Source organism: Planococcus salinarum (assembly GCF_007004625.1).
GTDB classification, from domain to species: domain Bacteria; phylum Bacillota; class Bacilli; order Bacillales_A; family Planococcaceae; genus Planococcus; species Planococcus salinarum.
This window is the reverse complement of sequence record NZ_VIFV01000001.1, coordinates 230,687-287,693: the sequence shown is the minus strand read 5'-3', so window position 1 is coordinate 287,693 and position 57,007 is coordinate 230,687. Positions and strand designations below refer to the sequence as shown.

The window sequence follows — 57,007 nt, the reverse complement described above, 5'->3', positions numbered from 1 at the left end:
TTTACATATTGGCCGACGAAAACTTTCACATCGTTCCAGTCCTTCAGCACTTCCTGAGTGGTGGGGCGCTGGGACAGATCAATCTGCTTGTCCAGATGCTCCCGCCAAAGTTCAGGCTTTTTCATGAACAGAAAATTTTCAATGACAAATGCCTGTGCATCATTTTCTGCCATTGTTTTCATCAGGCGGGGTTGCCATTCCTGCTGCAATTCACGGAAATCCGCAAGCTGTTCCTGATTCGGATTTTCGGAGAAGAACAATTGGCGCACTTTGAACAATTCATCGTTCACCAGGTCATTTATCGAAACTGACTGTTCTCTTCCGTGACATTTTTTGTATTTCTTACCGCTGCCGCATGGGCATGGATCATTTCTTCCTACCATTCCAATCACCTACATTTTTTCTTGAGTGTACCATACATTGCGCCTTCACTCAAAAGTCCGACGATTCTGACGCCGGTTAACCTTCAAAATATCATCATTTTCGGCTGAATAATTTGATATCCAGCGCATCCAGCACATGCTGAGGCACAAAGGAGCGGGCGGTAACCAATGGATCGACCACCTGGCTGATCTGCGCTTCGCCGGCGGCACTCATGAGCATCGTCATTTCGCTGACGCTCAAATCCGTATACGGCAATAAGAGATCAATCATTTCTTCCGTGGCAATTTTGACGGCTTCATCAAGTGTCATGGCCGAAACAAGAAGCGAAATTCCATCGCTGTTGGCCAATAGCGGATATTTCGAATGGAAACCTTTAATGACTTCGAGAGTTACGGTTGCGCGGCCAGGCACTTCTATGCCGGAGACACTGACTTCGCCGTCGCCCATAGCTGCATGAAAATCACCAAGTGCGAACAGGGCGCCTTCCGCGAAGACCGGAAAGTATAAAGTGGCGCCTTGCGTGATGTGCTTCGTATCCATGTTCCCGCCGTGGGCACCTGGTGTGCCGCACGAAACCGGTTCGCCTTCCGGGGCAACCCCGATGACACCGATCATCGGATTCAGCGGCAAATGCACTTTTTCGTTGAAGATGGCTTTGCCGTTTTCGATTGGAATGATTTTGGATTCCATCTTCTCCAGGCGGTGGCCCATTACACCAAGCTCGGGGCCGGTCACCATGACGCCTTGAGTTCCGATTTCCAGCTCATCGATCGTCACTTTGAGCAAATCTCCGGCCACCGCGCCTTCGACGTATACGGGGCCGGTCGCAGGATTGATCCGGTTCCAGTCGATTGCCGAAACTTCCTGGTCCGCAGACTGGATCTGATCAGTAAAACAGTCGAAGGTCTCGATGGCGACAGTATCGCCGGATTGTACATGCAGGACCGGGGGATTCACTCTTGAGAATGAATAGATAACATCACTGGTGGATAGTCTATGCATGGAAATTCACTCCTTTTTTTCATTATTTACATAATTGTAGCAAGTGGCAGTTTGAATAGCAAAACCCGGGATGCGCAGTGTCCGGGGGTATAGTATGATGAAAGAAAATAGAGAGCGGATCTGAGAGGTGCGTTTATTTGCTGGAAGAGCCTGCACACACATTGATTTCCTGGATGAAAGTGATCCTTATAGTGGCGCTTGTTTTATTGGTGGCCCGGCAATTCATCTATGAGCCGGTGGAGGTCCATGGCAAATCAATGATGCCGACTTTTGAAGAGAATGATCGGATCATCCTGATGAAAATCAGTGAAATCGAACCATTTGATATGATCGTCTTCAAAGTGGCTGATGAAAAAAATTACCTGAAACGTGTCATCGGGATTGCGGGTGACACGGTCGAAATTGCCGAGGGGACTCTGCAGATCAACGGAGTTGCGGCAGAAGAGCCTTATCTGAAGAACAACAGGCTTCTGGCCAGCCAAGGGGACTATGGCCAAATGGCAGAAGATTTTCCGGCTATCACGGTGCCTGCCGGATATTATTTCGTATTGGGAGACAATCGGCTGAACAGTGTCGATTCCCGCATGATCGGTTTTATAAAGAAAGAGGATGTCATCGGCGAAGTGATGTTCAGGCTGTCCCCGGCCAAACAGTTTGGCCCGGTGGAATAGTGGCAGAAGAAAGAGGGGGATTTTGTGAAAGTCGTGGTAATCTCGCAAAATGATCTGGAAGCCCAGGGGTTGAAATGGGTGGCGGAAGCGCATATGAACGGGGTGGAAGTGTCTTTCAGCAAAGAAGCAGCAGCGGACTGCCTGGTGGTCGATATGGAACTGTGGAACGAAGAGCTTGAACGGGAATTCACGCAGCGCAATATTCCCTGGATCGGCCTGTCTTCCGACCGGACATTTCTGACGGCCTACCGGGCTTTGAAAGGCAAAGCGGCGGATTTGCTGTTCCGCCCTTTCGATCCCCTGCTGCTTGTAAAACAGCTTCAGCAGATCCGCTTCCAGCTGCGCAATGAAAAAGCGGGAGAAGAAAATGTCAGCCGGACCCTCCTGAGGTATGAAGACTTCTTCAACGCGGAAGTTGTGACGCCGCCCCTCACGCTGGCAGCTTTTGTATTGCCCGATAAAGAGGGCTATCCGTTACTGAGCGAAGGGCTGAAAAAGTATCCATTCCATAAAGGGGTGGAAGTATTCGCGTTTTCCGACTTTGTGCTGGCGGCTTTCCTAACGGAAGATGAGCAGTCCTGCATTGAAGAAAGCCGGATGTTCCATGAGACATGGAAGCGGGAGGCCAAAGAAGATCTGTCGATTTTCGTCAATGCCCACCGCCGGGACAGGCTGAAAGAATATTATCAGGATACCCGGGACATGACTTCGCTGATTTTTTACGAAGGCTACGATATTTCAGTGATTGAAAGGGAGCCCATCGCCTGGCAACCCCTCGATCCATTCCTGACGCCGGTGGAACAGCGGCAATGGATTGAAATGCTCGAAAAGAAAGATACCGATGCCATTCAAGCCTGGATGCAAAATGAATTTCTTTCCTATTCACGGCCGTATCCCGATCCTGAAATGATTCGCGTACGGCTGACAAGTGTCTTGGCCCAGGCGCGCCGCTACATGAAATCAGCCCATCTCCAGGATGAGCAATGGGAACAGAGCTATCATGAAGTATTTGAAATTATCGTCAAAGATCCGGTCGTCTACCGAATCGTCCAGTCAACGCTCAACTTTATCGTGAACGTCGTATCAGCGGCCGCTAAAAATCCCGCAAACGGCGAATCTGCCGCTTCAGAGGAAATCCGGGAGCTGATGGAAGCGAATTATTGGAATCCGGACTGGAACCTTGCCGCATGTGCCGAACAGCTGCGGATGAATAAAAGCACTTTGAGCCGCCGGTTCCAAAAGCAGAACGGCCGGAAATTCAGCGAGCTGCTGATACACATCCGCATTCGTGAAGCGAACCGGCTGATGAAAGAAACGGAGATTCCGCTGGATGAGGTGGCGCGGCTCAGCGGTTTTGGCACCGCTTCTTATTTCAGCGCCGTGTACAAAAAATACGAAAAATTGACGCCTTCCCAATACCGGCAAGGCAGAATGCATTTATAGAAAGAAAACGGCCCGAACATCCAGGCCGTTTTTCTTTTTACCAAAATTCGATTCAAAGTTAAAAAACAATGAAATGAATCTATATAAATTAAAAGAAACTGAAAATATTCGAAATATATCGATAGTATTGCAACGATTTATAAGTAATTATCAGAATTATTCATATAAAATAAACATATACACAAAGGAGGAACACGATATGAAAACGGTTTCAGAACAAAAAGTGATCCAATATACAGGTACAAAGCTCAATACGAAAGGCTGGCAGCAGGAAGCGGCCCTGCGCATGCTGATGAATAACCTGAATCCCGATGTGGCAGAGCGGCCGGATGATCTGGTTGTCTACGGCGGCATTGGCAAAGCGGCAAGAAATTGGGGAAGTTTTGACGCCATCGTCCGCTCGCTGAAGGAGCTTGAAAACGATGAAACGCTGATGGTGCAATCGGGAAAGCCGGTCGCCATTTTCAAGACGCACGAAAATGCGCCGCGCGTATTGATTGCCAATTCAAATATTGTCCCGGCTTACGCCAATTGGGAGACGTTCCATGAACTCGATAAGAAAGGCTTGATGATGTACGGCCAGATGACTGCCGGCAGCTGGATTTACATCGGCTCACAAGGAATTGTCCAGGGAACGTATGAAACTTTCACGGAACTGGCCAAGCAGCATTTCGGCGAATCGCTGAAAGGGACGATTACGCTGACGGCAGGACTCGGCGGGATGGGCGGTGCCCAGCCGCTTGCCGTAACAATGGCGGGGGGCGTCTGCATCGCCATCGAAGTGGATGAGTCGAGAATCGACCGCCGCATCGCCACGCGTTACACGGATGTAAAAACCGATTCCATGGATGGAGCGATCCGCTTGGCCGAAGAGGCGAAAAGAGCAGGACGTGCCTTGTCCATCGGATTGCTGGGCAACGCATCGGATGTGCTGCCCGAAATGATTCGAAAAGGCTTTACGCCGGATGTCCTGACTGACCAGACTTCAGCGCACGATCCGTTGAACGGCTATATCCCGTCGGAAATGTCGCTGGTAGATGCAGCTGCACTCCGGGAGTCCGATCCCGCTGGGTATGTGAAGCTTTCAAAAGCATCAATGGCGCAGCATGTGCGGGCAATGTTGGACATGAAAGATAAAGGCGCCATCACCTTCGATTACGGCAATAACATCCGCCAGGTCGCCAAAGATGAAGGCGTTGAAAATGCCTTCGACTTCCCAGGATTCGTGCCGGCGTATATCCGCCCGCAGTTCTGCGAAGGCAAGGGGCCGTTCCGCTGGGTGGCATTGTCCGGCGATCCGGAAGATATCCGCAAGACGGATGAAGTGATCCTCCGCGAGTTCAGTTACAATACGCATCTTTGCAACTGGATCAGGATGGCGCAGGAAAGGATCCAGTTCCAGGGGTTGCCCGCCCGCATTTGCTGGCTCGGCTACGGAGAGCGTGCGCGTTTCGGAAAGATCATCAACGATATGGTGGCAAGCGGCGAGTTGAGCGCTCCGATCGTTATCGGACGCGATCACCTGGATTCGGGTTCCGTGGCATCGCCGAACCGCGAAACGGAATCGATGAAAGACGGTTCGGACGTTGTCGCTGACTGGCCGATCCTAAACGCAATGGTCAACGCAGTTGGTGGTGCAACTTGGGTATCGCTTCACCACGGCGGCGGGGTCGGTATGGGGTACTCCATACACTCCGGTATGGTCATAGTTGCGGATGGCACAAAAGATGCTGAAGCCCGTTTGGAGCGGGTATTGACGACAGATCCGGGAATGGGCGTGGCGCGACACGTTGATGCGGGCTATGAAATTGCCGAGAAAACAGCGCATGAAAAAGGCGTCAACATCCCGATGATGAAAGGTGGAAACGAGAAAAATGGCTAAAACAGTTTGGATTAAACACGCATTGCTTGCGACCATCAAAGGGCAGCAGGGGCCAAGATCAAAAAAGGCGATGAGTGAACTCGGATTAATCGAAGACGGCAGTGTCTGGCTGGAAGACGGAAAAATTGCGGCGGTCGGCACTACAGATGAACTGGAACAGAAATACGCGGACCGATCGGCAGAAGCGGATATCATCGAGGCTCAAGGCCAACTGGTGACGCCCGGCCTTGTCGACCCGCATACGCATGTCGCGTATGGAGGCAGCCGTGAAGGCGAATTCGAAAAACGGCTGCAGGGCACTTCTTATATGGACATCATGAATGCGGGGGGCGGCATCCACGCGACAATGCGCATGACCCGCGAAGCGACAGAAGAGGAATTGGTGGAAGGGACAACGAAACGGCTGAACTCGTTCCTCGAACACGGCGTCACGACGGTGGAAGGAAAGAGCGGCTACGGCATGAACCTGGAGACCGAGCTGAAACAATTGAAAGTCATGAAACGATTGAACGCGGAGCATCCAATCGACCTGGTACCGACGTTCATGGGTGCGCATGCAGTGCCGGCCGAATACAAAGGGAAAGAAGAGGATTTCGTTGATTACCTGATCGACACGATGCTGCCGGAAGTGGCGGACCTGGCCGAGTTCAATGACGTGTTCTGCGAAAAGAACGTCTACACACCGGAACAGTCCGAACGCATCCTGGAAGCGGGCAAGAAATACGGCCTGACACCGAAAATCCACGCGGATGAAATTGTTTCCTACGGCGGAGCGGAACTGGCTGCGAAAGTCGGTGCCATTTCTGCAGAACATCTATTGAAAGCTTCCGATGAAGGCATCAAAGCGATGGCAGAGGCGGGCGTCATCGCCTGCCTGTTGCCTGCAACAGCCCTTTATCTCCGGGAAGAAGCGGCACAGGGCCGGAAAATGATCGATTCAGGTGTGGCAGTCGCGATTTCGACGGACTGCAATCCGGGCTCATCGCCGACCGTATCAATGCCGCTGGTCATGAACCTGGCCTGCATCTCGATGCGCCTGACGCCGGCGGAAGCTTTGGTGGCAGCCACCTACAACGCAGCTTGTGCAATCAAACGCGAAGACCGTGCCGGATCGATTGAAGTCGGCAAACAGGCGGATATTGTTTTATGGAAAGTGAAATCGTATCAGGAGCTGCAGTATTTATTCGGCGTTAATCATGTGCAATCGGTTTGGAAAAATGGCGAGAAGGTGGTTGGATGAGTTATTTAGTGAAACCGGAATGGAGCTGGCAGCCGGCGGACCGGGTTACGCATGTGCATCACTGGGTCAAACAGGAGGGAGAGGCCGACGTCATTCTTTTTGGCGCACCACTTTCCCGTTCCTCGATTTCCGCATCGGCGGCTTCGGATTATCCCGAGGCATTCCGCAAGATGTGGAAAGGCTTTGCTGCTTACAACCTGGACGAACGGATCGACCTGACGAAAATTTCAGTGCGTGACGCGGGAGATGTCGCCATGCACACGACGAACATCAAAGAATCGCACCGGCGCATCGAAGAATCGGTGGAAGGTTTGGCGGACAGCAAATTGACCTGCATGATCGGCGGCGACCATTCGACGACGGCTTGCGCTGTCAGAGGCGTGAAGAAAGCCTTTTCCGGTGAACGGATCGGCATTCTGCAGCTCGATACCCATCTGGATGTGCGTGATCCCAAAGAATTGGGTCCGGCAAACGGTACGCCGATCCGCCAATTGATAGACGGGGAGACGGTACGAGGGAAAGACGTCGTCAACATCGGGCTGCACGGCTATTTCAATACGAAAGAGCTGGTTGAATACGCAGATGAAAAAGGCATCCAAATGGTGACGATGCGGGAAGCGCGAAAAGCCGGGCTGACTGAAACAATCCGCAAAGCGGTAAAAGCCCTGGAACACGTGGACCGCATCTACGCTACGATCGACATGGATGTGCTCGACATCAGTGTGGCTCCGGGTGTTCCGGCTTCGACGCCGGGCGGCATGAAGTCAGAAGAACTGTTCGAGGCTTTAATCGAAATCGGCAAAACGGAGAAAGTGAGGCATATCGATTTTGTCTGCCTGGATCCTCAAAAAGATAATCATGTGGCAGCCACAGTCAAAACAGGGGTGTATGCGTGGCTGCAGTTTATGACCGGGGTTGCGATGAGAAGATAGTCAAATTACGATCTCATCCAATCCTTTAACACGGTGATGCGTTACCACTGTATCTTGTTAAAATATGGTAAATAATCCTTGAGGTTTCTATTGCTGAAACCTATACTGAGGGTAACTCAAGATGCGATGGCGGCTGCTGTCGCATCTTTTTTCGAAGGGACGGGATTTAAAATGATTACATTAACGGGGAACGATTTGACGATCGAACAATTGCGTAGAATATTGTTTGAAAACGAGACCATCGAATTGGATGCCGTCGCAATGGACCGTGTCCGCAACAGCAGGGCAGCGGTCGAGCGCATTGTAGCGGAAAAGAAGACGGTTTACGGCATCAATACGGGATTCGGCAAATTCAGTGACGTCAGCATAGCAGAAGAGGATGTGAACCCGCTGCAGCTTCACTTGATCCGCTCACATGCCTGTGGTATCGGAAAACCATTCTCGGAATCGGTTTCCCGGGCAATGGTCGTGCTGCGCTTGAACGCGCTATTGAAAGGCTTTTCCGGAATTCGCCCGATTGTCGCGGAACGGCTGGCGATGATGGTCAATGAAAGGATCCACCCCGTCATTCCACAGCAGGGGTCGCTTGGAGCTTCCGGAGATCTGGCGCCGCTTTCCCACCTGGCACTGGTGCTGATCGGAGAAGGCGAATACTGGAAGGACGGAGAACCGGCAGATGCTTCCTCTGTTTGGCAGCAAAAAGGCCTGTCTCCTGTAGAATTGCAGGCGAAAGAAGGATTGGCGCTGATCAACGGCACACAGACGATGACGGCACAAGGCGCGGTCACGTATATTGAAGCGGAAACACTGGCGCTGCAAAGCGAATGGATTGCGGCAATGACGTTTGAATCCCTGTTCGGCGTCATGGATGCCTTCCATCCGGCAGTCCACGAAGCGCGTGGCTATAAAGAGCAGATAGCAGTAGCAGACCGCATGCGCTGGTGGCTGGAAGACAGCCGGCTCTCGACGGTGCAGGGCGAAAAACGCGTTCAGGACGCCTATTCGCTGCGCTGCATTCCGCAAGTCCATGGAGCCAGCTGGCAGACGCTGGCATATGTAAAAGAAAAACTGGAAATCGAAATGAATGCGGCGACCGATAATCCGCTGATTTTTGAAAATGGCGATGTGGTTATTTCCGGCGGCAATTTCCACGGCCAGCCGGTCGCGTTTGCAATGGATTTCCTGAAAGTCGCAGTGGCCGAACTCGCGAACATCTCAGAGCGCCGCATTGAACGGCTCGTCAATCCGGCGTTGAACGAAGGGTTGCCCGCCTTCCTCAGCCCTGAACCCGGTCTGCAGTCAGGTGCGATGATTCTGCAATATGCGGCAGCGAGCCTGGTGTCAGAAAACAAAACCCTGGCGCATCCGGCATCAGTCGATTCGATTCCGTCTTCCGCTAATCAGGAAGACCACGTCAGCATGGGCACCATCGGCTCGCGCCACGCACGCGACATAACGGATAACGCCCGCCGCGTATTGGCAATCGAAGCGTTCTGTGCCGCTCAGGCAGTCGAATACCGTGGAGCGGACAGGATGTCGCCCAGAACGGCGGAGCGCCTCGGGGCCATCCGCAAAGTTGCAGGGCCGATTGACGAAGACCGCGTGTTCAGTCCGGACATCGAACGGATAGCATCGTTTCTATTGGAAGAAGCTTATCACGGTGTCAAAAAAGGTGTCGTTTCCTGAAATGGAAATCTGCCCTTTCAAATGCATTGGAATGCTGAATTACAAATGAATTATAAAAAAGCGCTGTATGTTGCAGCGCTTTTTTGTATGCAGAAAACAATTCCATTCATTGTAAACTGAGGAAAAGCTAAAAGATTTTTGGGAGTTGTAGGTAATCAGTAATCAATACTATTTTAGGGGGGATTTTTTTGAAGTCCTTGAGACTAGGAGATTTCAGCATCTAAAAAGTATTAATTCTTCGGAGTAGGAATAAGTGCTATTAAACTAAATACATCAAAATATGTTTAGTAATAAAGCTCCAGGGAATGTAATGAATGTAACATAAGTCAATAAAACGTCATGTAAGTTTAAAAATATCTGGAATTAAATTTATTTTTACTGGTTATTTTAAACTATTTTAAAAAATATGGCGAAAATGTGATCTAGATTTACCTTTGATGCGTTTAGTAGTAGAACGATGATTAAAAGCGTCAAAGAAATAAAAACTAGGAGGAATTTTAACATGAATTGGAAAAATGCAAAAAGAACAATAATTACAGTCCCATTGAGCGCGGCACTATTAGCAACAGGAGCTGGAGCAGTAAGTGCATCAGGCGATAAAAGTGCTGATGTCCCAGAAAAGATGGCAGCACCAACCGTTGAAACACCAGCTGCACAGTTAAGAGCGGATCTAAGCCAGCTTTTATCAACTCACTTCATTTATCAGACAGAAGTTGCGTTGGAAGCTTATCATAAAGCTGAAGAAGGCGGACCAACCGGTGATGGACTTGAGCAAGCACAAGAGCAACTAGAGGTGAATGGTGAACAACTTACTGCAGCTATCAAATCCGTATACGGCCAAGAAGCTGCCGATGCATTCGATAAAATTTTCGATACGCAATATGAAGACAGCGCCGGATACGGTACTGCAATTGCAAATGGTAACCAGGAAGAAATCGATCAAGTCAAAAAAGACTTGCTGACGGTATTCCCGACGGATCTTGGTACTCTATTGAGCCAGGCAACGGGCGGAAACTTACCTAAAGATACAGCGATTTCCGTTCTACAGGAACACGAAAAAGATGTTATGCAATTCCTTGACCATTCAGTTGCCGGAAACTTCGATGAAGCATATGCTGAGTTTAGCGAAGGCTATGAGCGGATGTTCACAGTTGGCACAGCATTATCAAGTGCAATTGTGACACAAATGCCTGAGAAGTTTAATAATACGAAAGCTGTTACTCCAGCTTCTGATCTAAGAGCCACTTTCAGCCAATTGCTTGGAGAACACTTCTATTATCAGACAGCTACTTCGATAGAAGCATATGATGCAGCCAAAGGCGAAGGCGGAGAAGCGTTTGAAGCGGTGGGCGAGAAGCAGGAAGAGAACGCTGAAAAAATGACAGCGGCTGTTAAATCACTTTACGGACAGGAAGCTGCCGATGCATTTGGCGAAATCTTCAATACACAATATGAAGACAGTGAAGCACTTGGTGAAGCTATTGCCAACGGTGACACAGAAAAAGTGAATGAAATTACGGATGAATTGTTGAATACTTTCGCAGTTGATCTTGGAACGTTGCTTAGTGAAGCAACAGGCGGGGCACTTCCAAAAGAAACAGCAATCAGTGTTCTTCAGCAGCACGAACAAAGCACAATTGATATCACGAACAGCTATGCAGCAGGCGACTATGCAGCAGTTTACAACAAATTTACAGAAGGACATGCGTTGATGTTTACGATTGGCACAGCACTTTCCGGTGCAATCGTGCAACAAAATCCTGAACAGTTCGCTGCAGCACCAGGAATGCCGGAAACAGGCATGGGCGGTACGGCTGATTCAGGATCAATGAATTGGATGCTGTATACATTCCCATTATTGGCACTGGCAGGAGCTTTAGTATTCACTAGAAGAAAAGAGTTGCAAGAATAAAGACAAAATAAAAGGGGGGATTTTTCTCCTCTTTATTTTTTTATAAAGGAGCGATTGCAACAATGAACTCATTTATTAAAAAAACTTCCCTCATATATATCCTATTTCTTTTTACAACCTTCAGCGGAAGCCCGATTCAGGCGACCGATTCTTCGCAACTGGTAAGCAGCCAAGAATTTCAGCAGATAACACAACGGTTCTCCCAAGAAGTTGTTCAGCAGGATGATACACTTGAAGAAGAGATTATGAAAAAAGTTTCTTCCATCAGTTCGTCTCCCCCTACAGAGGAAAGAATTACAGAAGAAAAACCGTTTGGCGTGACGCCTGCTTTGATTGAAATACCGGCAATCGATGCACGGGCAAAAGTGATTCCGGTTGGACAAACGGCAGATGGTAACATGGAAGCGCCTGAAAGCATTTATGAAGTGGGCTGGTATGAGCCGGGAACAAAACCTGGCGAAAGTGGTAATGCCGTTTTGGCGGGGCATGTAGACGGTCTTTCCCAGCCGGGAATTTTTTATGACCTGAACAAATTAGAACCTGGTGATGAAATTCATATTACTGGAACAGACGGAACGGAGCTTCTATTTGTAGTACGTGCCAAGAAATCCTATCCGCCTGAAGACGCCCCAATCCAAGAGATTTTCGGCCATAGTTCAGCATCGCAGTTAAATTTAATAACGTGTACAGGTGTTTTTGATGAAAGTACAGGCGATTACGAAGAACGGCTCGTCATTTATACAGATTTGATCGAAAAATAAAAGTATACAGCGTTCGGTATAGCGAAATGACGAGCTTCGTTAAAAGTTTCTTCTTGAATGGTTAATGCCTAAAAAAGCTAAGGCACAATTGATACTTCAATAGGTTAGTATCGGTGATCATACAATTAAAAAACCAGCAACCTTGCAGTAGCAGGATTGCTGGTTTTTTAATTTATAAGCATTGCATTATAACGCAAAGAACAATATTTGAATGGCACATCTTATTTTGAATTAAAACAGATCCAGTTTTTCAATTCTGCGGATGGCTTCAATAATGCGCTCCTCGTCAACCAGCAGCCCGACACGGACAAAGCCTTCTCCACTTTCGCCAAAGCCGCTGCCCGCAGCCACAGAAATGTCTGTGTGCTTCAGCAGATGATTGACGAATTCCATACTTGTGAATCCTTCCGGCACAGGCAGCCAGGCAAAAAAGGAACCTTTTGGCGCTTTGATGTTCCAACCGATTCTGGCGCATTCATCGATCAGCACCTGGCGCCGTTTTTCGTAGGTTTCAACGAGATCCGCAACGCATGACTGATCACCTGAGAGGGCTTCAGCGGCCGCAAGCTGCAAAGCAGGGGAAAGACCGGCGAATAAATGATCCTGGATGAGGTTCAGCGCTTCAATCATTTTGGAATTGCCAACTGCAAAGCCGATTCTCCAGCCGGCCATGTTATAGGTCTTGGATAGGGTGTACATTTCGATTCCGATATCTTTGGCCCCTTCCGATTGAAGGAAGCTTGGCGGTTTTACGCCATCATAGCCGATGGCGCCATATGCGAAATCGTGGACCACCGCTAAGTTGTTCGCTCTTGCAAACTCGACAGTTTCATCAAAGAACTCTTTGGTGGCGACCGCACCGGTGGGGTTGTTGGGGTAATTCAAATACATCATCCCAGCCCGATCCCGGACACTTTGCTCCAATTTGCTGTAATCCGGAAGATAGTTGTTGTCCGCCTTTAATTCCATCAAATCCATATCGATTCCGGCCAGCGGAGCCCCGGACATGTAATCCGGATAGCCCGGATCCGGCAGCAGCAACGATTGACCAGGATTCAAAAAGGCCAGCGGCAATTCAACAAGACCGACTTTTGTACCTGCAAGCAAGGCGACTTCAAGGTCGGGATCAATCTCAACGCCATATTCACGTTGGTAGAAGTCGACTGCGGCCTGCCGCATTTCCGGGATTCCGCGAAACGGCGAATACTTATGGTTTTTCGGGTCAGCTACGGCTTCCTGCATGGCTTTGACGATATGGGGGGCGGTCGGCTGGTCCGGGTTCCCCTGTCCGAGGTTGATGACATCACGCCCTTCAGCCAGGGCTCTTGCGGTTTGTGCTGCCAACGAAGAAAAGAACTGCTCCGGCAATTGCTGTAAACGATTTGAAAATTCCATAATAGACTCCCTCATTTTCTAAATTATTGCGCATCTAATCCAAATCTTATACAGGTTGAGCGCATATGTCTACAATGGGAAGCACTGGAATCGTTGCACATTCAGGCAATAAATGCCAAAATTAATGAATGATTTTATTTACTGGAGGAGATATTATGGCAATACACAGTTTTCATTTAAAAGCCGACTGGCCAGGCCTGCGAAATGATGTCGGCACCATCGAAACCGGCAATCTCAAGACAGAGATATCCATCCCGCCGGAAATGGATGGTCCTGGTACTGGGACAAATCCGGATGAAATGCTGCTGGGCGCAGCGGCAACGTGCTATATCATCACCCTCGCAGCGATGCTGGAACGCGCCGATATCGGGAAAGAAGCGCTAACGATGGAATCGGAAGGGCTCGTGGATATCACGAACGGTGTCATCACTTATAAAAAAATCATTCACCGGCCGAAGCTGGTGTTGAAGAAAGGGGCTTCCGAAAAGGATTTTTCGCGGGCACAAAAGCTTGCGGAGAAAGCGGAAAGCTCCTGCATGATCACACGCGCCATCAAGGGCAACGTGGAAGTTGAACTGGAAACGGACATTTCTGCGGCACAATAAAGAATGGGAGCCATCAGCTGATAACGAAGCTGGTGGCTCCTTTTATCTGGGGAAAAATCTGCATGTGACGATCGGTTATGGACTTTGCTGGTGGAAGGGAAGGAAAATGGACTTAGATTATGATAGGTAATATTTATTACATTAATTTTAATTGATGGAACAATTTACCTCATTTTAAAAATAAGAAAGGAATTCCCAAAAGACTTAGTGAATCTATTTAGGGTAGCGAAACGCTTTAGGGGGAAGGGGGAACTCAAAAGCAAGAAAAAGGTAATGTTGCTGGGAATATGGAAAAATATCAAACACAAAAAGGAGCCGATCATTTTATGAAAAAGATGGGATTAAAGAAAAGCATGTTGAGTCTTTCTGTTGCAGGCGCTTTGGTTTTCAGTGCTTCACCACTGGCTTTGCCGACAGCTCTTGCGGTGGGTGAAGGTCCTGGTTACGGCGGCAACGAAACGATTAATACTTCGATTTTGACCACTTATGACGAAATGGCAGATTTCCTTGCAAAACAGGAAGCGAAACAAGCGAATATGGAATTGGAAGTCATTGGCCAAAGTGTGAAAGGCCGGGACCTCTTTTTAGTTAAATACATGACGAATCCGGAAAATCCGACAATCCTGTTTTTGACGCAGCAGCACGGCAATGAGCAGCTGACGACAGAGGGTGCCCTCGAATTCATCAAGCATATGGGAACAGGCAAGATGAAAGGTGTTGCTGACGGCGTGAACGTTCTGATTGTGCCGATGTTGAACGCGGATGGCGCAATGGGGGATGTAAACTTTTCGCTCGAGGATTATGTGGCGAGCGGCGACCGCAATCTGACGCGTTATAATGCCAATGAGGTGGATCTTAACCGCGATCATATCACCAAAATCCAGCCTGAAACTCAGGCGCTTCACTTCAATGTCATGCAGAAATACGATATCGATTATATGATCGACTTGCATCACCAGGGAACACAAAGTGAGCGGGATGGTGAACTGGTATCCGGTTCAATCCTTTATCCGACGACCCCAAATGTCGATGAGGATGTTCTGCTGAAATCCAAACAGCTTGGGGCAGTTGTCTTTGACGCAGTGGATTCCACAGGTTGGGGCCACCTCGGAAAGTATAATGGAGGAAATGCGGAAACAATCAGCCGCAACGGAATTGCTGTAGAATACGGCATTTCAACATTACTGTTTGAGATGCGTGGAATGTCTGACCATGAATACGAGCCATACGTCCTCGGACAAAAGAGCAACGGGTATCTGATCAAGCAGACGGTAACGACGCTTGATGCTGCTGTGCGGGCAATAGCAGATGGTTCCATCGAAGAAGCGGACATCTCGTTCTGGGATACGCTGGCATTCCAAACGACACGGCGGACCGAATAGATTTATGCTTAGAATTTGAATACAGAGAAAAGCGGCGCCAATCGGCACCGCTTTTTTTAATGGAAAGATATGTTACAGAGTTGCGGACAAGCCCATTTCTGCAATCTCGTCGGAAAGATAGACTGCGACCCCTACGCTTTCGCTTTGAGCAGCCACACACATTGCCCGCGCAACTTGTTCGGCCTGGATCGGCTTGTACTTTTGCATGCTTCCGCGCAGCAGCGGGCTGAAAATCGTTGCCAGAAGGCTCGCTGCTTTTTCACCGGCACGGAATTCCTGGCGGTCGCCGAGCAGCAGGGAAGGCCGGAAAATGTGAAGGGCCGGAATATCCAGTTTTTTCAGGCGGTCTTCCATCTGCCCCTTCACACGGTTATAGAAAATATTTGAACGGGAGTCGGCGCCCATCGCTGAAATGACGAGGAACTTTTGTACGCCGGCAGATTTTGCAAGAACACCAAGCGCTGCTGGAAATTCGTAATCCACCCGCCGGAAAGCTTTTTGGGATCCGGCTTTTTTGATGGTCGTTCCCAGGCAGCAGAAAACCTCATCGACTTCAAAAAACTCCTTATAATCATCCAATCTGTTAAAATCGACTCTTACCTGTTCAAGTTTCGGATGTTCGATGTCCAGAGGACGGCGGACAAGAATGCGGATTTTATCATATGCAGGGTGGTCCAACAGGACTTTCACCAGTTCTTTGCCGGTCAAGCCGGTGGCGCCTGCGATCAATGCGGATTTTTCGGACATGGGAAAGCCTCCTCTTTTCACATTATTATACAGCTCCTGAGCAGGATATCCACAACGAGCCGATGCCCGATTGCTTTCGTTTATTGACCGGCAGGGTACAATGGAGGAAAAGACAACGCACGAAAGGGAGAAAGAGATGAAACCAGTGATAGTGGCTGAAAAGCCGAGCCAGGCCAAAGCTTATGCAGAAGCGTTCAAGACTGCGAAAAGGGAAGGTTTTTTGGAAATCATGCCGGATGCCATTTTTCCGCAAGGCGCCTACATCACCTGGGGAATCGGCCATCTGGTGGAATTGAAGGAACCGAAAGCGTATGATCCGAAATGGGGCAAATGGTCGCTCGCGGCGCTTCCCATCTTGCCGGTTAACTACCAATTTCAAGTGGCGCGGGGTAAATACAAGCAATTCAATATCATCAAAAAATTAATCAGCCAGACGGATACTGTCATCAATGCCTGTGACGTGGATAGGGAAGGCTCGAATATTTTTTACAGCATCTATAACCATACCGGCATAAAAGGCAAGACGATCAAACGGCTCTGGATCAATTCGCTGGAAGCGGATGAAGTGCGAAAAGGCTTCCAGGAGCTGCGCGACAATAAACATGATTTGCTGCTGTATCAGGAAGCGAGAGCCAGGCAGATCAGCGACTGGCTGGTCGGCATGAACGGCTCGCGCCTGTATTCCCTGCTGCTGCAGGAAAAAGGGATACGCGAGGTGTTTGCAATCGGCAGGGTGCAGACGCCGACAGTCTATTTGATTTACCAGCGGGAAAAGGAAATCGAAGCATTTGTGCCGGAAGCCTTTTATGAAATCGAAGGCGATTTTCAGGCGGAACGAGGGAAATACAAAGGGAAAGCGAAGATAAAGGCAAAACAGCGGCAAGAAGCCGAAGCGTTGCTCGAAAAGCATGCGGTCGGCTCAAAGGAGCAGGGAACGGTGTTACAGGTCAAAACGGCTGAAAAACGCCAGCCCGCTCCGCAGCTGCATTCGCTGTCCACGCTGCAGGCGGCTGCGAACCGGAAATGGAAATACAGTCCTGCAAAAGTGCTTTCCGTTATGCAGACATTATATGAAAAGAAACTGGTGAGTTATCCGAGGACCGATGCCCAGCACATTACAAATGCCGAGTTCAGCTATTTGGCGGGCCAGGTGGAGTCCTACCAGAAACTGATTGGTGAAGAATTTCCGATCGCTTCACGAACACCCAAAAAACGCTTTGTCGACAATGCGAAAGTGCAGGAACATTATGCCATCATTCCGACGAAAAGCATTCCGACCGAACGAAAGCTCAACGGCCTCGCCCCGGATGCGCGAAACTTATACGAAGAAGTGCTGCGCACAACCCTTGCGATGTTCCACAAGGATTATCGCTATGCCGAAACAAAGGTCACCACTGACGTGAAAGGGTTGCATTTCTTCACAACCGGGAAAACAGAAATTGAAAAAGGCTGGAAGGAATTATTCGCACCCGCAAAAGAAAGCAAATCGGAACCATCGTTGCCCGAACTTCGGGAACAGGAAACGGTTGCGGCTAAAGTAGCTGTGAAAGAAGGCATGACGCAGCCGCCCAAACCCTACACGGAAGGGCAATTGATCGCAATGATGAAAACCTGCGGGAAATTTGCGGAAGATGCAGAAGAAAGCGAAATTCTGAAACAAGTCGAAGGTCTTGGCACGGAGGCGACACGAAGTGGTATCATTGAAACCATTAAAAGGCATGAATACATCCATATTAAGAGGAATATCGTGTCAGTCACAGAAAAAGGAAGAATCCTGTGCCAGGCGATTGAAGGGAATTTATTGTCCAGTCCGTCCATGACGGCAAAGTGGGAGAGTTATTTGAAGAAAATCGGCCGCGGGGAAGGGTCTTCGGAAGTTTTTCTTGATACCATTGGGAAGTTCATCGAAAAACTGCTGGCGGATGTTCCAAATCAGCTGCAGGCCAATGGCTTGCCCGAGCGGATGGAAATGGACACCGGAAAAAACGCCATTGCGCTCTGCCCGCGCTGCAAAAAAGGGAGCATCGTTTCGAGCAGGGGATCTTTCACCTGTACCGAAAATGCCAATGGCTGCAAGCAGTCATTTCCGGGAATATTCCTGAAAAAGAAGCTGACCTCAAAAACGATAGAGTATTTATGCACCAAAGGCAAGACGCCAGTGATGAAGGGCTTTGTTTCGAAAAATGGCAAAAAGTTCAGCGCTAAGCTCGTCCTGGAGGACGGCAAGTTGAAAATGGAGTTTTAGTCCTATTGGAAAAGAGGGAATAACGTGAAGAAAAAGCAAATAGTCGTTATCGGATTGGGGCGTTTCGGCAGCAGTGTCTGCCGGGAATTGTATCAACTCGGCCACGAAGTGTTGGCCTTGGATATGGATCCGGAAAAAGTGGAAGATGTAACCGAATTCGCTTCGCAGGCAACGGTTGCAGATGCCACGGATAAATCCCAGCTGAAAGCGCTGGGCGTCAGAAATTTCGACCAGGCAATTATCGCCATCGGGGATGATCTGCAGGCCAGTGTCCTTTGCACGCTGATGCTGAAGGAAATCGGCCTGGAAAAGGTATGGGTAAAAGCGCGCGATATGCAACATAAAAGAATTCTGGAAAAAGTGGGGGCGGACCGTGTCATTCAGCCCGAATACGAGATGGGGATCCGCACGGCCCACCATATCAATTCGGAAAAAGTTGTCGATTATATCGATCTCTCGAAAGACTACAGCATCGTCGAAATGGCAGCTACTGAAAAAGTTACAGGAAAAAGCCTGCTCCAACTCGATATCCGGGTGAAGTTCAATTGCATCATCCTGGCAGTCAAAAGAGGGGAAGATGTCAATATCGCACCGCACCCAACCGACGTTGTCAGAGAGGGCGATATCCTTGTGGTCATGGGCCACCGAAACGACCTGAAGAAGCTGGAAGAAAAGCGGCTCTAGCAGGATGTCAGAAAGAAAGGATGATTGGATGAAAACGATGACAATTTTTGTGAAAGAAGCAACTGCAGAAAAGTCGATTCAATCGCTGGAAGAAGTATTGGCAGGAGTCCCGGAAATTGAAAGGGCTTTGGTGGACGTGGAAGATGGTGAAGTCACCATAAATTATGATGAAAATCAGATTTCAGAAGATCAGATCATTCGCAGGGTTCAGTTGGAAGGCTTCCATATTTTGTGAAGAAAGCAGTTAGCTTTACGAAAGAAGAAGACTCTAGTAACATGGGGGTGCTTGGAAAACCAATAGCATTTCCAATCTATTTTTCATTAATTCAGAAACGGGGTCATACCCCTGTTTAATATAGGATATACAAAAAGCCCTTGGTAAAATGTTTCAGACAATAGCGCTGAAAACAAAGCTGAGAAGATCCCTCTCCAGAGAGGGGTCTTTTCGGCTTTTTCTATTTTGCAAAAAAAAGGGGGTGCCACTTATCATGTATTTTGTAGATCATAAAAACAAGAAAATCCATCATCAGCAGTATGCGGGAGATAAATGCGGATTTCTGGAAACCCCAATAAGCGAACGTGAATTTACGGCTTCGGACGAGTATGTGAAATCTCTCGAAGGAACCGGGCAATTCAGTTTCTGTAAAGAATGCGAGACTCCGCAACTGGTCATGTAAGCAGTAAAAATGATCGTAAATTGTTAAAAATCAGTTTGAAAAAAAGGGGAAAGGGTATATTATCCTATAAATAGACCGTTTTGGTAAATGGACGCCCGGATTTAGCAATTAGCCGTGCAGATGCTGAAATTCTTCGGAGGAGGATTAGATGGCAGCCAATGCAAAAAAAACAGTTTCCTATGGGAATTTGAAGAATCGGGCTGTTTTTGCTGCCCGGAATTTTTGGTCAGGCCTTCTATTCGGAGTTGGAACTATGGCATTCGCAACTGGGACAGTATTCCATCAAATATTGCAATGGCATCATTTTTACGATCTGTCCACCGAAAGAACCGGCGTATTTTCAGATGGTATATTGAATCTGTTTTCCTGGGTTGTAACTGTTACCGGGCTGTTTCTTCTGTCAAATCTTCAAAAACGCAAAGGGCTTTGGCCAAAAAGGTGGATCGGCTCGGCGTTGATGGGATCCGGAATCTACATTCTGTTCGACGGAATCATCATTCATAAATTATTGGGACTCCATCAAATCCGCTACGGTTACGACCTTTTTCCTTATGATGTTTCCTGGATTGCCGGAGGAGTTATTTTTTCGCTGACCGGATTGGTTATGGTGCTGCAGACGAAAAAGGAAAATTTTCGAAAATAACGCAAATGCACCACTAAAAAGCTGCGCTCCCCTTCCATTGGCAAAAGGGTTGAGCGCGGCCTTTCTATTTTCGGCGACCCAGCTCCTTCGGTCATAAGCCAGCCCAATGTCTAGTCTCCAGTGCCTAGCTCTTCGGGATATAAGTCGCCCCAGTTACGTGGCAAAGGACGCCACTACACTGGTTCGCCTTATACCTGTCAGAGCTGAACAGGCCCTTCCGCTTTTCGGGACTGCGCGGCGGGTGCCACTTCGCTGGTCCGTCTTATGCCTTTCGGAGCTTAACGGGTGCCGTCGCTTTTCTACTGTCCAGACTCCAACGGCCAACTCCTCGGACTTAAGCTGTCCTTCCTGTGCGACAAAGAACGCCGCTTCGGAAGTTCATCTTAAGTCTGTCAGAGCTGAACGGCCGTTTCCGCTTTTCTGCTGTCCAGACTCCGGCGACCCAGCTCCTCGGTTCATAAGCCAGCCCAATGTCTAGTCTCCAGTGCCTAGCTCTTCGGGAAATAAGTCGCCCCAGTTACGTGGCAAAGGACGGCACTACACTGGTTCGCCTTATACCTGTCAGAGCTGAACAGGCCCTTCCGCTTTTCGGGACTGCGCGGCGGGACGCCACTCCGCTGGTCCGGCTTATGCCTTTCGGAGCTTAACGGGTGCCGTCGCTTTTCTTTGTCATTCGTATTTTCCTTTCAGCGGCACAAACCGTACTTCGGTCAGTAGCGTGGAATGGAGCTTGCCGTTTTCATCTTTCTCAACAAGCCGGAGTTCCTGACTGAAGGAAGAGCCGACTGGAATGATCATTTTGCCGCCGTCAGCCAATTGGCTGATCAATTCTTTCGGCATTTCTGACGCTGCAGCTGTGACCATGATTCTGTCATAAGGGGCATTTTCCGCCCATCCTGAACTGCCGTCATCAAGTTTGAACGATATATTGTCATAGCCCAATTCACCGAGTCTTTCTTTGGCACGGATATGCAGTTCTTTGATGCGTTCGACGGTATAGACCTGTCCGGAAAATTCAGCCAGTAACGCGGTTTGAAATCCGGAACCTGTGCCGATCTCCAGTACCTTCGAATCGGGTTCAAGATCGAGTGCCAGCGTCATTTCCAGCACAAGGGAAGGCTGGGAAATCGTCTGTTCGTATCCGATGGGCACCGCTTCATCTGCAAACGCCATCTCTTTGAAATTATCCATAAAAAAACTTCTGTCCATGTTGCGGAAATACGCTCTGATTGCCTGGTCTTTTTTCTTCACCATCAGCACCTGCTTTCCTTGGAGAAAGGATTTTGTGGAGATTTTCATTTTTCATTCGATATTCTTATTCGAGAAACAAACTGTTTTTCCTGCCTTGGATCCCTTTTTTCTGAGCCGCTGGACTTCCAGGCACCATTCGGGCGCATAAATCGCGGAAGTTGGGGAATAAACTGAACGAGGAGTGATTTATATGTTTCAAGGTTATCAAACTGTCGAAGATATGATCGGTAAATTCAATCCGAAAGCCGAAACGGTGGAGACCACAACCTTTGGCATGGGCTGCTTTTGGGGGCCCGAGGCGATGTTTGGAAGTCTGCCGGGCGTATTGAGGACGCGGGTGGGGTTTGCCGGTGGAACTTCTCCGAATCCGACTTACCGGCATATGGGGGATCATACAGAGACGGTGGAAATTGATTATGATCCGGCTGTCATCAGTTATGAAGAAATTTTAAGGGAGTTTTGGCTGAACCATTATCCGAATCGGGGAAATTACAAGGGCCGCCAATACATTTCGCTGCTGAGGTACCGTGGAGACGGCCAGAAGGAAGCCATCGATGGAGTGAAAAGTGAAATGGCTGAGAAACTGGGCGAGCCCATCGAAACAGACATTGCGGCCTTTGAGAATTTCACTCCGGCAGATGAAAGGCATCAGAAATATTACCTGAAGCGTTATCCGAATACACTTGCACAATTGCAGGATCTCTATCCGAAACCTGAGCATATGATTGACTCAACGTTTGCTGCGAGGCTGAATGGCTTTGTCAAAGGGTATGGGAAACTGCAAGGATTGAAAAGCGAAATCGCTTCGTGGAATATTGATGAAGAAAACAAGGAAATTTTGCTCAATAAACTCGAAACCATCAAATGGTGATACCAAACGAAAAGCCCGCCGGCAAGGTGAGGCTTTTTTGTATTCTCCGGTTATGCAGGAAATGAGACGGCAGAAAGGGAATACCTCTTATATAGGAAAAGTTTGTAAAAAGGACTCCGTTCTACATTAAAACAAGCAGGCACTAACGAATCGTGGAAACAGAGGGAATCCTGGTTTCTGGACGGAAAAGGAGTGAAGGTAATGGAAGAGCCTAGGTTGATATTGTTGCTGTTGCCTGTGTTTTTAATTCAATTGGGACTGATGATTTTTGCATTGGTGGATCTGATCAAAACCCCTTACACAAATGGGCCAAAATGGATGTGGGCAGTGATAATCATTGTGGTTAATATTATCGGCCCGATTTTATACTTTGTCATGGGGAGGAGGAATTATTGAGCGTACTGGAAGTCAAAGGACTGACGAAATCATATAATGGGCTGCTGGCGGCAGACCACATTTTCTTCACACTGGAAGAAGGGACGGCTACGGCTTTGATCGGGCCGAACGGTTCGGGCAAGACGACGACCCTGTCCATGATCGCTGGGCTATTAAAGGAGACAGAGGGAACGATAAAGAGGGATTTCAAATCGGGAGTCGGCTTTTTGCCGCAATATCCTCACTTTTTTCCTTGGCTGACTGCACTGGAGTTTACCGAAATGGCAGCGAAAATCAGTGGAGTTGACGGGAAAAAGGCGCGTCAGCAATCGGTGAGAGCACTCGAGTTTGTGGGCCTCGGATCCACGGTCAATAAGAAGACCGGTGCATTTTCCGGGGGGATGAAGCAGCGTCTTGGTCTGGCACAGGCAATTGTACATCAGCCGAAATTGCTGTTGCTGGATGAACCGGTATCATCCCTGGATCCGACTGGCCGGCGGGAGATTATGAACCTGCTGAAATCTCTGCAGAAAGATACAACGATTCTTTACTCCACCCATATCCTGAATGATGCAGAAGAGATGACGGATCAATTGTTATTCCTGAAACAAGGGAAATTGGTGGAGCAGGGTTCTCTTGCTGAGGTCAAGAGCCGCTATGCAGAACCGAAGATCCGGTTGCGTTTTGAAACCGAAGCAGCTGCAGCTGCATTTGAAGAACGCATGCTTTGGCAGATGCGCAGACAAAGGAATGTCATCGATCTTCCTTTGTCGGAAAATGGCCCAACAATGCAGCAGGTGCTCGAAGCATTGGCACATAACGGCAATGGCATTTCGGGAGTAGACCGCCAAACCGCTTCGCTGGAAGAAATTTTCCATAAGGTGGTGGGAGCAAAATGAACCAATTTGGGGTTTTGCTGAAAAAGGAATGGCGGGAAAATGTTAGGAACTACAAATTATTCTGGATTCCCACCGTATTTATTTTGCTCGGCATATTGGAGCCTGTCACCAACTACTTTCTGCCGCAAATTTTGGACTCGGTAGGGAATTTGCCGGAAGGGGCGGTATTTAAATTTCCAATCCCTATGCCTGAACAGATTATTGCAGCAATCATGGGGCAATATCAATTTGTTGGGCTCCTGATTATTGCGCTGGCTTACATGGGCACAATCGCCGGCGAACGGAGGAGCGGAACGGCCACCCTGCTGTATGCGCGTCCACTATCTTTTTCAGCTTATTTCATAAGCAAATGGATCATAGCCTCGGTTATCGCATTGCTGAGTGTTTGGCTCGGCTTCCTGGCAGGTTATTATTATACATACCTGCTGTTCGGAAGTGTTGATTTGATGGGATTGGTCCAATTTATGGCCAGCTACAGTCTATGGATTCTATTGGTAGTCTCGATTGTGATGGTCTCCAGTGCAATGATGCCGAATGCCGGCCTTGCCGCAGCGGTTTCGCTGGGAGTCATTTTCATCAGCCAGCTGGTTGACAGCTTGCTCGGCGCTTATTGGCCGGTTTCGCCCATGAAGCTTCCTGCATATGCTGCAGCCTGGCTGGAGACAGCACCGGATCTCGGGGATTTCTGGTGGTCTGTGGGCGTTACAATCGTTTTGATCGCCTTGCTGATTGTTCTTGGTATCTTCCTTTCCAGGAAAAGGGCTGCCACAACGAAAGTATAAAATACTTTGCTGCAGCTTTGCATTCGGAGCTGCAGCATTTTTTTGTTCGGGAGAATGTAAAGAGGGAAGGGGTGAGAAAATGCTTCATCATCTTGAATTGAATGTTTCCAATTTGAAAGCTTCCAGGAAATTTTATGATATGCTGCTTCCGTTGCTCGGCTATTCCCTGTATCAGGAATGGCCGGCAGGCTTCAGTTACAGGCATCACCACACGTATATCGTCTTTGTCCAAACAGAGGCCGAATTTCTTGAGCACGGGTATCACAGAAAAGCCGCAGGGCTGAATCACCTCGCTTTTCATGCATCGTCAACGCTCGAAGTGGACGAAATTACAGAAAAAATGCGACAATCAGATGTAAACATCCTCTATCAGGACCGCCATCCATATGCGGGAGGCAATGATACATATGCCGTTTTCATGGAAGATCCTGATCGTTTGAAAATTGAAATCACAGCATCGGAAAGCGGGGGCTTTTATGGATAAGCGGAATTCCGAACGGTTCTTGATTGCATTCAATAAAATCGAAAAGATAATGAAAGGCATGATCGACAGAAAAGACCATGTCAGTTTTTTCACAGCGATAGACCTTTCCAAAAAAGAACATGCGGCAATCCGAAAATACGAAGATGATTTGCGCGAATTCGGTGATTTGCGAAACGCCATTATCCATCACCGGACAGAACCGGAATATGTAATTGCCGAACCCCATACAGAAATTGTGGAAATGATTGAGCATATCGAAAGCCTCCTGTCCCAACCGGTGACAGTGGGGACAAGTTTTGCCAGAAAAGTCCACGTGTTCAGCTCGGATGACACATTGAGTAATGTACTGCGTATGGTGAGGGATAAGAAATTCAAGCATATTCCGGTTTACCGGAACGGTGAGTTTTCAGGGTTGCTTACAGCCAGCGGAATTTTGAGGTGGCTTGCGGCGACCGTGGAAGAGGAAAGCATTTCCCGGGAAATAACGACGATGGATGACATTCTGAAATTCGAAAAAAATGGGAACACTTATCGGTTTATCGCGTCAAATACTCCAGTGTATGAGGCGGAGGAAATTTTCAAGAACTCGGTGTTATCCGGGCATATGCTTGAAGCATTGCTGATTACACGAAATGGCAAGAGAGACGAGACGCTGACAGGAATCATTACGCCGATCGATCTGATTCAGACAGAATAGAAGGTTGATAGAATGAAAAAATTGATTGTTTTTCTGGTTTTCGCAGCATTGATCTGGCTTTTTGTGTGGGCAAACAACAACTGGATTCAGACTACGGAATATACGATTTCCTCAGAAGGATTGCCAGCTGCTTTCGATGGCAAGAAAATTGTACAGGTTTCCGATCTGCATAATGCCACCTTCGGGAAGAATCAGGAAAGACTGATTCAAAAAGTCAAAGACACGCAGCCGGATGCGATTTTTATCACCGGCGATTTGATAGACAGCAACCGGTACGACCTTGATGCTGCGCTCGTGCTGGTGGATGCATTGGTTGAAATGAGTGACGTGTATTTTGTAACGGGCAACCACGAAGTTGCAGTCAATAAAATAGACGAAATCAAAGAGGCGCTCGTGGAACGTGGAGTGATTTTTCTTGAAAATGAAAAGGTCCAGTGGGAACTTGAAGGCGAATCGCTGCAGATAGCGGGAATAAATGATCCATTGATGGATCAATATTACCGTGATGAGCAGTATACAAGGGATGCGATTGAAACTGCAGCGTTGACGGACAACTTCACCTTGCTTCTTGCGCATCGTCCCGAACAGCTCGCCGTCTATGCGGAAAATGAAATTGACGTTGTTTTCTCCGGCCACGCACACGGGGGGCAAGTGCGGATTCCAGGCATTGGCGGGATTTTTGCTCCAGGGCAGGGCTGGTTTCCCCGAATGACGGAAGGCGTTTTCGAGAAGGAAGAGACCCGGCTTGTGTTAAGCCGGGGCCTCGGAAACAGCGGATTTCCAGTGCGTATCTTTAATCTGCCGGAAGTGGTGTCTGTCACCTTGGAAAAAGAATAGAACACTGCCTGGAGATATGCAATGCGTTTAGGGAGGGGAGTAAGCATGATCAGGAAAGAAGAAGTTTCCCTTAGTTTGTACAATCCGAAAATAACGGTGGGATATGAGCTGCCTTCCGAACAGCTGGAATTTTCGGGAATGCCGCAGGATATCATTGACCGCGACAAAGACAACCCGTTAAAGCATTTCGTCATCATCCATGCCAGAAATGAATCGGCGGGCTTTCTCGAACTTGATGAATCGGATGATCGCAGGAAGTACTCCAACAATCCCAATTCTCTGTTGCTGAGAGGATTTTCCGTCAATCCGAAATTTCAGGGGCGTGGCATTGCTACCGGTTCGATCTACGCATTGCCGGATTTCATCCGCAGGGAATTTCCGGCGATCGATGAAGTCGTTCTCGGTGTGAACGCCAGGAACAAGCCGGCAAAGAGGCTTTTTGAAAAAGCGGGGTTCGAAGATACCGGAAGGCGTTTTATGCGCACGAGCGGGGAACAGATAGTCATGTGCATGAGAATTGAAAAGGAGCAGCCGGCGTAATTGCCGGCTGCTCTTTTTATATGCAGCTATTCATGCAAAATATAGATGTTTGTGGAGGCTGCAGCCGGGATTGAAAGCTGCCGAGCAGGAAGGGCATGCAGAAGCGCATTGCAGGTACTCCTCCACTGAAAGTTCATAGCCGCATGAGCCGCAGAGCACTGCCTTTTCACTGAACTTCTCTTTCGGCCAAACCTGATGGTTTCCGCAGCCGATGGCCTCGTGGCATTCAAAGCAGGGAAAATATTCTCCACAGCAATAAAATTTTATGGCAATGCGGTCGATTTCTGAATGGTAATGCCTGCACCGGGTTTCCGGATCAACGTCCAATCCTTTCACTGTCAGGGTATGAGCCAATGAAATCCTCCTCCGTCCAAGAACATCAAAAGATGCTTTCTTCTTTTCTCCTATGCTACTATGTAATAGACAAATAATCGATTGAATTCTTCGGGGCGGGGTGAAATTCCCCACCGGCGGTGAGCAGCGCCCTGCTGCAAGTCCGTGACCCGATAAAGAAAAGCATGAATGGCGTTCTCGCTATTCTTGATGTCTAGACTCCGGCAATCAGACCCTCGGTTCATAAGCCAATCCGGCTGTGCGGCACAAGAACGCCGCTTCGCCGTTTTGTCTTATGACTTTCGGGTCTTGCTCGATTACCTTCGCTTTTCTTCTTCGGTGGAGCTGGTGAAACTCCGGCACCGACAGTTACAGTCTGGATGGGAGAAGAATTCAAGTCAATTTGTTATGTGCCACTTCTTTTCGATAACCGAATCGAAAGGAGCGATCTTTATGGAATATACCACCAAGCAGAAGCGTTTTTTCATTTCTGACTGCCGAAATACAACAGAACCGTCTCAACCTTTTATTAAAGAGGGCTTTTTGGGCATGTCTGTATTCTGTCTGTCCATATTTCGCGAAAAGAAGATTGGCACATCGGTAACAGCAAGGTTATCTCCAATTTACTCTGCATCCCTTTCCCCACCACCCATTCGCCCCATGGTGGAAGATTACCCGAATTTTGAAATGCCAGTGATCAAAAATCAAGAGCAAAACTTGATAGAGGAGTGTGCCTGAATGTTCACAGGAATTGTGGAAGAAATGGGACATGTCACAGCGCTTCGTTCAAAACCGCAGGCTATGGAATTGACGATTGCCTGCTCCCTTATTATGGACGATATCAAAAGAGGCGACAGCATATCCATCAATGGTGTCTGCTTGACCGTCTCTGCCCATGATCAAAAATCCTTTACAGTCGATGTTATTCCGGAAACCGTCAATTCTTCGACCATGTCCAGCCTGCGCACAGGCTCCCGCGTCAATCTTGAACGCGCCATGCCTGCTACAGGACGTTTCGGCGGCCACTTTGTCAGTGGGCATGTCGATGGAGTCGGTGTTATCCGTGCGGTAAAAAAAGAATCGAATGCCGTGACGAAAACAATTGAACTGGACCCTTCCCTCATGAAGTACATGATGAAAAAAGGATCCATTTCCGTAGATGGTACGTCTCTTACGGTTTTTTCGGTTGGAAACAATACAGTCACGATTTCCCTGATTCCCACCACCCGGGAAGATTCATTGCTGGGCCAAAAAGGAATAGGAGAACGCGTCAATATCGAATGTGATCTTTTGGCAAAATATACAGAACGGATCCAACAGGCCGATAAACCGGAAATGTCAAGAAGCTGGTTGGCTGAACAAGGGTTCTAGAGGGAGGCATACTTTTGTTTTATACAGTAGATGAAGCACTGGAAGATTTAAAAAAAGGCAAGGCAGTCATCGTCATCGATGACGAGGATCGTGAAAACGAAGGTGATTTTATCGCTTTGGCTGAATATGCCACACCTCAAATCATCAATTTGATGGCGTCCGAAGGGCGGGGGTTGATTTGTGTCCCCATCACTGAGGGGATTGCCCGGAAACTGAGTGTCGGTTTGATGACCGATGATAATACCGATGAATACGGCACTGCCTTTACAATCAGCATCGACCATAAAGATACCACGACAGGAATCAGTGCGTTTGAACGTTCACATACGATTCTGAGCCTGATCAAAGAAGATGCAAAGCCCTCTGATTTCAAGCGTCCAGGCCATATTTTCCCGTTAATCGCCAAAGACGGTGGCGTCCTTGAACGTTCGGGGCATACAGAAGCGGCTGTCGACCTCGCAAAGCTTGCCGGATCGGCACCTGCGGGTGTAATCTGTGAAATCATGAATGTCGATGGCACGATGGCCCGGGTTCCGGATTTGATCACGGTTGCCGAAAGGTTGGAACTTGGAATCTTAACAATAAAAGATCTTATTGCTTATCAGGAAAAACATCAGGCTGCGGTTTCAGATCCCAGCGAAGGAGGAGAATGACAATGACTGTACATTATGAAGGTTACTTAAATGGAGAAGGGTTACGTATCGGCATAGTTGTCGGCCGATTCAATGAATTCATTACAGGAAAATTATTGAGCGGAGCTGAAGATGCCTTGAAACGCCATGGCGTCAATAACGAAGACGTTTCGATTGCGTGGGTTCCCGGAGCATTTGAAATTCCGTTGGTTGCTAAAAAAATGGCTGTCAGTGGGAAATATGACGCCGTCATTACGTTAGGCACAGTAATCCGCGGAGCGACTCCGCATTTCGATTACGTTTGCAGTGAAGTGGCAAAAGGTGTTTCACGTGCCAGCGATCAATCCGAAATCCCGGTGATTTTCGGCGTGCTGACAACGGATTCTATCGAACAGGCCATTGAACGTGCCGGAACCAAGGCGGGCAATAAAGGCTGGGAATCTGCAGCCGGCGCAATTGAAATGGCGAATCTGATGAAAAAAATCTAAGTGGTTTGTACAAGTTAATTAACCCGAGGAGGTGAGCCCATGAAAAAAACATTTTATTTGATCAGGCATTGCAAGGCGGAAGGGCAGGCGCCGGATGCAGAGCTGACAGCTGAAGGCAGCGGACAGGCTCGGGCATTGGCCGATTTTTTTGAAGACTTCGAAGTCGATCATATCATCAGCAGCCCGTTCACCCGCGCCATCCAATCGATTGAACCGTTGGCGGCAGCGAGAAATTTGCCGATTCAAATTGATGACAGGCTTGCCGAACGGGTATTGAGCACGAGTGACATGCCTGACTGGATGGAAAAGCTGGAACAATCGTTTGTAGATCTCGATTTGAAATTCGAAGGCGGAGAATCGGCTAAAGAAGCTGCAGAACGAGGGGCAGAAGTCATGGCCGAAGCCCCGGATAACGCCCTGTTGGTAACCCATGGAAATATGATGGGCCTGCTGTTGAAGAAATTCGAAGAAGCTTATGGCTTTGAAGAGTGGAAAGCGTTGTCGAACCCGGATGTGTATATTCTTACCATCGAAGGAGAAAACACTTCCGCTAAAAGAGTATGGGAATGAAAAAAAGCCAGGAACCCACGTTCCTGGCTTTTTCCTATTCCAAAGTATTGCCTTCGGCGGGAATCGGGTTGTTTTTCAGTATCCCTGCGAAGTGGTAGGTATTGTAAGCGAGACGTTCTATAGTGGATTTGGTGAAGTCATTGTCCTTGCCGGCATCCATATAGGAAGCTCCCGGACCTGCTTCGCCGACCCAATAGGCATCAGCGTTCGGTGGAATGGTGAAGCCGATATGGGAAAGGCCATAGAGAATCGAAGCTGAGGAATGCTTTGCTCCGTCTTCATTGCCGGTTACGATAGCTCCCCCGACCTTATTGTAGAAAACAGCCTGCCCTTTATCATTTGTCACGGCGCTGCTGCCGTATAGGCGCTCGATCGCCTGTGTGCAAAGCGAGCTTTTTTCTCCGAGCCAGATCGGTGTGCCGATGATCAGGATATCGGCGGCCATCACTTTCTGCAAAACTTGGGGCCATTCATCGCCGTCTCCCATATCTTCCTGGACACCATAGGCGATATTATAATCCGCCAACCTGACAATTTCCGATTCCACTCCGAGCTGGTTGAAATGCACTTTTACATCTTCCATAAAGCCTTCCGTATGGGAAGGGTCTTTGCTGCTTTTTAAAGAGGTATTGAGAAATAAAGCTTTTAAGTTCTGCATTTGAACACTCCTTTTGGGTTGATAGTACATGTTATTCCCTATGCAGCATTTTTTATTCATGGCGTTAAAATAGTTTGAAATGGATAGAACGATTATAATGAGGGTAGATATTCTTTAAGGGGGCGACTGGTTTTGGTGAAAAAGTTTGAAGATGAAGTGATGCAGACAATGAATAAGATGTTCGAAGATGAGATGAAGAAAGTCAACGATACGCTGGAACAGGATTTGCTGATCTCTCTGATCGGCGAAGTCAATGCCGGAAAATCCTCCACGGTGAATAAAATCATCGGTGAAGACATTGCCAGCACGAACCCCATGCCGGGTGAAACGGTCAGTGTCGACCCATACAATATGCGCGGTCTCGAAAATATAAAGTTTATGGATACTCCGGGCCTGAACGACCCGAATGACGAGAATCCGAAAAAGACACTCGAGTTCGTTCAGAAGTCGGATGTGGTGCTGTTTTTCCTCAACGCTGCAGGAACGGTTTTCTCAGACAGCGAAAAAGAAAAATTCACGTCCATTGAAAAGAACAATAAGGATATTCTCATTGTGCTGAACAAAATTGATGCAGCTGAAAATATCCCTTCGCTTATTCAATTCGTGAAAAACCATACGAACAATAAATACAAAGTGATTCCGATTTCCTCGAAAACCGGCGAAAACCTTGAAGGGTTGAAACGGGAAGTTCTGGTGATACTTGAAAAAAAAGGTAAGGACCTGCTTTTCGCAAAAAGCATGAAAGAAAAATCAACCGCAGCGACCAGATGGATTGTGGCTGCAGGGGTTTCTGCCGGAATTATCGGTGCATCACCGATTCCGGGATCGGATGTCGTGCCGCTGACTTCCCTTCAAGTGGGTCTTATTATCAAGCTGTCAAAATTATACGACAAACCTTTATCGAAAAAAGCGGCAAGAGATATGATTGTCATCACGGCTACCCAGACAGTCGGCCACACGATATACCGGCAGGCGCTGAAATTCATTCCCGGCGCGGGATCGGTCATCGGCGGTACAGTGGCTACAGCCATGACTGTAGCACTCGGCTATGGGGTGAAATATTCATATGAAAACAATATTGCCATCGACTATGACCTGATCGGTGATTTGTTTGATAAATATAAGCAGAAAGCAAAAAAAGCCTGAAAACGGAGCCACTCGCATGCGAGTGGCTTTTTTACGCTTGCGTAACTGAGGACAGTGTTTTACCTTTAATACAAAGAGTCAGAGGAGGTCCGGGATGCATATTTTAGTCGTTGAAGATAACCCAAGTGTCAGTACGATGCTGGAATTATTCTTTTCAAAGGAAGGAATCACCGGTGATTTCGCTTCTGATGGAATTGAAGGATTCAAAAAATATAAGCAGAATGACTACGACCTGCTAATTCTGGACTGGATGCTGCCGGGAATGGACGGCATTGCGGTCTGCAGAAAGATTCGGGAGCAGGGCGATCAGGTTCCGATTATTATGCTTACGGCAAAAGACAGCGAATCGGATCAGGTGATCGGTTTTGAAATGGGGGCGGACGATTACGTGACGAAACCTTTCAGCCCATTGACGCTGATGGCGCGGATAAAAGCCGTCACGCGAAGGTCGCAAACACCGGAAACTGCGGATGACAGGATCCAAACGAGACATTTCCGGATAGATAAGACGACGCGGGAAGTGCAATTGGATGGGGCCGTAGTAACCGACCTAACCCCGAAGGAATACGACCTGCTGGTATTTCTGCTGCAGCACCCGAAACAGGTTTTCAGCCGGGAACAACTGCTGGAGCGGGTATGGGGCTACCAGTTTTATGGGGACGAACGGACAGTTGATGTGCACATCAAACGGATCCGGAAAAAAATAACCGGCGGTGACAGGTATTTCCACACCGTTTGGGGAGTTGGCTATAAATTTGAAGAACAGGCGGATTAATTATTTTTATCAATTGATGGGCAGCCATCTCAGTATTTTGTTGGTATCTTTTCTTATTCTGAGTCTCTTATTTGTGCGGTTTGTCGAAGAGTTCGCTTATCAGGACAAGGCGGAGGAACTTGAATCCTATGGCCAGCAAATCTTACGGGAATTGGAAGGTCCGCAGCCCGCGGCAAATCTTGAACAATATGTTTCTATACTGCAGGCACAAAACATCAATTTCATTGTCTTTGATCAGCAAAGCCGCATACTGTACCCGATATCGGAAGCCTTTCCTCCGGTGGAATTGACACCAGAGGAATGGAATCTGATCGAGCGAGGGGAAACCCTGGTGGTCAACCGGGACGTGCGGCGGTTTGAGAATACGGTCACCTTTGTGGCTCTGCCATATGTGGAAGGCAGCCAGCTGGCAGGCGGAGTGCTGCTGGCTTCGCCGATAAGCGGCACAAGCGAAATGATTTATGAGCTTAACCGGACCTTATTGACGGCGATGCTGGCAGCATTGGCCATTGCGCTGTTGCTGAGCTACCTGCTGTCAAAGCTGCATGTCAGCCGTTTGCAGCGAATGCGCAAAGCGACAGCAATGGTCAGCGAAGGAAATTACAATGTGGAATTGCCGGAATCCGGTTACGATGAATTCGGGGATCTGGCAAGAGATTTCAATGGGATGACTGCAAAGCTCCAACAATCCAATGAAGAAATCGATCGGCTCGAAAATCGCCGCCGTCAATTTATGGCGGACGTTTCCCATGAGATGAGAACCCCGTTGACAACGATTGCCGGTGTCATCGAAGGGCTGCGCAGCAATATGATTGAAGAGGACCAGAAAGAAAAAGGGATGAATCTTGTCAGCGAGGAAACAAAAAGGCTGATGCGCCTGGTCAATGAAAATCTGGATTACGAAAAGATCCGTTCCAATCAGGTGACCTTGCTGAAAGAGAGGGTGGAAACCCGGGAGCTGCTGGAAATCATTAAAGAACAAATGGAATTCCAGGCTGCAGAAAAGGGCAATTCGATTGAGATTGATGCTCCGGAAGGACAGCAGGTCTATGTGGATATGGATCGCATCATACAAGTTCTCACTAATATCGTGAAAAACAGCATCCAGTTCACTGAAAATGGTGAAATTCGACTGGCTTCCTTTTCAGAACCGGAATACACCGTAATTGAAGTGGAGGACACAGGTGCCGGCATCGACGTGGAAGAAATCGGCTTAATCTGGCGTCGCTTCTTCAAATCCGATGTTTCACGGGGCAGCGGCCAGTTTGGACTCGGGCTGTCAATCGTCAAACAACTGGTGGAATTGCACGGAGGCGATATCCGGGTGGAAAGTGAAAAGGGCAAGGGCACAAAATTCGTTATCCGCCTGCCGGATGCAAAATGACGCAAAAGCGATTTTCGCTTTTGCGTTTTTGTTTGGATTCCCGTGAAAAGCTTCTATAAACTTTAATGCTTCGGTCATAGTTTATTCATATTTGCCTGATAATCTTTAGTCAATGGCAAAAAGAAAGGGAGCGGATACCACAAGCGGGCCTTCAACTGATGCCGGATCTAAGCATTTGGAAGAAAACTTAGAAATCAGGAGGCAATAAAATGGGATACTATAACTCTTTAGAACCAAAGAAAAAGAATAGAAGCAATTTCGTTTCAGGATTCACAGGGATTTTGGCCGGGGCAGTCCTCGCGGGTGTCGTATTGCCGGGATATACAGACATTGAGCAGGGGTTCGGCGAAGAAACGCAGCAAACGGAAAATGTAAGTGGCCTTGAAAATGTATCGTCAGTCATCACTTCAGACGTGACGGAAGTGGTCGATGCGACTTCGGCATCAGTGGTCGGCGTGACAAATTTACAGAGTGGACAGCAAAGTCCGTTTAGCCAAAGCAGCGGCAGTGAACCGCAGGAAGCGGGTGCCGGGTCAGGCGTCATTTATAAAAAAGAAGGTGACTCTGCCTTCATCGTTACGAATAACCATGTTGTTGAAGGCGCGGAGCAAGTAACTGTCACTTTATCCGATGGCACGGAAATCGATGCCGAAGTTCTTGGCACAGACATCTGGACCGATTTGGCGGTTCTGAAAACAGCTGCGGACGAAATTGAGGCAGTTGCTGAATTCGGTGATTCATCGGTATTGAAAGCCGGCGAACCGGTTATCGCCATCGGAAATCCGCTGGGTCTGCAATTTTCAGGGTCGGTCACAACCGGAGTGATTTCGGGTACTGAACGTTCAATTCCGATTGATATCAACAAAGATGGAACAGAAGACTGGCAGGCGGAGGTTCTGCAGACAGATGCAGCAATCAACCCGGGGAATAGTGGAGGGGCGCTGATCAACAGCCAGGGCCAGTTGATCGGCATCAACTCGATGAAGATTGCCCGGGATGCTGTTGAAGGAATTGGATTGGCAATTCCGATCAACTCAGCTATTCCAGTCATTGAGGATTTGGAAGCAAAAGGGGAAGTTGAAAGGCCAGCCCTTGGTGTATCCATTTTGGATCTGCAAAGCGTCCCGGCTCCGATTCGCCAAAATGAATTGAACCTGCCGGCTGAAGTCGAAGAAGGTGTGGTTGTGGAAACTGTAGCTGAAGGGTCAGGTGCAGAAATTGCCGGTCTGCGTCAATCGGATGTCATCGTGGAAATGGGCGGAGAAGAAATTCCCACAGTTCTGGAACTTCGCCAGTATTTGTATACAAAAGCGGAAGTCGGGGACACATTGAACATCAAATTCTACCGCGGGGCGGAATTGATGGAAGCAGAAGTTGAATTGACAGAAGGCATGTAAACGGATAGCACAAAAAGGCTCTCCCCATGTGGGAGAGCCTTTTGTCTGCTTGTTGAAATATTCAGTTGCAAACGTGGTCAGTCCATCAGCCCGAACAGGTCAAAGCTGATTCCGAGCACAAGAATAATCAATACAATCACAACAAAAATGACTACCCCGATTTTAATCTTGTTCATTTCTTTGACTTTCGGTTCTTCCAGCCCTTCTTTTCTTTCAGGAGGACGGTCCAAATTATCCGTACTTTCTCTCATATACTCTTCACGTTCATGCGGTTCGTTCTTATTTTTATCACTCACGATTTATGCCTCCCTCTTCGATAGTATTTAGTCTTTATATACCCGTAACAAAGAGTGCTCAATCAAAATACTTCTCCTCACGCTTTTCTTCTCGGCGTGACAGCGCTTTGGCCAATTCCTGGCCAAACAGCTCTGATGATCGGGGATCGCGTCCTGTCAGTATCTGGTCATTCGCCCAAACGGCGTATTGATCCTGGTCTTCCGCTTTGGAATATTTCGCAATTCGGCTCAGTTCATCTTCCAGGCTGAAAGGCAGCAAATCAATCACTTCCTCCGGCTCCTTGTCATTTGGATAACCGGTTACTTCCAGCCCGTCCAACAGTCCGCGTCCGTCCCTGGTTTTTGTGTAAATGAGGGGAGCGGGACCATGGCAGACAGCGGAAACGATGCCTCCAAGTTCATAAACGATATTAATCAGATTGTGAAGTTCTTCACTGTGGGCCAAATCGAACATGGCCCCATGCCCGCCGACGATGAAAATGGCATCATAATCACTCGCTTTGACATCTACCAGCGGGGTCGTTTTATCCGCAATACCGGATTCATATAATTTCTTGTATTTTCCTTCCGGATCGAAATCCTTTGAAATGCTGATTGGATCGACTATCGGTTTACCGCCCAGCAGTGAAGCAATCCCGACTGTATGACCTTCCTTTTCCAACTCCATAGCGGGTGCAAATAATTCTTCTGCCCACCATCCGGTAACGTAATTGTTTTCTTCGTCTGTATATCCGCCCGAAAGAACGGCTAAAACTTTTGCCATGCTGTTGTCCTCCTTGCCAATTGGATTATCTACTTCTTCTTTTACCCTCCACTGTAAGACTGAAACACTGCTTTAACGAGTCACCTTATGCAAGTGTGATGGAGGGTGTATTAGTTAATTCTTACAACCGCATTTTTATATCTTATTATCAGATAATTATGTTTTGTTTGGTCTTGTCGGGGTAATCAAACAATGTATGTAAAAATTTTGAAGGAGGAGGTCATGATGACTGACAAGCAGAACAAGCGAAATCTCGATCCGGAAAGAATGGATCAGCACGATGAAAAAGAATCTACTGATAAGGATTTTAATGCAGGAGGAAATGCATCCGATTATGATGGTGGCCATCCGAAAGACAGTGACCCGAAAAGCGGGGGGCGCATTAATAATGGTGAAGAGTATGCCCGGCGCCAGCATGGAAAAGATGAAATCGAAGAAAGATCTTTTAATGCAGGAGGAAATGCGTCCGATTACGATGGCGGCCATCCGGAAGACAGTTCAAGTGACAGTGAAGGACATATCGATTCCGATAAAAACAAAAACTGATGGGAGAGTGCTAACATGTTTTTACACAAAAAAGAACTGCAGTACAATGCTAAACCGGATGCTCCAGATGCGGTATTCGCGAAACAGCTCCAGGAAGTATTAGGTGGACAATACGGTGAAATGACGATTTTCCTGCAATATTTATTCCAGGGATGGAATATCAGAGGCAACGAAAAGTATAAAGACCTTCTCCTTGATATTGGTACGGAAGAAATCGGACATGTAGAAATGCTTGCTACCATGATTGCCCGGCTGCTTGAAGGCGCTCCAGTATATGAACAGGAAAAAGCAGCAAAAGATCCGGCAATTGGTGCAATACTTGGCGGTATGAATCCTCAGCATGCAATTGTTACAGGTCTTGGAGCGGCCCCGAAAGACAGCGTTGGTGTTCCATGGGTTGGCAGCTATACCATTGCGAGCGGAAATTTACTCGCTGACTTTCGGGCGAACTTGAATGCTGAATCTCAAGGCCGTTTGCAAGTTGCCCGACTTTATAGCCTGACGGATGATAAAGGTGTCAAAGATATGTTGTCCTTCCTGATTGCCCGCGACACTATGCACCAGAACCAGTGGATTGCTTCCATTAAAGATTTGGAATCCAAAGAAGGGGTAATTGTTCCTTCAACTGTGCCACCTGAATGGGAAGCTACGGAATTTTCACATACGCTGTTCAATAATTCTGAAGGCGAAGAAAGTTCGCAATTGCCATGGGTGGGAGAAACAGCACCGGATGGCCATCAATTCAAGTATGAGCAGCCGAAAGCATTTGGTGAACGGCCGATTCTAAAACCGGCACCGCCCCAGGCCCATAATTCTTTGCCGGGAGAAGATATGAAATAAATGACGAAGCCTCTTTTGTGGAAGAGGCTTCTTTTAATGGAGCGTGAAATGCATGTCGAGAAAAAGGTGGATGATGACGCAAACATGGCGTGAGCTTTTGTTTCTTCACTGGCCGGTTGAACCATCGGAAATCCAAAGACAGATTCCGGATGAACTGGAACTGGATCTTTATGACAACCGGGCCTGGGTTGGTATTGTCCTTTTTAAGGCCCGGGGTACCCGGCCGAGGTTCATGCCGCCTATACCCGGTTCCGCAAACTTCCTTGAAGTGAATGTCAGAACTTATGTTAAATATAACAATAAGAGCGGTGTCTATTTTTTCAGTTTGGATGCAAACAGCAAACTGGCGGTCGAAATTGCTTCTTTTGGGGGATTTCTTCCTTATCGAATGGCCGAGATGGCATTTGAAAAAAACAAAGGTCAGATACTCTACAAAAGTGAAGCGAGGGGAACAGCTACTCCTAAGGAGAAAATCGCATTGCGATACCGAATTTCATCGCAGCCGGCTGTTTCTACGGAATTGGAAAAGTGGCTGACTGAGCGTTATTGTCTATGGACAAAACCGGAGCGCCACTTACTGTGGCTGGACATAGTTCACAAACCATGGAAACTAAAATATGTCCAAGGAGACATAACAGTCAATACGATGGCCCCTTATCTCAGCAATAATTTCAAAAATGAAAAGCCGATGGCGCATTACTCCAAAGTAAAAAAAGTCCGGTTTTTCCCGCCAGTAATTGAAACGATAAAACCCCCGAAACCATGAAGTTTCGGCGGTTTTATCTGGTGCGTCGCTTTTCGATGTGTCCAGACTCCAGCTCTTTGGATCCCGAGTTAAAATAATAACTAAGTCTTCAACGGCCCACTCCTCGGACTTAAGCTGTCCTTCCTGTATGGGAAAGAACACCGCTCCGCTATTTTGTCTTAAGCCTTTCAGAGTTTAACAGGTGCTGTCGCATTTCTTATAACTGTCTTGGTTCATCATGTTCTGTAGTATGTGAAGTTTCTTTTTGCTCCCAAACACGTTTTGTCAGGTATATATGGAAGAACCATTCACCTGCCGCAACAAGTAAAGCAGAGTAAAGAGCAGCCATAATCAATGAGAAATCAGGATTTTCAATCAGCCATAACCCCAATAGCCATACCGCAAGAAAGACGATGACAAAATCGCCGCCAGTAGCTAGCTTATTCGATGTTTTCGGATAGATGATCAAATCTCCGACAAATCCGACTGCTGTGATAATAAGACTTAAGATGAATAGTTCAATAAGTTCTACCCCATAAACCAGTCCGAGAATGATAAAGAGAGCCGCAAAAATCATGGCGAACTTGATAAGCAGAGCCTCCACATATTTCATCGCACTTACCTCCTGGAATATTTTTGTAGTTACCCGCTGTATACCCGATTTTTCCCCGAGAAATCGCCTATAGTCAGAAAATATCGAAAAAAACCCTCGAATGAGGGTTTTTGCTGTTACGAGTTGATAAAGTCGCCGCCGTTGACGTGGATCGTCTCTCCGGTAACGTAGCTGGAGTCTTTAGATGCCAGGTAGACATAAGCCGGCGCCAATTCGGCAGGTTGGCCGCGGCGTTCCATCGGTGTATCGCCCCCGTGCTCGCCGACTTTTTCGGCATCGAAAGTGGCCGGAATCAATGGTGTCCAAATCGGTCCCGGAGCCACGGCGTTGACACGGATGCCTTTATCGATAAGATTAGCCGACAGGGATCGCGTGAAAGCTGTTATGGCACCCTTGGTCGCAGAGTAATCAACCAGTGCGGGAGAACCCCGGTAGGCGGTGACCGAAGAGGTGTTGATGATCGAATCGCCTTTTTGCAGATGAGGAATTGCCGCTTGCGTGAGATAGAACATCGAAAAGATATTCGTCTCGAAAGTTTCGCGTAACTGGTCCTGTGAAATGTTCAGGAAGTCCTCCTGTGGAAATTGCTTTCCGGCATTGTTTACAAGTACATTCAATTGGCCGAATTCGCCGATGACATCAACGACCAGCTGATTGCAGTTTTCCACTTGGCTGACGTCCGTCGCAAGTTTCATGCATTTGCCGCCATATGACTCGACAGCTTTTACTGTTTCTTCGGCGTCATCATGTTCATCGAGATAGGCAATCGCGACATTCGCACCTTCTTTAGCGAAAGCGACAGCTACTGCCCGGCCGATTCCGCTGTCCCCGCCAGTGATTAAAGCGGTTTTGCCTTTCAATTTATCGGCGCCTTTATAATCCTTATCATCAAAGATGGGCTCTGGATCCATCTTTTCCTCAACTCCCGGCTGCCGTTTCTGCTCCTGGGGGTCGATTGCTTCGTCAATTTTTTCGTATTTATCCTTAGCCATTTCATCTCCTCCTCAAAAGTTGATTCCATGACTTTCCTATTCCCGCTGCTCCTTCAGCTAAACGCTTTGAAGCTTTTCGGTTTCAGGCCGATTTTCTTCTGAATATCCAAAAAATCGCAAAGAAGAATGAGACCATACTCAGTATCAATGACGGAACGAAAAAAGGAGGGCGGTAAGTAAAGACGATACGATTTTTACCCTCTTTAATCGGAACGCCCACAAAAGCGTAATTGGCTTTCAATACATCAGTCTCAACGCCGTTCACTTTAGCGCTCCACCCAATTTCATAGGGGATGACAGCGGATAGATAATCGTCATTCGCAGTATTGTCGTACAGAATTTCAACACGGCTGCCGTCGATTTCCAACTTCTGAATACCGGAAGGCTCAGCCGCTTCATTCTCCAATGTCTCATAATCTTCCTCAAATAATTGGATTTCTGTCAAAAAGTATCTGCCCTCAGGCACACGGATGCGCACCCGCTCCTGTGAAGGCACACGGATTGTCAGGTCATCCACATAAGTTTTATAGACGGATTGGTTTGATTTGCGGGAAGTGACGTAGTCATTGACGCTGAGATTGAAGCCTTCGTCTTCTGCAGTATTCACCAGGTTGAATGAAACATAGAGATCGCCCGGGCCGTCTGTCGGATCTTCCCACACCAGGTCGATGCCCCCGGTTTCACCAGTGACTTCCAAAATGCCATCGTCATAACTGGCCATTTTTTCTTCGATGGTGAATTTTGAAGTGATATCGCCGGTCACCTGGATGGGGCTGCCTTCTTCTTCCGTATTCAAAACGATGCCGTTAAGCATTGCATGTTCGCGGACCAAAGGAGGATGCATCGACAGTTTATCTTCCTGATAAAATTCTTTTGCGCCTCGTGCGAAGGGCAGAACATTTTCATTTTCATATACCTTATAATTTTCTGATGCAAGAATCTCCTTGAAACCATATGGAATATTGTTGTCATCAGTTGGACGGATGATGTATTTTCCGCGCGCCAGGCTGAAGAGGTTCGCGCGATTGCCGAGTGTTGCATAACGGCTGACACTTTCGCGCTGCATATCTATTTCCATATCATACAGATAAAAATACAGAAGGTTTTTATTTAATATGCTTGAATATGCACTTAATCCCTGAAAATCCTGGACAATGGGCGTGTTGTTGCGGACACCCTGCATCCACTCAATCCGGTACATCTCATCATTGTCGCGGCTGTGGATCTGCTCGAGCAGGCCCCGAATTTCGGGATTGTCATAATCCTCGCTTGTAATCAGTTCTTTACTGACCTGCGCTACATCTCCCATCTCCAGGATTTTTTCCGATTGGTAGAAATTTGCGAAGGCAATCAGCCATATCAACAAAATCGTGCCAACCACGTTTATCGCACTGGTTTTCCTGAATTGAACTGCACCCCAAACAGCGGCAATTGTCAGGAGCAGCCCCCCCAGGACAAGGCCGGTTTCCATCCAGTCGTATTCCAGCGCAGGATCCAATAATGCATAGATTCCATAGATGACACCAGTCAGTCCGGCCGCCAGAAAGAAACTGCGGCGAGAAATTTTAGTCAGCATCCCGATTCCGCTCGCAATCGCTCCGGCAGCGGCGAAGGAAATAAAATATTCCCAGCGGTATTGCGGGGCGGAAAAGCCGTTGAAAGCACTGCTGACAAGGGGGCTCAGATGCAGCAGTATGCCGGTTATTCCGATCAGAGCAAAAAGACGGAAAGTTCGGTTGCGGTAAAAGCGGAAAATGAACAGAAACAGGACAAATAAAGCCGGTAAAATGATGTAGCGGCTCGTGTAAATAATATTATCAAAAGGATCGAGAATGGGGATTTCCTGCTGAAAAGAAGGACGGTGATTGTTCAGATAAGCGTATACTGCCGGTATAAAGGCGGCAGCACCAATGCCGAAACCGATGATTCCGGTTGTCAGGAAGGTAAGAAGTCGTTTTTTCCTGCTTTGTGCTACATCGTCCAGCGGAATGAACAGCCGGAACAGGATGTAGATGCCCGTGAGCAGGAAGTTGATATAGGCAAAATAGAAGTTGTCAAAAAATGAAATGGATATCGCGACCAGGAACCAGCCGGGTTTTTGTTCCCTGAAAATCTTCTCGATGCCCAGAACGAGCAAAGGAAGCCACAGAAATGCATCAGCAAAAAATTCCCAATACACGACATGGCGGAAATACATTCCCGACAGGGCGTAAACAGAAGCTCCGAGCAGGGAGGGCCAATAAGGGATTTTCATGTATATGAACACACGTGCAGTGATGAACAGCACGAAGCTCATGCGTATTATGCTTATAAAAACAGCGGCATTTGCCCAAAACAGAACATCCGGTTTATCGATGAATCCGCTGACTTCCATTAACCAGACAAAAGGGATGGTCAAAAGAAACACAATGGAAGTTGAAAAATAATACGCCAGCTCACTGAACGTACCGGCGCCCAATCCGAAATCAAACGAATAGAAAAATTCCCCATTCGTATATTGTTCATATAAAAGATGCTTGAACGGCATCATCTGTGAAAGGCCGTCATTGATGCCTGTCATATATTGGCCTTGAGTCCATTGATAGAGAAAGACGCCATGTGCCAGGATGGCGAGTGCAAAGCTGACCAACAGCAGCCGCCAAAATGGATGTTTCTTTAACATAATTTCACCGACTTTTAACTTATTTCTGCCGTACGGGATCTTTCATGATTTTGCTTGACACAATGAATGTGATTGGCACTGTGAAAATCACTGCCGCAAAGGGTGCGATATTGCTGTTCAACTTGAGGTATTCAACAAATATGAAAATAAGAACGGTCGAAACCGACATATTGACCACTTGGGTCAATGGGAAAAAAAGATATTTTTTTAGTGTGGGCTTTACTTTGTACGTTACGTAAGTGTTCAGGAAAAAGGATATATTCAGGCTGATAAGAAAACCGATGATGTGCGCCAGCATATACGGCAATGAAAACAGATTGTGAAGAATCAGGTAAATCGAGTAATAACTCAGGGTATTGACGACACCGACAAAAAGGAAACGTGTAAATTCGGTATTTAAGGATTTAGGACTCATCGTATTCATCCACATTGCTGATATCCACCAGGTAATTCGGTCGCCGTTTTGTTTCATTATAAATGCGGCCGATGTATTCACCGATAACGCCAAGGCTGATCAGTTGGATGCCCCCAAGCACCAGGATGGCCGTGATGGTAGTGAAATAACCGGGAGCGGTGACGCCTCTCTGAGAAATGCCGTAAAAGGTGTAAGCAATATAGGCCAGCGACAGGAACAGCACGATAAAGCCGGTATAGAAGCAGATGCGCAGGGGTTTCGTGTTAAAGGACATGATGCCATCGATGCCATAATTGATGAGACTGGCGAATGACCATTTCGAAGAGCCTTCTTCTCGCAGGACATTTTCGTAGCAGATAATCTTTTTGCTCAGACCGATCCAGGAAAAGAGACCTTTGGAAAAACGGTTGTTTTCGCTGAGCAGCAGGAGGGAGTCAATGGCTTTTCGGCTCAATAAGCGGAAATCCCCCTCACCATCAGCCAGATTGACATCCGTAATTGAATTGATCAGCTTATAATATAAGCCGGAAAGAAATGTGCGGACTTTGGGGTCACCTGTCCGTGTACGTTTGGCGACAACCTGGTGGAAGCCTTCTTCGTAGCCCTTCAGCATTTCTGAAATGAGCGTCGGGGGATGCTGCAAGTCGCTGTCCATTAAGATGGCCGCATCGCCTTTTATTCTTTTCATCCCGGCAAGAATGGCGGCCTCCTTGCCGAAATTTCTCGTGAAGGATATATACTTTACGCTATTGTACTGTTCAGCGAGTTTCAGAATTTCTTTCAGGGTGCCGTCGTGGCTGCCGTCATTGATGAAAAGTATTTCATATCTATAAGGAAGCGCTTGAAATTCCTGAGTTAATATTTCATGGATTGAAGAGATATTGTCTTCTTCGTTGTACGCTGGAATCACAATTGAGATCAGCTTCATGTTTGAACTCTCCTCTTGATTAATGATTGATTATAAGCTCCTTGCGAAGTATACCCTTAAAAGATAGAAAATATGTGCAAAAGAAGCCTGTTGTTTGAAGAGGTAACGTCTTTTGAACTATGAAATATGAAACTTTTTCGAAAGTCATACGTATTATTAAGAAAGAATGCGGAAAAAGGGAATTGCTGCTGGTCTTTTCAGAAAATTCGGCTTAAACCGATTGACACATAAATAGGGAGATGCTAGGTTTAAGCTTGGATACAGTATGTTCTTTATTATATGCCCCAACCCTTAGAATTGAAATTTTCCGCATATACAAATAGTATTAACAATAGAATACACAAAGATGAATGGAGAGTGTTAAGAGTGGGTATCAATTTAGTAAAAGGTCAGAAGATCGATTTGACAAAAGGACGTTCATCACTTTCAAGCATTATGGTCGGACTTGGCTGGGATCCTGTTGAGACGAAGAAAAGCGGAGGGTTTTTAAGTTCCCTTCTCGGCGGAGGCGGAGGCGGCTCTGATATCGACTGTGACGCGTCTGTCATCATGCTTGATGAAAACGGAAAGCTGACAGGCAAAGAGAACCTGATCTATTTCGGCAACAAACAAAGCCGCGACGGAAGTGTCGTGCATTCCGGTGACAATCTTACCGGTGAAGGGGAAGGCGATGATGAAACGATCAACATCGACCTGAAGCGCATATCACCATCAATTCACCGATTGATTTTTGTTGTAAACATCTACAACGCGAAACAGAAAAAACAGGATTTCGGCATGATTGAAAACGCCTTTATCCGTTTGGTCGATAATCAGTCGAAAGAAGAATTGCTCCATTATAACCTGACAGAAAATTACTCGGGCAAGACGTCGCTTATTCCGGGTGAACTATACCGTCAGGGCAGCGAGTGGAAATTCTCTGCAGTAGGAGAAAGCACGACAGATTCTGACATTGGCTCAATCGCCAATAAATATGCATAAGGAGTGAGTGTAAATGGCAATTAATTTATCAAAAGGCCAAAAGGTTGATTTAACGAAAAGCAATCCGGGCTTGTCCAAAGTGATCGTGGGACTTGGCTGGGATACGAATAAATATGATGGCGGACAGGATTTTGACCTTGATTCATCGGTATTCCTTCTGGATGCAAACGGCAAAGCCGCTTCAGAAGCCGATTTTATCTTCTATAACAACACAAAAGGTGCCGGTGGAGCTGTGGAGCACACTGGCGATAACCGTACAGGCGAAGGGGAGGGCGACGACGAGCAAGTGAAAGTCGATCTTTCAGCCATTCCTTCTTCCATCGAAAAAGTCAGTTTTGCCATTACGATCCACGACGGGGAAACAAGAGCTCAGAATTTTGGGCAAGTCAATAATTCCTACGTGCGCATCATTAATGAAAATACCAACGAGGAATTGATCCGCTACGATTTAGGCGAAGACTTCTCCATCGAAACCGCTATCGTGGTCGGTGAACTATATCGCCACGGCGCTGAATGGAAATTCAATGCAATAGGCAGCGGCTATCAGGGTGGCCTTGGATCACTGGTCAAGGATTTCGGACTCGACAGCTGATCTGGTAAGTTGAAAAAGCAAGGGGCTGGGCTCCTTGCTTTTTTCTCCATTTAGATGGAAATATTTATACATGTTTTACTCAACGTGATATAGGTTGAACTAAACAATTATAATTTCTATGCCGCTTCGGCGCTTTGGACTAAGCTCCCACAATAAGCCGAGAAGACCACTCGTCTTATTGTTCCGCCCCGTCCTGAGCCGCGCCGGCGCTTAGAGAGTGGCTTTTGCTGAGTCAGTCTTTAAGATATGAAGCAAAACAGCGAAGACGCCCAGGGGACCAAGCGAAGTGCTGAGATCCACTCGGGCGAAGTGAAACGAGACCGAGTTAGCTCAGCGCAAGCCCCCAGGCAAGCGAAGCTGTTTTGCGGAATATCGTTTTTATAATATTACTCAACCTAGAAGCTTTAATTTAATTGTGCCGGGAGGGATTCATATTGAGACATTTCAACGTATTGGATGATTCTGAGTTAAAAACGTTTTTTAAATATTCCCCGGCAGAATTTAATCGTGATACGGAACGGGAAATGCTGGGATTGGCTTTGGGGGCAGCCCTTTATACACCCGGTTCAAGACCTGATTTCGCAGCCAAGATTATAGCCGGCAGTTATCGGCGGAACACATTTTCCGGTTTGGCAACATTGATGATTTGTCTCGAAGACGCAGTAGCCGACAGCGAACTGGAGTCCGCAGAAGCAAATGTGGTTTCGCAATTGGAAAAATTGGAACGGGCTTCAGCCTCAAATGTAAAGGAGAGCCCGCTGCTGTTCCTGCGTATCCGGAATTCCAGCCAATTGGATAAACTTACGCATTTGGCGGGCAGTTCGCTTGGTGCTCTGACAGGTATCGTACTGCCCAAAGTGCAGACTGAAGACTTGAACCCTTTTTTTGCATCTCTTGACCGCGCCAGTGAAGCCGCGGGCAGGATGCTTTACGCATTGCCGCTACTGGAAACAGAAGAAGTGCTGTTTGCTGAAACACGGGAACAAACGTTATTGGAAATTTACGGTATTTTGCGGCGTGAAAAAGACCGGATTCTGACAATCCGCGTAGGAGCCACCGATTTTTCCAGCCTGTATGGTCTGAGACGGCCGGTGGAGCGGACAATTTATGAAGTTCACCTGATCAGGGATTGCCTGATTTCAATACTCAATAAATTTACAAAAGCGGAAGACGGTTTTGTTGTGTCCGGACCGGTCTATGAGTATTTCTCATCCGAAGCTGATGAGTGGCTGGCTTCGAAACCGGAGAAAACACTATGGGAAGAAGTGCAATTGGATGTTTTGAATGGATTTAAAGGCAAAACCTGCATCCATCCTTCCCAAATAGCAATTGTTAATGCAGGACATATCATTTCTCATGAAACGTATGAAGATGCAATGCTCATATTGTCGAAAAGCGATACTTTCAACGGTATCCTGCAAAGTCCGCAACGCAATAAGATGAATGAAGTAAAACCGCACCTGAGCTGGGCGAAGAAAGTTGCTGCTCAAGCGGAAATATATGGGGTGCTGAATGAATATTATAAACCAATCGACGTCCTCAATCATATGCGGGCCAAACAGCTCGCAAACCAGATATAAATATTGGGATAAAATGGATATTGAAGTTTTTGCAGGTGAAACCTATGGAGAGCTGCCAATGGACTCTTTATTTTCCATAGCGCTCAGAGTGAATAAAAAAAGGCAATTTCTGTTTGTCAGCAAATTGATTGCGAAACACCTGGCAGTCCATCCGGCATTGGCGCTTGGGACCGGCAGTCTGCTTGCTTCGTTGTTGATGGAAAAGTCCGGCCTTTCGCCGATTCCACAGAATCAGCAAATCGTCGAGATGATCCAATCAGGCGAAACCTGTCTGGAAACAAGCCGGCAATCCCTTGAAGTCAGAGCAACATTGCCGGATCAAACTGTTTTCATCGGAATGGCGGAAACCGCGACAGGACTGGGCCATGCGGTTTTTCATCATTTTGATGGAGCGGCCTATATCCATACGACACGTGAAGAGATAATCAGGGAGACTCCGGCATTCGTATTTGAGGAAGAGCATTCCCATGCTACTTCCCATAAAGTTTACGCCCCGGCGAAAATGCTGGAAGACGCAAAAACGATTGTCCTGATCGATGACGAAATTTCTACAGGCAATACGTTATTGAATCTGATTACAGCCCTGGATGCGCAATTTCCGGGAAAAAAATACATATCACTCTCCATATTGGATTGGCGCAGCGAAAGCCAGCAACGGAACCTAGATAAGCTGGCGGAAGCACGAAATCTGGAAATTGAAGTTTTGTCCCTGCAAAGGGGTGAATTCGAATTGCACCATAGCGAATCGCCGGAAGAAGATGAGATTCAGCTGTTGCAAGGTGACGGAAAAAGATTGCCGAACCGTTCCAGGCAATGCGAACCAGTCGCCGACTTTCATTCTGCGACCAGGCAGCGCTACCTTCCGTTTACCGGTCGGTTCGGGTTGACGAGCAGCGGCCATAGGGCAATTGATGAATGGGCTGAAAACACAGCCACTGCTATGCCAGTGAGTGATAAACCCCTGGTGATCGGCATTGGTGAAAATATGTATTTGCCTCTGCGTTTTGCCCTTGCGCTGGGTGGCGATGCATTGGTGCAGACTACTACGAGAAGTCCGATTTTTGCTGCTGAGGAAAAAGGTTATCCAATCAAAGAAAAAGTCCGTTTTAAGCTGCCGGATGCAAAGGATGTCGATCAATTCCTATATAATATAAGTGAATTGAACATCGATAGGATTTACCTTTTGGCCGAATCGGTCATTGATGAAGATACATGGCAGCCGTTGATTGCGTATCTGGAGAAAAAAGCGCCGGTCGAATGGCTCGCGCTGGCAGAAAAATTGTAAAAGGGGTGACCTGATGATTACTGCTGGATTAGTGAAAACAAGCTATCCGGATGAAGACATCACATTTCTATTAAAGGATGTCACCGATGAATTTGAGGAAAGTTCCCTTGAAGAACGCGAAAAAGCGGTGCAGACAGGCGGTCATTACGCTGAACGTCTGCCGGTCGAATACCGCCCCTCTGAAGAATATACAAAGCTTTACCATGAATCGGTAAAACAGATGAAAAAACAGTTGAGCTTTCTTGTTGGAGTCGTGGCAAGAAGGATCCAATTGAATGCCGGAACGGAAGAGATCGTGCTCGTTTCGCTGGCTCGCGCCGGCAGCCCCATTGGCATCTTGATCAAGCGCTATGCCGAGCGGATGCTGGACATGAAATGGCCGCATTACAGCGTATCGATTTTGCGTGATAAAGGTATCGACGAAAAAGCGATCCATACTATTCAAGATCGCCATCCCGGGAGCCGCATCCAATTTGTAGACGGCTGGACCGGAAAAGGAGCGATTCAAAAGGAACTGACGAAATCGCTCGAGCATTTCAACAGCAAGTATGGGACAGCTCTCAAGGATGATATGGCGGTTCTGGCCGATCCTGGCGCATGTGCTGTTCTGTTCGGTACGCGGGAAGATTTCCTGATTCCCAGTGCTTGCCTGAATTCCACCGTTTCGGGTCTGGTAAGCCGCACGATTCTGAACGACCGGGTTATCGGAGCGGATGATTACCACGGCGCTAAGTTCTATGGTGATTTGCTGGAAGAAGATCTTTCGAATGATTTTGTGGATCAGGTGACGGGCTGCTTTGAAGAAACGAGCAAAGCTGCGGAAGAAGAAGCTTTCAGCACACCAATTACTGCCGAGCGGACGTGGGAGGGCATGGAAGAAGTCGAAGGGATCGGCCGCACCATGTACAGCGAAACGGATTATCACCTGGTAAAACCGGGAGTCGGCGAAACGACACGCGTATTGCTTCGGAGAAATCCCTGGAAAGTGCTGGTGAGAGATGCGGGGCATCCGGACGTTAAACATATCCTCATTTTGGCCGAAGAAAAAGGCATACCGGTTGAAGTGGTACCGGATTTGTTCTATCGGTCGATCGGACTCATCAAATCGGGGAAAGAAACATGACAGTCTTATTTGCCAGCGACCTCGACCAGACACTGATTTATTCACGCAGATCGATGGGCAGCGAAGTAAAGCCGGAAGAATTGATCGAAGTCGAACGCTTCGAAGGGAAACCGCAATCCTTTATGACGGAACAGAGCCAGTCTGCTTTATGGGAATTGGATTCAAACACTGTTTTTGTGCCGGTTACAACAAGAACACGCGAGCAATATGAGCGGGTGACGGGCATTTACGAAGGCAGCGAACCGCCGCAATTTGCCATTATTTCAAACGGTGCCGTTATTCTGGAAAATGGCGAGCCCATCAAGGAGTGGTCCACTGATATCCGCCACCAATGTGTCAGCAGAAAGACGGTTATCGAAGAGCTATTGCCGGTAATCCAGCAGCATTTTGATGAAGAATGGGTATTGCGCGTAAGACAGGCAGAAGACTGGTTTGTTTACCTGATTGTGGACCGGGCCCTTTTTCCTGAAGAAAAAATCGGCTTCTATACGGAAATTTTCCGCAGTATCGGCTGGGGACTTTCACTTCAGGGAAGAAAGCTTTATTTCATGCCGGAAAGTATAACAAAAGCGGCAGCGATGGAATATGTAAGAGACCGTATCCAGGCGGATTACGTGATTGCGGCAGGGGATTCTTTGCTGGACCTCGACCTGCTGGAAAGCGCAGATGCCGGATTTCTTGCCGCTCACGGCGAAGCTGTCAGAGCGGATGCGGAAATATCGGAACATATAATCGTGACAGAAGAACTGGGAATCAAAGCTGGCGAGGAAATATTGGCGAAGGTCGCTGATCTTTCCGTGCAAAGCAAATAGCAAGGGGGAACACCCATGGTTCAATTGCATCCGGTCCCTGTAAGAACATGGGATCCGGAAAAATTTGGTGAGTGGCTGAAACAACCGCTCGTCAATCACACAGAAACCAAAGTGGAAGATGGAGCCATCACCTATCCACAGCTGCTCGGTGAATTTACCGGCATGCCGTTGGATGCGGATGATTATTTTGCTTCCATATATGAATCAATGGAACAAGCTGAAGACCGGCTGATCCGTCTGTCGGGCAGGATGAACAAACATATTGAACAGGATCGATTGAAAGCGCTTCAGGATCTTTTTGAAATGAACAAAAAAGAAAATGGCTTGTCGGCCAGCCGGATCGTCGCTTTTTTGGATGGCAAAGGACTATTGCCGCGCCTGAAAGATGCTGATTTGAACCGCCGAATCCGCGTTGTCATGATTGATGTGCTGAAGGCGTTTCAAAAACAGTCTGGCGGCAGCACGGTACAGTCCTCCTTCCGAAGAGTGGCGACGGATCTCGTGAAATGGACTTTCAATCATATCGAACCGGAGCTCGTGAAATTGAATTTGGAAAAAGGCCTGCCTGGATTCCTGTGGTACGGCGACTCTTCAGAAAGTGAAAAATGGTTTCTGAAGCTGGCTGCTGCCTTTGGCTTCCATATCATCGTCTATGATCCAACCGGCGAAAAATGGTTCGGAAAATTGGCGGGTGAAGAAAGCCTTCACAGCCACAGTTTTCAGGTGAATGCTGAAACGCCGCCGCCTTTTCCCGAAGAAAAACCGAAACGTGTCGGAACCGTGGCATACCGGGCCACCCAGGAAGTGGACCGGCTGTTGCATCATGACGATTCGGGCCTCTACAAGCCGTTTCAGTTTAAATCCTACGTGACACATTCGATCCGTTTAAAGACGACGATCGATGAAGCCTTCATGCTGGCGAAAGAACGGGCCATGGTCCGGCCGTCATTTTTGGTGGAGCGCGGCGTCGTTCATATTCCAGTCGTTTTTGCCAAAATTATGGGCATTGAAAAAGACCGGAAGCGGTTCTGGGACAATGTCCATAAGCTCACGGAACGGGAAGATACGAAATTGGTGCGCAGTTTTCCTTTTATCGAAGAGAGAAAAGGAAATCAGCAGTTCCATTACCGTTCGGCACTCGACAAAACGGGGAAATTGGATCCCGAAAAGATGAAAGGAGCCAATTGGTGGCGTTACAGCAAGCTGCCGGACGGCGTCCAGACCGCAATTGGCGCAGCCATTGCAAGGCATGTGGAGAAACCGATCCTGTTGCCGCAGACCGGCGAATCGTTCGAAGACCTGCAGCTCTATGCCTTCTCCCAGTCGATGGCGCTTCCGGATCCGGTCATCCAATTGATCCAATTATTTGATTATCCGCAGTTTGTGCCGACTTTATTGTTTTATAATGAAGAGAAGGACGGGGAGCTGAGCCGGGCGGATGCCAATATCATTGCACTTGCCCATATTTTCGGGCTCGATAACATTATCATCAACCCACAGGGGCATCAGGATATCGAACGATGGATCGATACCGAATCCTTCGATGTGCACTGGCTGGACGAGCGCAGTTTCAACGAACCGTTCCAGGAACCGTCAGTTGTTCGGAAATTCCTTGGAAAATGGTTATAATAAAGAAAAGCGACAGCGCCCGTTTAGTTCCGACAAGCGCTGGAGGGCTTGGAAGTAATGGCGCCCTTTGCCATTGCAGCCAAAACCGAAGCGACTCGAGGGAGTGGGCCGCTGGAGTCTGGACAGAGATACACTCTTTTTCCAAGACCATCCAGATTAAGAAAAGTAATATTTTTCAGCCATATAATAAGGAGGGGTAATGATGAATACGATGCCAGACCAGATTGAACAGCAGGAATTGGTCATGAAAGACGAAAATCAATTGAAAGTGCAATTGAAACAAGATCCGCAAGTATTGCAACTGGCTTCAAAGATCGATCCGAAAAACCAGATTGAATTACTGGAGTTCGGTCGTGAGCCGGCAAATGAGATTTCCGCTTTTACAGGGAAGGTCCTGAATTCTGTCCAGGCCAACAGCATGGAAGAATCCAGTGAGCTATTAAAACAGCTCGGCAGAATCATGGATAAATTCGATAAAAAAGATTTTGTGGAGAAAAAAGGTTTTCTGAACAAGATCTTTAATAAAGGCAATAAAATGATTGAGCAGCTTTTCAACAAATACCAGACAATGGGTACGGAAATTGATAAAGTTTACGTCGAAATCACCAAATACGAGTCGGAAATGAAAAAATCCACTACGACTTTGGAAAATCTGTACGACCAGAACTTCCAGTATTTTATGGAGCTGGAGAAATATATTGCGGCAGGGGACATCAAAGTCGAGGAATTGAAAGCGGTGGAACCTGAAGTGAAAAAGAAAGCGGAATCCGGTGACCAGATGGCATTGATGGAATTGAACTCCCTGCAGAATGCCATAGAACTCCTGGAACAGCGGGTCTATGATTTAGAAATGGCAAAACAGGTTTCTTATCAGGCAGCGCCGCAAATCCGTATGCTGCAACGCGGCAACACGAAGCTCATCGGAAAAATCAACTCAGCGTTCGTAACGACCATTCCGATTTTCAAAACAGGTTTGATCAACGCGATTGCAGCCAAGCGCCAGAATCTGGTCGCTGAGTCGATGAGCGAACTTGACCGCCGCACAAACGAGATGCTGTTGAACAATGCCAATGATATTTCGCGGCAGTCGGTGGATATCGCAAGAATGTCAGGCCAGCCGAGCATCAAGATTGAAACGATCGAACAAACATGGGAGACTATTATGCAGGGCATGAATGATACGCGTGCCATTGAAGACGAAAACCGCAAGATGCGGGAAGAAGGCCGACTGCGTATCGAGGAATTGCAGAAGAAATACGAAGATACCCAAAGAAAATAAAATTATCGGAGGAGATCATTAATGTCATCAATCAACCTTTCAAAAGGCCAAAAAATCGACTTAACAAAAACGAATCCGGGACTTACAAAAGTGACAGTAGGCTTGGGCTGGGATACGAACAAATATAGCGGTGGTGGAGATTTCGACCTTGACGCCTCTGTATTTCTTGTAGGCGAAAACGGGAAATCCCGCGGGCCCGAAGACTTTATCTTCTACAACAACCTGGTTGGCGGAAACGGTTCTGTTACCCATACAGGCGACAACCTGACGGGCGAAGGTGAAGGCGACGATGAGCAAGTGATCGTTGACTTACCGAATGTGCCCGCAGACCTGCACAAAGTTGTATTTACAGTGACAATCCATGATGCAGAAACCCGCGGACAAAACTTCGGCCAGGTGTCAAATGCCTTTATCCGTGTGTTAAACGAAAGCAATAACGAAGAAATTCTGCGCTATGACCTTGGAGAAGATTTCTCCATCGAAACGGCCCTCGTAGTCGGCGAATTATACCGCCACGGCAGCGAATGGAAGTTCAATGCAATCGGCAGCGGCTACCAGGGTGGACTTGCTGCACTGGTCGATGATTTCGGATTGGCATAAACAAAGTTACGACCGTCCTTCTTCGGAAGGGCGGTTTTTTTTGTCCCCGTCCGAAAAAATTTTAAAATCTTTGAAGCCAGCAGGGGTAAGAGGTTGAGGAGAATGAAAGCGGTTGCTTCAATGACAGAATAGTAAGACTTTGTTGACAATCATTTTTTGGCTGTATATGATGGATTAAATTCCAATACAGAGAATTATTTTGATGGAGACAAGATGTGGGCAAGGGAATCTTCAGAGAGCTGATGGATGGTGAGAATCAGCGGTTTCCCCCTTATCAGCACTCCTGAATAGATGGGCCGAATCACAGTAGGTTCTTCCGTGTCGTGCGCGTTAAGCATCAGAACCAATGAGACTGTGATTCTGCAGTGAATTAGGGTGGTACCGCGAACGAAGGCTCTTCGCCCCTTGCATTTATATGTGAGGAGGGAAGGGTCTTTTTTTGTTTCCTCAATAGCCGCAAAATTGAAATAGGAAGAAGGAGATTTTTATGTTAGCAGATCAGCAGATTTTACGGATACCGGGTCCCAGCCCGATACCACCAAGTGTCAACCGCGCTATGGCTAAGCCAATGATTGGCCACCGGGGGGAGAGCACTTCCGAAATACTGGCTGATATCCGGCCGAAATTGAAGCGGGTTTTCGGCACAGAGCAGGAAGTGCTGCTTTTAACAGCAAGCGGAACCGCCGGTTTGGAAGCGGCAGTCATCAATACAGTCGCTCCGGGGGAAGAAGTGCTGGTTATAGTCACAGGTGCCTTTGGTGAACGGTTCGCGGATATCTGCAAAACCTATAATATTCTCACCCATATTGTCGAAACGGAATGGGGAAAAGCGGCAAAACCCGCAGATATCGCGGAGATTCTCGAAACCCATAAAGGAATAGCGGCGGTATTCATGACGTATTGTGAAACGTCCACCGGTGTCTTGAATCCGATAAGGGAATTGGCTGCGGAAATTCGGAAGAAATCAGAAGCCCTGGTCATTGTGGATGGTGTTTCCTGCGTGGGAGGAGTAGAAACTGAGATGGATGAGTGGGAATTGGATATCGTGGTGAGCGGCTCACAAAAAGCGTTTATGCTTCCGGCTGGGCTGGCCTTTATCGGAGTGAGCGAACGTGCCTGGTCAAAAATCGAAACGAACCGCCAGCCCCGATTTTATCTGGACTTGATAAAGCACCGGGATGAACTCCAAAAAAATTCTACGCCTTATACGCCGGCTCTCTCCCTGCTATTCGGCTTGCAAAAAGCACTTGAGCTGATTGAGGAAGAAGGTTTGGAAAACGTTTATGCAAGGCATCTGTTGATGATGAAGATGACAAGAGCAGCTTTTAAGGAACTTGGTATCCCCCTTTTGACAGCAGACGAAGATGCTTCCCCTACCGTGACTGCAATCAAGCCCGGCGATTTTGATGCAGAGGAGCTTCGAAAGATACTGAAGCAAGAATTCGCAATGGAAGTGGCAGGCGGCCAAAAGATCCTGGCGAAAAAAATCTTCCGCATTGGACACATGGGCTATTGTTCCCCAGCGGATTTGCTGCAGGCGATAGCGGCTATTGAAATCGGCATTGCGATGACAGGCAAACAGATTCGACTTGGCAGTGGCGTAGGCGCGGCCCAACAAGAATATTTGAACGGGGGACGACATTATGACGGATTATAAAATATTGATCAGCGATCCGCTGAGTGAAGAAGGGATTTTCCCTCTCCGGGAAGCAGAAGGCATTTCGGTGGTGTTTGATACAGAATTGAATCCGCAGGAGCTCGCTGAAAAAATTGCAGGTTTTGATGCATTGCTCGTGCGCAGCCAAACGCAAGTGACAAGGGAGTTGCTCGGAAAGGCGGATAATTTAAAGGTCATTGGGCGTGCAGGTGTCGGGGTGGACAATATCGATTTGGAGGCAACGACTGAAAAAGGGATTATTGTGGTCAATGCCCCGGATGGCAATACGAATTCTGCTGCGGAACATACGATGGCGATGCTGATGGCGATGGCCCGTAAAATTCCACAGGCCGCTGCTGCGCTGCGCAATCGGCAATGGGACCGTAAGTCTTTCACAGGGGTTGAACTGAAAGGGAAGACCCTGGGTGTTGTTGGACTGGGGAGAATCGGAGCAGAAGTGGCAGCTCGTGCCAAAGGGCAGAGAATGAAGGTCATGGCCTACGATCCGTATCTGACCGAGGAGCGGGCGGAAGAACTCGGCATCGGGTTCGGTACGGTGGAAGAAGTGCTGAAAGCGGCAGATTTCATCACAGTCCATACGCCGCTGTTGAAGGAAACGCATCATCTGATAGATGCAGAAGCTTTTAGTCTGATGAAGCCGGGTGTCCAGATCATCAATTGTGCAAGAGGCGGCATTATTGATGAAAACGCCTTATACGATTCCATCAAAGCCGGCAGGGTGGCAGGAGCGGCACTCGATGTATTCGAAAAGGAACCGGTAGTGGACTTCCGGTTGCTCGAGTTGCCGGAAGTCATCGCAACGCCGCATCTCGGTGCCAGCACGTTTGAAGCGCAGGAGAATGTGGCAATCGATGTAAGCCGGGACGT

60 protein-coding genes and 1 other annotated feature (2 of these 61 cut by a window edge) are annotated in these 57,007 nt (G+C 47.7%); of the genes, 46 read left to right on the top strand and 14 right to left on the bottom strand.

Annotated elements, in window-relative coordinates; genetic code table 11:
• Together DIJ65_RS02420 and DIJ65_RS02415 are read right to left on the bottom strand one after the other, a co-directional pair.
• Positions 1-383, bottom strand: the start of a protein-coding gene (locus DIJ65_RS02420) for a YecA family protein (protein ID WP_071152396.1). 640 nt of this gene lie to the left of the window's left edge; the window shows 383 of its 1,023 coding nt (coding positions 1-383); the start codon lies at positions 381-383; the stop codon falls past the left edge of the window.
• Between the two features lie 94 nt (positions 384-477).
• Positions 478-1,386, bottom strand: a complete 909-nt coding sequence (locus DIJ65_RS02415) for an acetamidase/formamidase family protein (protein ID WP_071152395.1) — start codon at positions 1,384-1,386, stop codon at positions 478-480.
• A 137-nt stretch (positions 1,387-1,523) separates the two neighbouring features.
• On the opposite strand from DIJ65_RS02415, the gene lepB reads away from it, so the two are divergent.
• The 8 genes from lepB to DIJ65_RS02375 all read left to right on the top strand — a co-directional run bounded on the left by lepB (position 1,524) and on the right by DIJ65_RS02375 (position 11,913).
• Positions 1,524-2,057: a signal peptidase I gene (gene lepB / locus DIJ65_RS02410; RefSeq protein WP_084226118.1), complete on the top strand. Its 534-nt coding sequence runs from the start codon at positions 1,524-1,526 to the stop codon at positions 2,055-2,057.
• Between the two features lie 24 nt (positions 2,058-2,081).
• Positions 2,082-3,500: a helix-turn-helix transcriptional regulator gene (locus tag DIJ65_RS02405; protein WP_071152394.1), complete on the top strand. Its 1,419-nt coding sequence runs from the start codon at positions 2,082-2,084 to the stop codon at positions 3,498-3,500.
• Between the two features lie 199 nt (positions 3,501-3,699).
• Positions 3,700-5,382 carry a urocanate hydratase gene (hutU, locus tag DIJ65_RS02400; RefSeq protein ID WP_071152393.1) on the top strand — a complete coding sequence of 561 codons (1,683 nt, stop codon included), beginning with the start codon at positions 3,700-3,702 and terminating at the stop codon, positions 5,380-5,382.
• Complete coding sequence (gene hutI, locus DIJ65_RS02395; protein ID WP_117299466.1) at positions 5,375-6,622, top strand: imidazolonepropionase; 1,248 nt, start codon at positions 5,375-5,377, stop codon at positions 6,620-6,622. The genes hutU and hutI overlap by 8 nt, the downstream gene beginning before the upstream one ends.
• Positions 6,619-7,554, top strand: coding sequence for an agmatinase family protein (locus tag DIJ65_RS02390; RefSeq protein ID WP_071152392.1), 936 nt, complete (start codon positions 6,619-6,621; stop codon positions 7,552-7,554). The genes hutI and DIJ65_RS02390 overlap by 4 nt, the downstream gene beginning before the upstream one ends.
• Before the next feature lie 171 nt (positions 7,555-7,725).
• Positions 7,726-9,240 carry a histidine ammonia-lyase gene (gene hutH / locus DIJ65_RS02385; protein WP_117299640.1) on the top strand — a complete coding sequence of 505 codons (1,515 nt, stop codon included), beginning with the start codon at positions 7,726-7,728 and terminating at the stop codon, positions 9,238-9,240.
• A gap of 502 nt (positions 9,241-9,742) precedes the next feature.
• On the top strand, positions 9,743-11,152 hold the full coding sequence (locus tag DIJ65_RS02380) for a hypothetical protein (RefSeq protein ID WP_117299468.1): 1,410 nt from the start codon (positions 9,743-9,745) through the stop codon (positions 11,150-11,152).
• Positions 11,153-11,214: 62 nt separating this feature from the next.
• The gene (locus DIJ65_RS02375) at positions 11,215-11,913 is read left to right on the top strand and encodes a class F sortase (protein WP_117299470.1); all 699 of its coding nucleotides are present in this window, start codon (positions 11,215-11,217) and stop codon (positions 11,911-11,913) included.
• 231 nt (positions 11,914-12,144) lie between these two features.
• Here DIJ65_RS02375 and DIJ65_RS02370 read toward each other — a convergent pair whose 3' ends face one another.
• Complete coding sequence (locus DIJ65_RS02370) at positions 12,145-13,308, bottom strand: pyridoxal phosphate-dependent aminotransferase (RefSeq protein ID WP_071152225.1); 1,164 nt, start codon at positions 13,306-13,308, stop codon at positions 12,145-12,147.
• Positions 13,309-13,463: 155 nt separating this feature from the next.
• Between DIJ65_RS02370 and DIJ65_RS02365 the strand changes: the two genes are divergently transcribed.
• Both DIJ65_RS02365 and DIJ65_RS02360 read left to right on the top strand, forming a co-directional pair.
• A complete protein-coding gene (locus DIJ65_RS02365) occupies positions 13,464-13,913 on the top strand; it encodes an OsmC family protein (protein ID WP_071152226.1) in 450 nt (149 codons plus the stop codon).
• Between the two features lie 326 nt (positions 13,914-14,239).
• Complete coding sequence (locus DIJ65_RS02360) at positions 14,240-15,295, top strand: M14 family zinc carboxypeptidase (protein WP_230321263.1); 1,056 nt, start codon at positions 14,240-14,242, stop codon at positions 15,293-15,295.
• Positions 15,296-15,367: 72 nt separating this feature from the next.
• Here DIJ65_RS02360 and DIJ65_RS02355 read toward each other — a convergent pair whose 3' ends face one another.
• A complete protein-coding gene (locus DIJ65_RS02355; protein WP_117299471.1) occupies positions 15,368-16,042 on the bottom strand; it encodes an oxidoreductase in 675 nt (224 codons plus the stop codon).
• Between the two features lie 136 nt (positions 16,043-16,178).
• On the opposite strand from DIJ65_RS02355, the gene DIJ65_RS02350 reads away from it, so the two are divergent.
• The 5 genes from DIJ65_RS02350 to DIJ65_RS02330 all read left to right on the top strand — a co-directional run bounded on the left by DIJ65_RS02350 (position 16,179) and on the right by DIJ65_RS02330 (position 20,291).
• A complete protein-coding gene (locus DIJ65_RS02350) occupies positions 16,179-18,287 on the top strand; it encodes a type IA DNA topoisomerase (RefSeq protein WP_117299642.1) in 2,109 nt (702 codons plus the stop codon).
• Positions 18,288-18,311: 24 nt separating this feature from the next.
• Complete coding sequence (locus DIJ65_RS02345) at positions 18,312-18,971, top strand: potassium channel family protein (protein WP_117299473.1); 660 nt, start codon at positions 18,312-18,314, stop codon at positions 18,969-18,971.
• Between the two features lie 28 nt (positions 18,972-18,999).
• A complete protein-coding gene (locus DIJ65_RS02340) occupies positions 19,000-19,206 on the top strand; it encodes a heavy-metal-associated domain-containing protein (protein WP_117299644.1) in 207 nt (68 codons plus the stop codon).
• A 253-nt stretch (positions 19,207-19,459) separates the two neighbouring features.
• Positions 19,460-19,648, top strand: coding sequence for a hypothetical protein (locus DIJ65_RS02335; RefSeq protein ID WP_230321264.1), 189 nt, complete (start codon positions 19,460-19,462; stop codon positions 19,646-19,648).
• Positions 19,649-19,796: 148 nt separating this feature from the next.
• Positions 19,797-20,291, top strand: a complete 495-nt coding sequence (locus DIJ65_RS02330; protein WP_117299475.1) for a DUF2243 domain-containing protein — start codon at positions 19,797-19,799, stop codon at positions 20,289-20,291.
• A gap of 669 nt (positions 20,292-20,960) precedes the next feature.
• On the opposite strand, the gene DIJ65_RS02325 is transcribed toward DIJ65_RS02330, so the two are convergent.
• A complete protein-coding gene (locus tag DIJ65_RS02325; protein WP_117299647.1) occupies positions 20,961-21,545 on the bottom strand; it encodes a protein-L-isoaspartate(D-aspartate) O-methyltransferase in 585 nt (194 codons plus the stop codon).
• A 187-nt stretch (positions 21,546-21,732) separates the two neighbouring features.
• Between DIJ65_RS02325 and msrA the strand changes: the two genes are divergently transcribed.
• The 8 genes from msrA to DIJ65_RS02285 all read left to right on the top strand — a co-directional run bounded on the left by msrA (position 21,733) and on the right by DIJ65_RS02285 (position 27,027).
• Complete coding sequence (msrA, locus tag DIJ65_RS02320) at positions 21,733-22,413, top strand: peptide-methionine (S)-S-oxide reductase MsrA (RefSeq protein ID WP_117299477.1); 681 nt, start codon at positions 21,733-21,735, stop codon at positions 22,411-22,413.
• Between the two features lie 201 nt (positions 22,414-22,614).
• Positions 22,615-22,809, top strand: coding sequence for a PLDc N-terminal domain-containing protein (locus DIJ65_RS02315; RefSeq protein ID WP_117299478.1), 195 nt, complete (start codon positions 22,615-22,617; stop codon positions 22,807-22,809).
• Positions 22,806-23,687, top strand: coding sequence for an ABC transporter ATP-binding protein (locus DIJ65_RS02310; RefSeq protein WP_117299480.1), 882 nt, complete (start codon positions 22,806-22,808; stop codon positions 23,685-23,687). Before DIJ65_RS02315 ends, DIJ65_RS02310 begins: the two co-directional genes overlap by 4 nt.
• Entirely contained in the window at positions 23,684-24,469 is a 786-nt protein-coding gene (locus DIJ65_RS02305) for an ABC transporter permease (protein WP_117299481.1), read from the top strand. The genes DIJ65_RS02310 and DIJ65_RS02305 overlap by 4 nt, the downstream gene beginning before the upstream one ends.
• A gap of 79 nt (positions 24,470-24,548) precedes the next feature.
• Positions 24,549-24,953 (top strand): VOC family protein, encoded by a 405-nt coding sequence (locus DIJ65_RS02300; protein ID WP_117299483.1) that lies wholly within the window; start codon positions 24,549-24,551, stop codon positions 24,951-24,953.
• Positions 24,946-25,650: a CBS domain-containing protein gene (locus tag DIJ65_RS02295; protein ID WP_117299485.1), complete on the top strand. Its 705-nt coding sequence runs from the start codon at positions 24,946-24,948 to the stop codon at positions 25,648-25,650. Before DIJ65_RS02300 ends, DIJ65_RS02295 begins: the two co-directional genes overlap by 8 nt.
• Positions 25,651-25,662: 12 nt before the next feature.
• A complete protein-coding gene (locus DIJ65_RS02290; RefSeq protein WP_117299486.1) occupies positions 25,663-26,487 on the top strand; it encodes a metallophosphoesterase in 825 nt (274 codons plus the stop codon).
• 45 nt (positions 26,488-26,532) lie between these two features.
• A complete protein-coding gene (locus DIJ65_RS02285; RefSeq protein ID WP_117299488.1) occupies positions 26,533-27,027 on the top strand; it encodes a GNAT family N-acetyltransferase in 495 nt (164 codons plus the stop codon).
• A gap of 30 nt (positions 27,028-27,057) precedes the next feature.
• On the opposite strand, the gene DIJ65_RS02280 is transcribed toward DIJ65_RS02285, so the two are convergent.
• On the bottom strand, positions 27,058-27,381 hold the full coding sequence (locus tag DIJ65_RS02280; protein ID WP_230321265.1) for a CHY zinc finger protein: 324 nt from the start codon (positions 27,379-27,381) through the stop codon (positions 27,058-27,060).
• A gap of 432 nt (positions 27,382-27,813) precedes the next feature.
• Here DIJ65_RS02280 and DIJ65_RS02275 point away from each other — a divergent pair, with 432 nt between their 5' ends.
• Genes DIJ65_RS02275 through DIJ65_RS02255 form a run of 5 tightly spaced genes read left to right on the top strand, consistent with a single transcriptional unit; the run spans position 27,814 to position 30,421 of the window.
• Positions 27,814-28,098 carry a hypothetical protein gene (locus DIJ65_RS02275; protein ID WP_117299489.1) on the top strand — a complete coding sequence of 95 codons (285 nt, stop codon included), beginning with the start codon at positions 27,814-27,816 and terminating at the stop codon, positions 28,096-28,098.
• Positions 28,099-28,731, top strand: a complete 633-nt coding sequence (ribE, locus tag DIJ65_RS02270) for a riboflavin synthase (protein WP_117299491.1) — start codon at positions 28,099-28,101, stop codon at positions 28,729-28,731.
• A gap of 14 nt (positions 28,732-28,745) precedes the next feature.
• On the top strand, positions 28,746-29,384 hold the full coding sequence (gene ribB / locus DIJ65_RS02265; RefSeq protein WP_117299493.1) for a 3,4-dihydroxy-2-butanone-4-phosphate synthase: 639 nt from the start codon (positions 28,746-28,748) through the stop codon (positions 29,382-29,384).
• Between the two features lie 2 nt (positions 29,385-29,386).
• Positions 29,387-29,851 (top strand): 6,7-dimethyl-8-ribityllumazine synthase, encoded by a 465-nt coding sequence (gene ribH / locus DIJ65_RS02260; protein WP_117299494.1) that lies wholly within the window; start codon positions 29,387-29,389, stop codon positions 29,849-29,851.
• 39 nt (positions 29,852-29,890) lie between these two features.
• Positions 29,891-30,421, top strand: coding sequence for a histidine phosphatase family protein (locus DIJ65_RS02255; protein ID WP_117299496.1), 531 nt, complete (start codon positions 29,891-29,893; stop codon positions 30,419-30,421).
• Between the two features lie 34 nt (positions 30,422-30,455).
• On the opposite strand, the gene DIJ65_RS02250 is transcribed toward DIJ65_RS02255, so the two are convergent.
• Complete coding sequence (locus DIJ65_RS02250) at positions 30,456-31,079, bottom strand: flavodoxin family protein (protein WP_117299497.1); 624 nt, start codon at positions 31,077-31,079, stop codon at positions 30,456-30,458.
• A 132-nt stretch (positions 31,080-31,211) separates the two neighbouring features.
• Here DIJ65_RS02250 and DIJ65_RS02245 point away from each other — a divergent pair, with 132 nt between their 5' ends.
• From DIJ65_RS02245 to DIJ65_RS02230, 4 genes are all read left to right on the top strand, one after another.
• On the top strand, positions 31,212-32,225 hold the full coding sequence (locus DIJ65_RS02245; RefSeq protein WP_230321266.1) for a GTPase: 1,014 nt from the start codon (positions 31,212-31,214) through the stop codon (positions 32,223-32,225).
• A 94-nt stretch (positions 32,226-32,319) separates the two neighbouring features.
• Positions 32,320-33,000, top strand: coding sequence for a response regulator transcription factor (locus tag DIJ65_RS02240; RefSeq protein ID WP_117299499.1), 681 nt, complete (start codon positions 32,320-32,322; stop codon positions 32,998-33,000).
• Positions 32,981-34,384 carry a HAMP domain-containing sensor histidine kinase gene (locus DIJ65_RS02235; RefSeq protein ID WP_313903003.1) on the top strand — a complete coding sequence of 468 codons (1,404 nt, stop codon included), beginning with the start codon at positions 32,981-32,983 and terminating at the stop codon, positions 34,382-34,384. The genes DIJ65_RS02240 and DIJ65_RS02235 overlap by 20 nt, the downstream gene beginning before the upstream one ends.
• Positions 34,385-34,593: 209 nt before the next feature.
• Positions 34,594-35,781 (top strand): S1C family serine protease, encoded by a 1,188-nt coding sequence (locus DIJ65_RS02230; protein WP_117299501.1) that lies wholly within the window; start codon positions 34,594-34,596, stop codon positions 35,779-35,781.
• Between the two features lie 77 nt (positions 35,782-35,858).
• On the opposite strand, the gene DIJ65_RS02225 is transcribed toward DIJ65_RS02230, so the two are convergent.
• Entirely contained in the window at positions 35,859-36,077 is a 219-nt protein-coding gene (locus DIJ65_RS02225) for a hypothetical protein (RefSeq protein WP_071151801.1), read from the bottom strand.
• Positions 36,078-36,135: 58 nt separating this feature from the next.
• The gene (locus DIJ65_RS02220; RefSeq protein ID WP_117299503.1) at positions 36,136-36,840 is read right to left on the bottom strand and encodes a type 1 glutamine amidotransferase domain-containing protein; all 705 of its coding nucleotides are present in this window, start codon (positions 36,838-36,840) and stop codon (positions 36,136-36,138) included.
• Between the two features lie 225 nt (positions 36,841-37,065).
• On the opposite strand from DIJ65_RS02220, the gene DIJ65_RS02215 reads away from it, so the two are divergent.
• The 3 genes from DIJ65_RS02215 (at position 37,066) to DIJ65_RS02205 (ending at position 38,992) form a co-directional block, all read left to right on the top strand.
• Positions 37,066-37,386 (top strand): hypothetical protein, encoded by a 321-nt coding sequence (locus DIJ65_RS02215; protein ID WP_071151802.1) that lies wholly within the window; start codon positions 37,066-37,068, stop codon positions 37,384-37,386.
• Positions 37,387-37,401: 15 nt separating this feature from the next.
• Positions 37,402-38,226, top strand: a complete 825-nt coding sequence (locus tag DIJ65_RS02210; protein ID WP_117299505.1) for a manganese catalase — start codon at positions 37,402-37,404, stop codon at positions 38,224-38,226.
• 73 nt (positions 38,227-38,299) lie between these two features.
• On the top strand, positions 38,300-38,992 hold the full coding sequence (locus DIJ65_RS02205; RefSeq protein ID WP_185959474.1) for a YqjF family protein: 693 nt from the start codon (positions 38,300-38,302) through the stop codon (positions 38,990-38,992).
• A 196-nt stretch (positions 38,993-39,188) separates the two neighbouring features.
• On the opposite strand, the gene DIJ65_RS02200 is transcribed toward DIJ65_RS02205, so the two are convergent.
• The 5 genes from DIJ65_RS02200 to DIJ65_RS02180 form a co-directional block, all read right to left on the bottom strand.
• The gene (locus tag DIJ65_RS02200) at positions 39,189-39,584 is read right to left on the bottom strand and encodes a DUF2512 family protein (protein ID WP_117299509.1); all 396 of its coding nucleotides are present in this window, start codon (positions 39,582-39,584) and stop codon (positions 39,189-39,191) included.
• A 116-nt stretch (positions 39,585-39,700) separates the two neighbouring features.
• A complete protein-coding gene (locus DIJ65_RS02195) occupies positions 39,701-40,576 on the bottom strand; it encodes an SDR family oxidoreductase (RefSeq protein ID WP_117299511.1) in 876 nt (291 codons plus the stop codon).
• Between the two features lie 82 nt (positions 40,577-40,658).
• Positions 40,659-43,238: a YfhO family protein gene (locus DIJ65_RS02190; RefSeq protein ID WP_117299513.1), complete on the bottom strand. Its 2,580-nt coding sequence runs from the start codon at positions 43,236-43,238 to the stop codon at positions 40,659-40,661.
• A gap of 19 nt (positions 43,239-43,257) precedes the next feature.
• On the bottom strand, positions 43,258-43,653 hold the full coding sequence (locus tag DIJ65_RS02185) for a GtrA family protein (RefSeq protein WP_117299655.1): 396 nt from the start codon (positions 43,651-43,653) through the stop codon (positions 43,258-43,260).
• Complete coding sequence (locus tag DIJ65_RS02180; protein ID WP_117299514.1) at positions 43,643-44,581, bottom strand: glycosyltransferase family 2 protein; 939 nt, start codon at positions 44,579-44,581, stop codon at positions 43,643-43,645. The genes DIJ65_RS02185 and DIJ65_RS02180 overlap by 11 nt, the downstream gene beginning before the upstream one ends.
• Positions 44,582-44,947: 366 nt before the next feature.
• On the opposite strand from DIJ65_RS02180, the gene DIJ65_RS02175 reads away from it, so the two are divergent.
• The 11 genes from DIJ65_RS02175 to serA all read left to right on the top strand — a co-directional run.
• Complete coding sequence (locus DIJ65_RS02175; RefSeq protein WP_071151874.1) at positions 44,948-45,562, top strand: TerD family protein; 615 nt, start codon at positions 44,948-44,950, stop codon at positions 45,560-45,562.
• Between the two features lie 13 nt (positions 45,563-45,575).
• Complete coding sequence (locus DIJ65_RS02170; RefSeq protein WP_117299516.1) at positions 45,576-46,154, top strand: TerD family protein; 579 nt, start codon at positions 45,576-45,578, stop codon at positions 46,152-46,154.
• 434 nt (positions 46,155-46,588) lie between these two features.
• On the top strand, positions 46,589-47,734 hold the full coding sequence (locus tag DIJ65_RS02165) for an HpcH/HpaI aldolase/citrate lyase family protein (RefSeq protein WP_117299517.1): 1,146 nt from the start codon (positions 46,589-46,591) through the stop codon (positions 47,732-47,734).
• A 58-nt stretch (positions 47,735-47,792) separates the two neighbouring features.
• The gene (locus tag DIJ65_RS02160) at positions 47,793-49,019 is read left to right on the top strand and encodes a phosphoribosyltransferase family protein (protein WP_230321267.1); all 1,227 of its coding nucleotides are present in this window, start codon (positions 47,793-47,795) and stop codon (positions 49,017-49,019) included.
• A 13-nt stretch (positions 49,020-49,032) separates the two neighbouring features.
• On the top strand, positions 49,033-50,142 hold the full coding sequence (locus tag DIJ65_RS02155) for a cysteine protease StiP family protein (protein ID WP_117299520.1): 1,110 nt from the start codon (positions 49,033-49,035) through the stop codon (positions 50,140-50,142).
• On the top strand, positions 50,139-50,954 hold the full coding sequence (locus DIJ65_RS02150; protein WP_117299522.1) for a hypothetical protein: 816 nt from the start codon (positions 50,139-50,141) through the stop codon (positions 50,952-50,954). Before DIJ65_RS02155 ends, DIJ65_RS02150 begins: the two co-directional genes overlap by 4 nt.
• Before the next feature lie 15 nt (positions 50,955-50,969).
• Positions 50,970-52,583: a YceG family protein gene (locus tag DIJ65_RS02145; protein ID WP_117299524.1), complete on the top strand. Its 1,614-nt coding sequence runs from the start codon at positions 50,970-50,972 to the stop codon at positions 52,581-52,583.
• Positions 52,584-52,785: 202 nt separating this feature from the next.
• Entirely contained in the window at positions 52,786-53,862 is a 1,077-nt protein-coding gene (locus tag DIJ65_RS02140; protein WP_117299527.1) for a toxic anion resistance protein, read from the top strand.
• A gap of 21 nt (positions 53,863-53,883) precedes the next feature.
• Positions 53,884-54,462 (top strand): TerD family protein, encoded by a 579-nt coding sequence (locus DIJ65_RS02135; protein ID WP_117299529.1) that lies wholly within the window; start codon positions 53,884-53,886, stop codon positions 54,460-54,462.
• Positions 54,463-54,652: 190 nt separating this feature from the next.
• Positions 54,653-54,871: a binding site (T-box leader), on the top strand.
• 78 nt (positions 54,872-54,949) lie between these two features.
• Complete coding sequence (locus DIJ65_RS02130; protein WP_117299531.1) at positions 54,950-56,119, top strand: pyridoxal-phosphate-dependent aminotransferase family protein; 1,170 nt, start codon at positions 54,950-54,952, stop codon at positions 56,117-56,119.
• Positions 56,106-57,007, top strand: partial view of a phosphoglycerate dehydrogenase gene (serA, locus tag DIJ65_RS02125; RefSeq protein ID WP_117299532.1) — the 5' portion only. It continues 688 nt past the right edge of the window; only the first 902 of its 1,590 coding nucleotides appear in the window; the start codon lies at positions 56,106-56,108; the stop codon falls past the right edge of the window. The genes DIJ65_RS02130 and serA overlap by 14 nt, the downstream gene beginning before the upstream one ends.

Excerpts from the sequence above, each read along its gene's own strand:
- DIJ65_RS02415 (WP_071152395.1), bottom strand. The coding sequence starts at position 1,386 with ATGCATAGACTATCCACCAGTGATGTTATCTATTCATTCTCAAGAGTG.
- hutU (WP_071152393.1), top strand. The coding sequence starts at position 3,700 with ATGAAAACGGTTTCAGAACAAAAAGTGATCCAATATACAGGTACAAAG.
- hutI (WP_117299466.1), top strand. The coding sequence starts at position 5,375 with ATGGCTAAAACAGTTTGGATTAAACACGCATTGCTTGCGACCATCAAA.
- DIJ65_RS02390 (WP_071152392.1), top strand. The coding sequence starts at position 6,619 with ATGAGTTATTTAGTGAAACCGGAATGGAGCTGGCAGCCGGCGGACCGG.
- hutH (WP_117299640.1), top strand. The coding sequence starts at position 7,726 with ATGATTACATTAACGGGGAACGATTTGACGATCGAACAATTGCGTAGA.
- DIJ65_RS02380 (WP_117299468.1), top strand. The coding sequence starts at position 9,743 with ATGAATTGGAAAAATGCAAAAAGAACAATAATTACAGTCCCATTGAGC.
- DIJ65_RS02375 (WP_117299470.1), top strand. The coding sequence starts at position 11,215 with ATGAACTCATTTATTAAAAAAACTTCCCTCATATATATCCTATTTCTT.
- DIJ65_RS02370 (WP_071152225.1), bottom strand. The coding sequence starts at position 13,308 with ATGGAATTTTCAAATCGTTTACAGCAATTGCCGGAGCAGTTCTTTTCT.
- DIJ65_RS02365 (WP_071152226.1), top strand. The coding sequence starts at position 13,464 with ATGGCAATACACAGTTTTCATTTAAAAGCCGACTGGCCAGGCCTGCGA.
- DIJ65_RS02360 (WP_230321263.1), top strand. The coding sequence starts at position 14,240 with ATGAAAAAGATGGGATTAAAGAAAAGCATGTTGAGTCTTTCTGTTGCA.
- DIJ65_RS02355 (WP_117299471.1), bottom strand. The coding sequence starts at position 16,042 with ATGTCCGAAAAATCCGCATTGATCGCAGGCGCCACCGGCTTGACCGGC.
- DIJ65_RS02350 (WP_117299642.1), top strand. The coding sequence starts at position 16,179 with ATGAAACCAGTGATAGTGGCTGAAAAGCCGAGCCAGGCCAAAGCTTAT.
- DIJ65_RS02340 (WP_117299644.1), top strand. The coding sequence starts at position 19,000 with ATGAAAACGATGACAATTTTTGTGAAAGAAGCAACTGCAGAAAAGTCG.
- DIJ65_RS02335 (WP_230321264.1), top strand. The coding sequence starts at position 19,460 with ATGTATTTTGTAGATCATAAAAACAAGAAAATCCATCATCAGCAGTAT.
- DIJ65_RS02330 (WP_117299475.1), top strand. The coding sequence starts at position 19,797 with ATGGCAGCCAATGCAAAAAAAACAGTTTCCTATGGGAATTTGAAGAAT.
- DIJ65_RS02325 (WP_117299647.1), bottom strand. The coding sequence starts at position 21,545 with ATGGTGAAGAAAAAAGACCAGGCAATCAGAGCGTATTTCCGCAACATG.
- msrA (WP_117299477.1), top strand. The coding sequence starts at position 21,733 with ATGTTTCAAGGTTATCAAACTGTCGAAGATATGATCGGTAAATTCAAT.
- DIJ65_RS02315 (WP_117299478.1), top strand. The coding sequence starts at position 22,615 with ATGGAAGAGCCTAGGTTGATATTGTTGCTGTTGCCTGTGTTTTTAATT.
- DIJ65_RS02305 (WP_117299481.1), top strand. The coding sequence starts at position 23,684 with ATGAACCAATTTGGGGTTTTGCTGAAAAAGGAATGGCGGGAAAATGTT.
- DIJ65_RS02300 (WP_117299483.1), top strand. The coding sequence starts at position 24,549 with ATGCTTCATCATCTTGAATTGAATGTTTCCAATTTGAAAGCTTCCAGG.
- DIJ65_RS02295 (WP_117299485.1), top strand. The coding sequence starts at position 24,946 with ATGGATAAGCGGAATTCCGAACGGTTCTTGATTGCATTCAATAAAATC.
- DIJ65_RS02290 (WP_117299486.1), top strand. The coding sequence starts at position 25,663 with ATGAAAAAATTGATTGTTTTTCTGGTTTTCGCAGCATTGATCTGGCTT.
- DIJ65_RS02285 (WP_117299488.1), top strand. The coding sequence starts at position 26,533 with ATGATCAGGAAAGAAGAAGTTTCCCTTAGTTTGTACAATCCGAAAATA.
- DIJ65_RS02275 (WP_117299489.1), top strand. The coding sequence starts at position 27,814 with ATGGAATATACCACCAAGCAGAAGCGTTTTTTCATTTCTGACTGCCGA.
- ribE (WP_117299491.1), top strand. The coding sequence starts at position 28,099 with ATGTTCACAGGAATTGTGGAAGAAATGGGACATGTCACAGCGCTTCGT.
- ribH (WP_117299494.1), top strand. The coding sequence starts at position 29,387 with ATGACTGTACATTATGAAGGTTACTTAAATGGAGAAGGGTTACGTATC.
- DIJ65_RS02255 (WP_117299496.1), top strand. The coding sequence starts at position 29,891 with ATGAAAAAAACATTTTATTTGATCAGGCATTGCAAGGCGGAAGGGCAG.
- DIJ65_RS02250 (WP_117299497.1), bottom strand. The coding sequence starts at position 31,079 with ATGCAGAACTTAAAAGCTTTATTTCTCAATACCTCTTTAAAAAGCAGC.
- DIJ65_RS02240 (WP_117299499.1), top strand. The coding sequence starts at position 32,320 with ATGCATATTTTAGTCGTTGAAGATAACCCAAGTGTCAGTACGATGCTG.
- DIJ65_RS02230 (WP_117299501.1), top strand. The coding sequence starts at position 34,594 with ATGGGATACTATAACTCTTTAGAACCAAAGAAAAAGAATAGAAGCAAT.
- DIJ65_RS02220 (WP_117299503.1), bottom strand. The coding sequence starts at position 36,840 with ATGGCAAAAGTTTTAGCCGTTCTTTCGGGCGGATATACAGACGAAGAA.
- DIJ65_RS02215 (WP_071151802.1), top strand. The coding sequence starts at position 37,066 with ATGACTGACAAGCAGAACAAGCGAAATCTCGATCCGGAAAGAATGGAT.
- DIJ65_RS02210 (WP_117299505.1), top strand. The coding sequence starts at position 37,402 with ATGTTTTTACACAAAAAAGAACTGCAGTACAATGCTAAACCGGATGCT.
- DIJ65_RS02205 (WP_185959474.1), top strand. The coding sequence starts at position 38,300 with ATGACGCAAACATGGCGTGAGCTTTTGTTTCTTCACTGGCCGGTTGAA.
- DIJ65_RS02200 (WP_117299509.1), bottom strand. The coding sequence starts at position 39,584 with ATGAAATATGTGGAGGCTCTGCTTATCAAGTTCGCCATGATTTTTGCG.
- DIJ65_RS02195 (WP_117299511.1), bottom strand. The coding sequence starts at position 40,576 with ATGGCTAAGGATAAATACGAAAAAATTGACGAAGCAATCGACCCCCAG.
- DIJ65_RS02190 (WP_117299513.1), bottom strand. The coding sequence starts at position 43,238 with ATGTTAAAGAAACATCCATTTTGGCGGCTGCTGTTGGTCAGCTTTGCA.
- DIJ65_RS02185 (WP_117299655.1), bottom strand. The coding sequence starts at position 43,653 with ATGAGTCCTAAATCCTTAAATACCGAATTTACACGTTTCCTTTTTGTC.
- DIJ65_RS02180 (WP_117299514.1), bottom strand. The coding sequence starts at position 44,581 with ATGAAGCTGATCTCAATTGTGATTCCAGCGTACAACGAAGAAGACAAT.
- DIJ65_RS02170 (WP_117299516.1), top strand. The coding sequence starts at position 45,576 with ATGGCAATTAATTTATCAAAAGGCCAAAAGGTTGATTTAACGAAAAGC.
- DIJ65_RS02160 (WP_230321267.1), top strand. The coding sequence starts at position 47,793 with ATGGACTCTTTATTTTCCATAGCGCTCAGAGTGAATAAAAAAAGGCAA.
- DIJ65_RS02155 (WP_117299520.1), top strand. The coding sequence starts at position 49,033 with ATGATTACTGCTGGATTAGTGAAAACAAGCTATCCGGATGAAGACATC.
- DIJ65_RS02150 (WP_117299522.1), top strand. The coding sequence starts at position 50,139 with ATGACAGTCTTATTTGCCAGCGACCTCGACCAGACACTGATTTATTCA.
- DIJ65_RS02145 (WP_117299524.1), top strand. The coding sequence starts at position 50,970 with ATGGTTCAATTGCATCCGGTCCCTGTAAGAACATGGGATCCGGAAAAA.
- DIJ65_RS02140 (WP_117299527.1), top strand. The coding sequence starts at position 52,786 with ATGAATACGATGCCAGACCAGATTGAACAGCAGGAATTGGTCATGAAA.
- DIJ65_RS02135 (WP_117299529.1), top strand. The coding sequence starts at position 53,884 with ATGTCATCAATCAACCTTTCAAAAGGCCAAAAAATCGACTTAACAAAA.
- DIJ65_RS02130 (WP_117299531.1), top strand. The coding sequence starts at position 54,950 with ATGTTAGCAGATCAGCAGATTTTACGGATACCGGGTCCCAGCCCGATA.